Here is a 57,671-nt window from a genome sequence, read left to right on the forward strand (position 1 = left end):
TTGATACAACAATATTACTTCACCACAAAAGCCAAGTCAAGCATGGAATGCAGCAATTGTATTTTTTGAAGGAAGAATTGTTTAAAAACAATTATAGTTTGTGGGCGGACGGCAATAAAGAACAAGTAATGTTATTACTTAAGAAAACACTCAATATTCAACAATACAATACGCAATGTTCAATTGAAGAGCCTAAACATTGAACATTGCGTATTGAGTATTGGTTATTGAATATTTTAAAACTAATTAAACGACAATAAATGAAGAATTATATCAATCGAATAAAAATCAATCCACAACCTCAGCTACTTTTCCCACAGAAAAATCAGCATTAATCATAGATATGCTGCGGGTGGCAAGATTGGCAAAATTCTCAAATGCGTTGCGGGAAATTGCATCATCGCTCATCATTACCGGCACGCCCTGGTCGCCGCCTTCACGAATGCTCTGCACCAATGGTATCTGCCCGAGGAAAGGAAGATCATATTCTTCGGCTAAATTTTTTCCGCCTTCTTTTCCAAAAATGTAATATTTATTGTTGGGTAATTCTTCCGGCGTGAAGTAAGCCATATTTTCAACCAGGCCAATTATAGGCACATTAAGCTGCGCCTGTGCAAACATGGCAATACCTTTCTTGGCATCAGCCAGTGCTACGGTTTGCGGCGTTGTAACAATCACGGCGCCGGTAACAGGAACTGTTTGCATTAAGGTAAGATGAATATCGCCGGTGCCGGGCGGCATATCAATTACAAGATAATCGAGTTCGCCCCAGTCAACGTCGGTTACAAATTGTTTAATGGCGCTGCTGGCCATTGGCCCGCGCCAAACCACAGCGCTTTTTTCATCAACCAATAAGCCAATACTCATAAGCTTTAAACCATAACGGTCAATCGGAACAATCATGCCTTTGCCATTCACATCCCGCATCATAGGCCGCTCGCCGCGAACGCCAAACATAATGGGCACGCTGGGGCCATAAATATCGGCATCCATTAAACCAATCTTTGCATTATGCTGGCTTAAAGCCAGCGCAAGATTAGCAGCAACAGTGCTTTTGCCAACACCGCCTTTACCGCTTACAACAGCAATAATATTTTTTACACCGGGCAAAATTGTTTTGGGATCAATACGGTTACTGGTTGTATGTGAAGTAAAATTTACATTCACAATAAAACCCTCGTCTAATTGCTGAATAGCATTAATGCAATCTGTACGCATTACCTCTTTTAACGGGCAGGCCGGCGTAGTAAGCACAATAGTAAAAGAAACTACATTGTCTTTTACCGAGAGGTCTTTTACCATGTTAAGGGTCACAATATCTTTTCCCAGATCGGGTTCATTCACTTTACTTAAAGCCTTCAGAATATCATTTTCAGTCATGTTATATTTTCGTTTTTCTTTATCACAAATCAGCGGCTATAACTCTTCATTTTAAACATTATAGCGCATCTCATTTTTTTGTTAAAAACCATGTACGGCCCGCAAAGTTAACCCTGCTTATGGTTTATTTGTTAAGTGATCGTTTTATTTGCATAAAAATTGATTGTTTTAAATTTATTGCATGAATAAACTTCTACCATATTTTCTTTTTGCAACATTGATATTCTTATCGCTGACAGGAGAGGCTCAAACCCGCAGGGATTCTGTTGTTCAGTTTTATGGTGTGGTAATGAGCGCAGATAGTTTGCGCGGTTTGGATGCAACAAGCGTTATTGTGGAAGGCACAGGCCGCGGCACTATTTCCAATAGCCAGGGCGTATTTTCCATAGCCGCTTTGAAAGGGGATAAAATCCGTTTTTCGAGCACCGGTTTTAAAGATAAAACGCTTACAATTCCCGATACGCTTAAAAGCAATCAATATTATGTTATCCAGCTAATGGTGAACGATACAGCCTGGCTGCCTTCTACCATTTTAAAGCCCAGGCCCACCCGCTCTCAATTTGAAAGAGATTTTGTGAATACCGATGTGCCTGCGGATGCTTTGGAAATTGCCCGCCGCAATAATGATGAAGCTACCCGCAAAGCCTTAATGCTAACCCTGCCGGTTGACGGCACGGAAGCCATGAACACACAAATACGCCAGCAGGCGCAACGCTATTATTATTCAGGGCAGCTTCAGCCGCAAAACATCTTTAACCCGGTTGCCTGGGCAGAGTTTATACAGGCATGGAAGCGGGGTGATTTTAAGCGGAAGTAGAAGGCAAAGCATTAACTGTTACATCAATATTCATTATAAAATGACTATTCCTGCAATTCATGGATTTATTGAAAGAAGGATGCTTATAAATTTTACAGCAGCGCCTGAATACATTTAAAAAATATTAAGCCAAAAGGATTCCCGGGTTTTACTGGCGTGAATTCAGAAAACGGGGCACACAGTATTCCAGTTGAATGGAATGATAACGGTGAAATTAAAGAAGGCGTTTATATTCCAAGAAGAGATACATCCCTAAAACTCAATACGCTTATAGGCGGAAAAATATTTCCGGGCAAACATTATTTTGCAAAATTTAATGTGGTTGAAAGAAATAACCACTTTCATTTAGATTTTAAAAGCTCAGATAATACTTACGTTGAAGTTGATGCAAGATTAACCGGCGAGTTAAATAAAACTTCAATTTTTGAAACGCTTGACAAGGCATCAGCTTTTTTTGAAAAAGGTTCCACCGGGTATTCTCCAAACGGGAAAAATTTTGATGGATTAAAATTAGAAACTTATAAATGACAGGTAAAACCGCTCGAAGTAGAGCATGTAAGATCAAGTTTTTTTGAAGACAGAGAGATATTTCCTGAAGCAACGGTAAAATTTGACAATGCTCTTCTTATAAAAAATATAGAACACAAATGGAAGTCGCTGTCAACTATAAACGCCTGCTACTAAAAACCAGGTGCCATTACAATAATTGCAGACAATAAGCGCAACCCTCATATTGTTTACTCGCCTTTAAATCATTCTTACAGTATAATTTATTTTCTGAATTTTCAATAATTATTGAAAATTCAGAAAATATTTACTTCCTTTGCATCATGAATATAACAGAAGCCAAACAAAAGTTTATAGAACAATGGGGCATACTGGCAACGCAATGGGGCATTAACCGTACCATGGCGCAGGTGCATGCACTGCTGCTCATTTCTGATAAAAACATGAGCACTGACGATATCATGGCTGCATTGAGCATAAGCCGCGGCAATGCCAATATGAATGTAAGGGAATTGATGAACTGGAACCTGGTGCGTAAGGTAATAGCGCCCGGCGACAGGAAAGAATATTTCACCGCAGAAAAAGATATGTGGAAAGTGGCCATGAATATCATGGAGCAACGCAAAAAAAGAGAACTTGACCCAATGGTTAAGCTGCTGGATGAACTGAGCAAAGTGGAAGGCGATAAACGCAACCCTGAAATAAAATCATTCGCAGATTCAATGAATAACATTAAGAAATTCTCAGAGCAGGCAGATAAAATAATGGGCGTGATGATAAAGGCTGAAGAAAATTGGTTTTGGGGAAGCTTCCTGAAAATCTTTAAATAAAAAATGTTTCTTTATGAAATACTCAATCCCTCATTTTATAATCATCGTTGCAGCAATAGGTCAAATGTTTACGGCTCTTATCTATCCGTATATACGTCACGTTGTTTTTGACTGGTATAATGATATTAAAAAACTAAAACCGCTAAACCAGGAAATAGCCAAAACGTATGGCAGGTATATCCAGGGATTAAATTTCTCGTTTGGTTTAATCACTATTCTTTTAATTGATGAATTACAAAATGGAACAGGGCTGGCGATTGCTTTAACCGGTTTAATAGCCGCTTACTGGACAGGAAAGGTGGCCACACAATTTGCCTATTACCCAATGTACCAGATTCCTGATAAACTCATTTTTAAAACAGGCGAAGTTTTAATGAACGCCTTGTTCATCACATTTGCAATTGTATTCCTGCTGCTGTTTGTAAACAATATTATACGCTATATAAATTAATCATGAAAAAGATTGTTATTGCTGGCGGAACAGGTTTCATCGGCAGTTATTTAAAAACAAAATTTGAAGAGCTTGGTTACACTGTTATTATCATTTCAAGGCAGGAAAAATTTGCAAACTGGAATAACGTAGCCGCAATAGTTGAAGCTTTGAATAATGCAGAAATGCTGATAAACCTTGCAGGTAAATCTGTGAATTGCCGATATAACGAAAAGAATAAACGCGAAATACTTTTATCAAGAACAGAAACAACAAAAGTTTTGGGCGAAGCCATACAACAATGTACTATTCCGCCAAAACTCTGGATAAATGCAGGCACGGCAACCATTTACCGCCATGCAGAAGACAGGCCAATGACAGAAACTGAAGGAGAGATCGGGAATGGATTTTCAGTTGATGTGGCCAAAGCATGGGAAAAATCATTTTTCAATTTTCATTTAAAAAATACAAGGCAGGTATTATTGAGAATAGCTATTACACTGGGCAAAAACGAAGGCGTTATGAAACCTTTACAAAATCTTGTTCGTTTTGGTTTAGGAGGCAGGCAGGGAAGCGGTAATCAAATGTTTAGCTGGATACACATTGAAGACCTGTTCAGCATTATCCTCTTTATAAAAGATCACAGCAATTTAAATGGCATATTCAATTGCTCCTCTCCTAACCCGCTTAGCAATAAAATATTTATGCAAAAATTGAGGCGGTGTATGAATATCAGCATTGGTTTGCCTTCACCCGCATGGCAGCTTAAAATCGGGGCGGTTTTAATAAAGACTGAAACAGAATTAGTACTTAAAAGCCGATGGGTTTTGCCGGACAGGTTATTAAAAGAAGGCTATACATTTTTATACCCTTCCCTCGATAATGCCTTGATAAACTTAATCAATGAATGAAGCCATACCATCAAAAGCATTTAAACATAATCTTCTCTTTATAATAGCAGGATTTTGTTTTAATACATTCATGTTAGTGCCGGAGTATTATTGCATATTTGAAAACAGCTTTTTCATACATACAACACTTTTAAAACTCCAGGTTTCTCATTTCATCTTTGTGATGATAAACGTTGTTTTAGCAACAACGCTTCAAAACAAATCACTTGTATTTTTAATTCACGCCAATTTAATCGGTTTAATGTATTCAATACTTATGGCGCCATTATGTTTGGTAAACTATATGCATAACATGCCAGCGATTTTAAATGATTGTTATATGGCAGCCGCATTTTATGTGATGGTTATACAATATAAAAAAATGATACGGCTTACAGGTTTGCATACAATAAAGTATTTACCAATTGCCGATGCTATCGCAGCATTTGCATTTATTGCTTATCTTATTCTTGGCTGATTTTTGCCTACTTCAGCAAACCCTTAATCTCATTCAGTTTCATCAGCGCTTCAACAGGTGTTAAGCGGTTGATGTCAATGTTTTCCAGCAGTTCCCTTATAGCAGCAAATGTTGTGGAATGTTCATCAAAAATGGAAAGCTGCATTTGGGGCGCTGTAATCTTTTTAGTATTGATATTATGGCTTCCCTCCTGCTTCGTCTCCAGTTGTTTTAAAACATCATTGGCGCGGTCAATAAGCTGCGGCGGCATACCGGCCATTTTTGCTACATGAATACCAAAACTATGTGTGCTGCCACCGGGCGCAAGTTTCCTTAAAAAGATGATCCTGTTACCAACTTCTTTATTGGTGATATGATAATTTTTAATGCGTGAAAACTTAACCTCCAGTTCATTCAACTCATGATAGTGTGTGGCAAACAATGTTTTTGGCGCACAGCCTGAATTATGCAAAAACTCGGCAATGCTCCAGGCAATGGAAATACCGTCATACGTAGATGTTCCGCGGCCAATTTCATCCAGCAATATCAAACTGCGCTGCGAAATATTATTGATAATACTTGCCGTTTCATTCATCTCTACCATGAAAGTACTTTCACCGCCGCTTAAATTATCGCTGGCGCCAACACGTGTAAAAATCTTATCAGTCAATGGAATTTTTGCTTCATCTGCCGGAACAAAACTTCCAATATGTGCGAGCAATGTTATCAATGCTGTTTGCCGCAGTAATGCACTTTTACCGCTCATGTTGGGCCCGGTAAGAATAATGATCTGCTGCGATGAAGGGTCGAGCAAAATATCATTTGAAATATATTGTTCGCCTGCTGATAAATTCCGTTCAATAACAGGATGGCGGCTGGCCTTTAATTCCAGTTCAAAACCTTCATGCAGTTGCGGTTTTTTATAATTATATTGAATGGCATTTTGTGCAAAGCAGCACAGGCAATCAAGAACGGCTAAAACACTTCCGTTGTTTTGAATGGGCGCAATAAAATCCTGCAGTTCGGTTATGAGCTTATCATATAATAATGTTTCAAGCTGCAAAATTTTATCTTCTGCACCGGTTATCTTTTCTTCATATTCTTTTAATTCAGGCGTTATATAGCGTTCGGCATTGGCAAGCGTTTGTTTTCTTATCCAGGAAACAGGCACTTTATTTTTGTGTGAGTTAGTTACTTCAAGATAATAGCCAAACACATTGTTGAAACCGATCTTTAAAGAAGTAATACCCGTTTCTTCTGTTTCCCTTTGCTGAATATTTATAAGATACTGTTTACCGCCGCTGGCAATATTGCGCAATTCATCCAGTTCTTTGCTAACACCGTTTTTTATAGCGCCACCTTTATTTACTGCAACCGGCGGCGTTTCTGTTATTTCATCAAAAATTTTTTCAGCTATATAATTACATGGGTTAATTGCAGCGCCTAATCTTTTTAAATATTCGTTATTGGCATTGCTGCATATTTTTTTTATTTGTTCAGCATGATGCAAACCTTTTGCAAGGTGCATTACATCTCTTGGGTTAATCTTTTTTCCGGGAATACGGCTTACCAGCCTTTCAATATCGCCGCATTGTTTTATCAATTGCTGCAACTGTTTGCGCACATCTGTTTGAAGAATCAAATATTCAACAGCATTTAATCTTTCATTTATTTTATTAATGTCTTTCAAAGGCAGCAGCAACCAGCGTTTCAGCAGGCGGGCGCCCATGGGGCTTACTGTATTATCTAATACTTTTAATAAACTTAACTGATCATCACTGCCTGTATTTAATAATTCAAGGTTGCGGATGGTAAAGCGGTCCATCCATAAATAATCTTCTTTTTCCAGTCTTTGAATATTGGTAATGTGCTGAAGATTGGGATGCTCCGTTTCCTTTAAATAATGCAGCACAGCACCTGCCGCAATAACGCCGCAATGCAGATTTTCAATTCCAAAACCTTTTAAGGAATGGGTTTGAAAATGTTTTAAAAGATTGTCTGTTGCAAAAGCTTCATCAAAAATCCACGCATCTAAAGTGTAGGTATAAAATTTCGTTCCGAATTTTTCTTTAAATGTTTTTTGATTATTGCGCTGGTAAATTACTTCTGCAGGCTTTAAAGTTTGCAGCAGCTTATCGGCATATTCCTGGTTGCCTTCCGCCACAAAAAATTCACCGGTGGATATATCAAGGAATGCAAGCCCATACACATCTTCGCTGCTGAAATGAATGCCTGCCAAAAAATTATTGCTGTTATGTTCAAGTAGTTTTTCATTAGTGGCAATGCCGGGCGTTACCATTTCTGTCACACCGCGTTTTACAATGCCTTTGGCGGCTTTGGGATCTTCCAGCTGGTCGCAAACGGCAACGCGATAACCTGCCTTTACCAGTTTATGCAGGTAAGTATCCAGCGCATGATGCGGGAAACCTGCAAGCTCACTGGCGCCGCTTGCAGCACCATTATTTCTTTTGGTTAAAGTAATGCCCAAAACCTGTGAAGTAGTAATGGCATCAGCGCCAAACGTTTCATAAAAATCGCCTACACGAAACAACAAAATGGCATCAGGATATTTTTGCTTGATCGCCTTATGTTGCTGCATTAATGGGGTATCGTCAGAGCCTTTAGCCATGGCGGCAAATATAACGTCAATCGTGAATGGTGAACCGTGAATGCAAGTGCCAACTTATGCACATTTGCTTATCAAATAACAACTAAATTCCACTTGCGATAAAGACTATAAAAAGCTTATTGATTGTATGTTAATTTCCCAAGGTTTCTTAATGCATAATAGATGGTGGTTAAATGCATGCTTTGCATGATTTTGTTTTCATCAATCAACTGCATCAGTTCATCAAAACTTATTTCATATACATCAATTTCTTCATTTGGGTCAAGTGACTGGCTTTTTGTTTTCCTGCCGCCTGTTGCCAGGAACATGTGCATCAGGTTTGTATTGGTAGACGGGTTAGCGGAAATTTTTCCCAGCGGCTTTATTTCATCAAATTCATAGCCGGTTTCTTCAAGCAGCTCTCTTTTTATACCATCTTCATATGATGCATCAGCAGCATCTACGCAGCCACCGGGCAGCTCAATGCATACTTCTCCCAAAGCCTGCCGATATTGTTTTGTCATCAATATTTTACCTTCAGCCGTTAAGGCAAAAGCCGTTGCCCATTCGGGAAATTCAAATACGTAATAATCATTGATAATTTTGCCATCATTCCGTTCGCAAACATCTTTCCGCACCGTAAACCAGGGTGCATGCGATAAATATTCAGACGATAAAGTTTTCCATTTCAAATGTTCATTGTTCTCTAAAATATTGCTCATATCAATTTAATTTTTGTAAAAATAGCTATCGCCATTTGTTTTATGATACGGCAACACTTCATCTGAAGTTTTTCAATATCGGCATGACTTCAACTTTAAAATAAAAACTGTGAACTTGTGAACAAGTGAACTATTAAACCGATAAACGCTCAGTCTTTACCAGTCCATTTTCTCCCGCAGGTTTTTAATGTGCGCCACATGATGTTTGCCATGCCAGGCATACATGCCCAATAATTCCCAAAGGCTGATTTTCTTTTTATGTTCCGGGTGAAAAACAGTGCGTTCCCATATATCATCGCCCAATTCTTTAATAGTTGCGTATAGCCGCTGGTGCAATGCATGCAACAAGGTTAACGACACATTTATAGGAAGCGTTTTTGTATCATTCAACTGCGCCCAGGCATCCTGGTCGTAAGGTTTTATGGTTGGGTTATTCTCAGTAAGCCCAAGCCTGAAACGCATATAGGCATTTATATGGCTGTCGGCAATATGGTGAACCAATTGATGAACAGTCCACCCGCCTTCACGGTATGGGGTTTGTAACTGTGCTTCATCCAGGTTTTGTATGGCCAGCTCTAGCTCCGGCGGCAGAAATTTTATATCAAGAAGCCACGCTTCTTTTTGCTTTTGTGAAAAAGGCTGTGGTAAAAATTCACCTATGGGAAAGCGTATATCCATGCGCATAAAATAAAAATGACAAAAATAAAACCCTGCAAATAGCAGTAAATATCCTGATATTTCTGTCACATTTTTACAAGAGTTTTAGAAAACCTTGGCCGAAGGCTTTTCTAATTTCATTACAGATACCTATATTTGCAGCCCCAAAAGGGGAAGCAGGCCCCGTAGCTCAACTGAATAGAGCATTTGACTACGGATCAAAAGGTTTCAGGTTTGAATCCTGACGGGGTCACACTGAAAATGAGAGAGTTACGAAAATTGTAACTCTTTTTTATTTTACAATCGCGACACAAAGCTGTTTTTATGAAAGAAATCCTATTCACCTTGTCCATCTGCCTAATGTTTTCCGGCTTTACTAAACAAGCGTTAAAGCAATCCCTTTTTCCTCATTTCAAGCCATTAGCTATAAGAAAAACTATTCTTCAGGAAGCGGTTTGAAATCATAATTGAAAACAGCATCTCCAATAGCAGCCATTAATTGTTTGAAGAAATAAGGTTTCATAGTGTTTATTTTACTATTAATTATTTCATCATCAGCATATAAGGTAAGTAAATGCATGCGAACATGACAACCTAATTTGTGTAGCTTTTTTTCAAACATATCATCTGTAAGTGGAAATGAAAAATCATCCATGTGATTCGAAGAAGTAATCATCACCGCAATAAATGTTCCTTCGTTATTGTTTGCTTTTAAAGTGGAAAGGACAATAAAGGGATGCGGTTGTGTACCGTTATTGAACGGGAAGGGTAATAGATAAACATCTCTTTGTTTAATTGCCATTAAGTACTTTTTCTAATGTTCTTCTTGAAACATGAGATGTACTTCTTGCCAGGTCACTGGTTGTTCCTTCAACCGCTTTATTAGCACGTCTCAATAAGCGTAACATTTGGTATGTATCATCAAGACTTTCTATTATGGCTGCTTCTGCCAATTGTATTTTAGAATATCTCTGTTTTTCTTCTGAATCTATACTTTCTAATTCACCTTTAACTTTAGACAAATGAGCAACTAACCTATTGGAAACAGCAATCACATCATTTAAATCACGTCCTTTTATATTATCAAAGTTATCCGCTATGTATTTATGTAATCCTTTGATTTGAAAAGATAAATTATAAAATGATTTTAATAACCACCTCATTTGCCAGAACCTCAAAACAAACCTTGGCAGGAGCTTAACTGATAATTTCAACCACTTAACATCACGATCAATATTAGTATATTGATCAGCAATTATTGAATTGAGAGGGATTGCGTACATATTAGTTACTGAAGTAGAAACGATTTAATAGCAACAGACAAAATGACTATAACATATCAATTGTTATATATGATAATTTAAACAATTCTATATCCAAAGTTATATCAAAAGTGATATAAGGTGCTAAAATGTGGCAAAATCTTGTACTAAAATTGTTACGAAAAAATGCCATATTTTCACAATCGATTAATTATCAATAACCAAGAATCTCTTATTTCTTAATAAAGCACATAAGAAACAGCACCACCGTGTAAGCCGCTTAATCGCGGCTTTATTATTTGTAGATACGGATTACAGTGGCATTAATTAATGAAAAACCAGATGCGCCCAGAGTTTCATCTTATCAAAATCATAAACACAAAAGCTAATTTAAATCTTCGGTAGTGTCTGAGTTTGAATTTTAATGCTTTAAAGTTTGGTATCTGCCGGAAGCCAGTCAATTACAGGTTTCAGAGGAAATTCGAGTTAAAGTAGATTCGGATGAATTAAGCGTTTTTCGTGCTACGGATCAAAAGGTTTCAGGTTTGAATCCTGACGGGGTCACAATGAAAGCCAGGCACTTAAAAATTATTTTTTAAGTGCTTTTTTATTTTGTGCCTAACAAGAAAGAAAGATAAAATGCAAACCGGTAATCTCTTATTTTACAGATCAACTTCCGCCATACAATATTTATGAGGTTGTAAATCATTTTTCAAACAATCAGCATACAACAAAAAATATTGCCCGGCGCTGCGCGCCGGGCAATTCACTTCATTTATTTTTCAATAGCATTATTTGCCAAACAGGCCGCCCAATACATCTCCCAGCCCGCCGCCTTTGTTATCGCTGGCATTATTATTATTATTCCCCAAACCAAACTGGCTTAGTACAGAGCCAACATCAAAATTACCGCCACCAAAATGGCTCAATATGGAAGAAAGATCAAAGCTGCCGTCATTGGGATCGTTCGTTTTATGGGTAAGCTTGCTTAATACCATCGGTATAAGGGAAGATGCTATGCCGCCGGCCTGCGCATTCGACAAGCCGAATTTCTGCATCAGCCTTTCAATTAAATTACCCTGCATGTTTTGTGTAAGCGCCAGGGAAGAAGTATTGCCGCCTCCGTTATTAAAAAGCTGCATTACTTCGTTTACGTTGCCGCCCTGTATGGCGTTCTGGAAAGTTTCAGAAATTGACTGTGTGGCTGTTTCCACAGCTTCGTCATTTCTTTCATTAGGTATGGCATTATTGTTAATAATGTCGTTGCCTGCATTTTCTTTTACAAGCGATAGCAATTGTTCAAACATATATAGCTGGTTTTAGTTTCTAAAATTAATCAAAACTTTGATTGGCTGTTTGTGCCAGTTTCAGCAGTCGGTCGTATTGTTCGGGCGTGAGATCATTATAAAAATAATATACGGGGTCAACAGGATTTTTGCCCCTGTGCACTTCATAATGACAATGCGGGCCTGTGCTTTTGCCGGTACTGCCCACATAACCAATCACCTCCCCCCTTTTTACACGCTGTCCCCTTTTTGCCTTTACGCGGTACATGTGCCCGTATAAAGTTTCGTAACCATAACCATGATTAATAACCACACAATTACCATAACCGCCTGCATTATAGCCAGCCTCGGTTACCGTACCATCAGCGGTGGCATAAATGGGCGTGCCTGATGGAGCAGCAAAATCGAGCCCCGCATGAAATTTCGGTACTTTATACACGGGGTCGATGCGCGTGCCAAAACCGGAAGCGACATGCCTTAAATCTTTATTGCTCACAGGTTGTATGGCGGGGATGGCAGCCAGCAGCTTCTGCTTGTTTTTCACCATCGCTTCAATATCATTGAAACTTTTTTGCTGATAAGTTACCAGAAGTGTTAAGCGGTTCAATTGTGAGCCGATACTATTTAAAAGCTCATCCTCTCCCAGCCCGGAAACCAGTTGCACCTCTTTTACTTTTTCCATAGCCTTCATGCGGGCGCTGTCGGGTATGGGCGAAGATTCAAATATGGAACGGTAAACATTATTATCGCGGTTCAGCAGTTCGTTCATTTGCTGTTGCAGCGTATTTACCCGCTGCTGTATCATGGCATAATTATTCCGAAGGTCTTCATTCTGCTGCTCCAGCATAATGGCTTTGGGTGAGTCGATATATTTAAAAGCAATTATTACAATCAATGCCGCCGTAACAATGGCCGTTGCAATAAAAGCAAACACCCGTAATAGTTTTACCCTGAGTGGTGTAATAAGCTTTTCATAGCGCAGGGTATGCGTATCGAAGTAATATTTTATTTTTTTCATTTAAATAAAAGCCGCAGGGCACAATCATTAGCGCTGCTAAGTTATTTATTTATGGGCAACCAGCTTTACTGTAAATTCCCGGATGCAGTGGCGGCTATCCGCTTGCAAGTCCTTGCCCTTATTGCTTAAAAATAATGAAGGCGGCCAAAGGTATATTTTATCAGCCCAAATAAATTGTAAAAATACAGGAAGCTCAATGCTTTGGTAACTGGCTGAATGTTTTCTCAACCTTAATATAATCTATAATTTCTTCTATTTCTTTATCACCGTTGCCAATATGTTTCAATTCGCTATTCATTACTCCTTCAAAATACGCAGATATTTTAAACGTTTATATTTGCCGCTTTATTAAATTAATGTGAGCCCGGAATAACGTTTTTTTAATTAACCCAATGCTAAAGCATTGGGTTAAATGGTTGGGTTTTAACTGGCTTAGCCAAAGTGATTCTGTGGATGCTTAGACTAAAGCCAGTTATAAAACGCTTCTTTTACCCCGAGGCCTGAAGGCTTGGGTTATTCCAGGCTCACATTAAATTATAAGCGAATTTCTCTTAATATTTACTATATATGACTTCTTCAGATATACGCCGGGCTTTTCTTGATTTTTTTAAAAATAAAGGGCACGAAATTGTTCCCTCTGCTCCCATCGTTATAAAAAACGACCCCACGCTCATGTTCACCAATGCGGGCATGAACCAGTTTAAAGATTATTTTCTCGGCAACAAACAGGCGCCTTATAAACGCGTTGCCGATACGCAAAAATGCCTTCGGGTAAGCGGTAAGCACAACGACCTGGAGGAAGTGGGCGTTGATACCTATCACCACACCATGTTTGAAATGCTGGGCAATTGGAGTTTTGGGGATTATTTTAAAGCCGAAGCCATTGCCTGGAGCTGGGAATTGCTGACGGAAGTGTATAAAATTGATAAAGACCGTTTATACGTTACCGTTTTTGAAGGCGATTCAGCAGAAGGACTGCCCAAAGACGATGAGGCTTTTAATGAATGGAAAAAACATATTGCCGGAGAGCGCATTTTAATGGGCAATAAGAAAGATAATTTCTGGGAAATGGGCGATACCGGCCCCTGCGGCCCCTGCACCGAAATTCATTATGATGGCCGCAGCGATGAAGAAAGAAAAGCGGTTGACGGCAAAACTTTGGTGAATGCCGATAACCCGCAGGTTATTGAGATTTGGAATAATGTATTCATTCAATTCAACCGTTTAAAAGATGGCAGCCTTGAACCATTACCGCAGAAACATGTGGATACAGGAATGGGCTTTGAACGTTTGGTGCGTGTGCTGCAAGGCAAACAAAGTAATTACGATACAGATGTTTTTACCGGTACAATCAATGCCATAGAAAACATTGTCAACAAAAAATATGATTACAGCGATAGTAAAGAAGCCGTTGCCTTTCGTGTGTTAAGTGACCATATTCGCGCTATCAGTTTTACAATTGCTGATGGGCAGTTGCCTTCCAATACCGGCGCCGGTTATGTTATAAGAAGAATTTTGCGCAGGGCTGTTCGTTATTATTATTCTTACCTGGATTATAAGCAGCCATTATTATTTCAATTGTTACCGGTAATTGCAAAACAGTTTGAACATGTTTTCCCTGAATTGAAGAAGCAGGAAGATTTTGTAACAAAGGTCATAAAGGAAGAAGAAGATGCGTTCTTGAAAACATTAGAAAAAGGGATAAAAAAATTTGATGCTTACATTGAAGATTCTGAATATATACCCGACTACTTTTCAGAAGAAAATTCTACTAAAAAAGAAACCATTTTAAAAAACAACAAAATATTGGAAGGAGCCGATAAGAAAATTATTAATGGAGTATTTGCTTTTGAATTAAATGATACTTATGGTTTCCCAATCGATCTTACTGAATTAATGGCGAAAGAAAAAGGCTGGACTGTTGATATTGATGGTTTCAATCAGGCATTGCAGCAACAAAAGCACCGTTCCCGCGCAGCCACAGCAATTGATACGGAAGACTGGGTTATTGTGGGTGATGAATTTTCACAAAACGAATTTGTTGGCTATGATTCACTTGAAGTAAAAACCAGAATTGTAAAGTACCGGAAAGTAAAGGCCAAAGGCAAAGAACAATACCAAATTGTTTTGGAAGCCACACCTTTTTACGCCGAAAGCGGCGGACAGGTTGGAGATACAGGAGTTTTGGCTCCCCTCTCCACCTGTGGAGAGGGGCTGGGGGTGAGGGACACCAAAAAAGAAAACAACCTCATCATCCACTTTACGGATTCACTGCCAGAAAATATAAATGAAGAACTGATTGCCAAAGTTGATGTTACAAAACGTAAACAAACCGCAGCCCATCACAGCGCCACGCATTTATTGCATGCGGCTTTGCGCCAGGTTTTAGGAACACATGTGCAGCAAAAAGGCAGTTTGGTAAATGCAGAACACCTGCGTTTCGACTTTTCGCATTTCGCCAAAATGACTGATGAAGAAATTGCAAAAGCGGAAGCCATTGTGAATGAAAAAATTCGCGAAAACATTCCGGTTATCATCAAAGAAATGCCAAAGGATGAAGCTTTGAAATTGGGCGCTATGGCGCTGTTTGGTGAGAAATATGGCGATATTGTTCGTGTTGTTATTATCGACCCCAACTATTCTGTTGAGCTTTGCGGCGGCACGCATGTTGGCGCGACCGGTGAACTTGGTTTCTTTAAAATAAAACTGGAAACATCTGTTGCCGCAGGCGTTCGCCGCATTGAAGCGGTTGCTGGGAAACCGGCTGAAAACCTTATACAACAACAGTTTCAGCAACTGGCTTCTGTTCGCGAAGCCTTAAAAAATCCAAAAGATATTTTAAAAGCTATTGAAACTTTAAGCTCGGAAAATACAGAGCAGAAAAAACAAATAGAAAGTTTTGAAGCAAAACAATTGCAATCCATCAAAAACGAATTGCTGCAAAAAGTGCAAACTATAAATGGCGTAAGCTTTATAGGCGAAAAGGTGGAAGTAAGCAATGCTGATGCGTTGAAGAAATTATGTTTCGAACTTAAACTGCAGCTTGCTGATTATGTGGTTACACTTGTTTCCAACATCAGCGGTAAAGTATCCGTTGCCATCATCATAGATGATAAAATTGCTGCTGATAAAAATTTAGATGCCGGCAAAATCATCAAACAAAATATTGCTCCGTTAATTAAGGGCGGCGGCGGTGGCCAGAAAACATTAGCTACAGCCGGCGGGCAGGATGCAAGTAACCTGGATAAGGTAATTGAAGTAGTGAAGAATTTATTGTAAAATATTAAAACATATTTAAAAAAAATTTTACCGTGAGTAAATTCAATAGACTCATATTAAAATTGCTTTCAGGAAATCTTGACAAAAATTTTGAGTTTGATGAATTGGTTAAAATACTCTCGCAGCTTGACTTTAGCTTAGAATTAAAGGAAGTCATCATATCTTTACGAAACAAGGTGTTGATGAAATTATCAACCTCCAACCTTTGGGCAAGTATGCGAAACCTTACCAGGTAAAGCAGGTAAGGGCACTTTTAGTTAAATATAAACTGATTCCTGATGAACGACTTTAAATATGAAATAATCATCTACTGGAGTAATGGAGATAGTTGCTATATCGCTGAGGTGCCTGAACTTCCAGGCTGCATGGCTGATGGAAAAACATATAGCGAAACGCTATCTAATATTGAGGTAATTATTGGAGAATGGATTGAAACCGCAAAAGAAATGGGAAGAGAAATTCCCCGGCCAAAAGGCAAATTGATGTACGCATAAATGAACATCATCTTTCAATCAGCGCGTTTATATTTCAGAAAATTAACTGAAGAAGATGTTGCATTATTGCTTGGCCTCGACAGCAATCCCAACGTTACAAAATACATGCACAGGCCGGCGCCAACAATTGAAAACATACTGCAGGAACTGCATAAAAGAATCCTTCCGCATTACAAAACTTATGGTTATGGCAGATGGGCCATTCATTTAAAACAGGATCATGAATTTATTGGCACAGGCGGTTTAAAATATATGCCCGAATTAGATGAAACCGATATGGGCTACCAGTTAAAAGAAGCATATTGGGGCAAGGGTTATGGTTATGAGGCTGCGAAAGCTATGATTGATTATGGCCGGGATATTTTAAAACTGCCCGCCATTTTTGCCAAGGCTTTGCCGGAAAATATTGCGTCGTGGAAGATCATGGAAAAATGCGGTATGCAATACCTCGAAAATGTAATGGACGCTGATGGGCTGATGGTAAAAAAATACCGGATAAATACTACATGAGGAAGTTTTAAAGCAGTTTTTACACAACCCGCAATAATCAATCATCAATACATCCCCTGCCCATACAGCCGTAAAGATTAAATTTGTATCCTTGCAATTCTCAACACACAATTATGAATGTGGAGCAGGCTTACAGTGAAAAAATTGACATGCATCGTGTTTGTGTAATCATTCCAACTTACAACAATGCAAAAACGCTGGGTAGCATTATTGCAGATGTTTCAGCGTTTACCAATAATATCATTGTTATAAACGACGGTTCAACTGACGAAACAGAAAATATCCTTGCCGTTTTTCCATCCATTCATATCATCAGCTATAAAAAAAATATTGGCAAAGGCTGGGCATTAAGAAAAGGTTTGAAACAGGCAGTTGCTCTCGGCTATCAACATGCCATCACCATAGATTCAGACGGGCAGCATTTTGCAAAAGATATTCCTGTTTTTATTGATAAGCTTGAAACGCTGAATGATGATACTATTATTATCGGCGCAAGAAACATGGACCAAAGTTCTGTGCCGGGCAAAAGCAGCTTCGGGCATAAATTTTCCAATTTCTGGTTTAAGGTTGAAACAGGTATAAATGCGCCCGACACACAATCCGGTTACAGGTTATATCCTTTATTACCATTGAACAAAATGAAATTCATAACACGCAAATATGAATTTGAAATTGAAGTGCTGGTGCGCAGTGCATGGAAAGGAATAAAGATTGAACCGGTGCCGGTTTCTGTTTATTATGCACCAAAGGAAACAAGGGTTTCACACTTCAGGCCGTTTAAAGATTTTACAAGAATAAGCATACTGAATACACTGCTTGTTTTTATTGCCTTTTTATATATAAAGCCGCGTGATTTTTTCAGGAACATATTTAAAAAAAAATTCTGGATTGATATTTACAATGATCACTTTTTAAACCCCGGCGAGCCCGACAGCGTTAAAGCGCTTTCTGTTGCATTTGGTGTATTTATGGGCATAGTGCCAATATGGGGGTTTCAACTGGTTTGTGCTATCTTTTTATCCATGTTATTCAGGCTGAATAAAGTGATTGTAATAATGTCTGCACATATAAGTATCCCGCCGATGATACCGCTCGTTATTTTTTTAAGTTACAAAGCGGGCAATTTATGGATGAATGAAAATGCAGTACACATGGAACTTAGTAAAAACATTGGCCTTGCAACCATTTCGCAAAACCTGCAGCAATATATTTTTGGCAGTCTTACACTGGCAGTAATAGCTGCTTTAATTTTTGGCGCTTTCACTTTTATTGCGCTGAAAGTGTTTAAACGCAAACCCGAGACCGCCCTGTAAGTTTAAGGAATGGAAAAACTGTTTACCAGGATATATTATTATTTGAAACAACACCGGCCGGTGTTGTTTATTTCATTCCTGGCAAGCTTGGCAATCATAGCATTCTTTGCAGCAAACATTCATTTTGAAGAAGACATTTCTAAAGTTTTACCGCATGATAAGAAGATAGAAAAACTGAACCAGGTTTTTCAAAATTCAAAATTTGCAGATAAACTTGTTATAACGGTTTCATTAAAAGATACAGCCGCTACACAGCCGGATAGTTTAATTGATTTTGCAGACACATTGGTTGCACATATTAATGAAACATTACAGCCTTATATAAGCAAAATAAATTATAAGGCAGATGATGATATTGCATTGTCGTTATTCAATACCATCAACAATAATTTGCCGGTTTATTTAGATGAAAAAGATTATGCAACTATCGACAGCCTTATACAGCCAAAGGCCTTGCAGCAAACGCTTCAGCAGGATTTTAAAACCCTGGTTTCTCCGGCCGGGCTTGCGCTAAAGAATATGATTAGCAACGACCCGGTTGGTATTTCTTTTATCGGCTTAAAAAAAGTGCAGCATTTACAATACGATGAAAATTATCAGCTCTATAATAATTATATAATCACCAAAGATGAAAAGCATCTTTTAATTTTTATCACACCAGAATATCCCTCATCCAACACCGGTGAGAATGAAAAATTTTTAACCGGGTTAGACAACCTTATTCAAAACCTTAGGCTAAATAATCATATTAATGTATCTTATTTTGGAGCGGCGGCTGTTGCAGCCGGCAATGCACAGCAATTAAGAAAAGACACTTTATATACACAGGGCATTACCGTGCTGTTTCTTATTTTTTTTATTGGTTTTTATTTCAGAAAAAAATCAGCGCCGCTGCTGGTTTTAATTCCTGTTGTTTATGGCGCCTTGTTTTCGCTGGCGGTCATCTATTTTTTAAAAGGTTCCATTTCTGTAATTGCGTTGGGCACAGGCTCCGTTATTCTTGGCATTGCAGTTAATTATTCTTTACACGTATTCAATCATTACCGGCACGCACAAAATATTGAAGCTGTAATTAAAGATCTTGCTTTTCCTTTAACGCTCGGCAGTTTTACCACCATTGGCGGGTTCTTTTGTCTTCAGTTTGTACAATCAGCAATATTAAAAGACCTTGGTTTGTTTGCTGCATTCAGCTTAATTGGCGCAGCCTTATGTTCGCTTATTTTTTTGCCGCATTTTATTACATCAAAAAGAGAAAGGCATTCACAAAGCAACGGGCATTCATTTATAGATAAACTGGCCGCTTATCATCCTGAACGCAATAAAATATTTTTAATTGTTATTGGCCTGCTCACCATTGTATTTGCCTTTAAAGCCGGCGATGTACAGTTTGAAGCCGATATGACGCAGGTGAATTATATGCCTGATAATTTAAAGGAAGCGCAGGCAAAGCTCGATGCCATTAACCAGTTTTCTTTAACGTCTGTATATGTTGTGGCTGATGGAAAGAATTTGAATGAAGCCTTGCAGAACAATGAAAAGCTTGCTGCGGTTGTTGATTCGCTTCAGCAAAAAAATATCATTAAAAAGTCTTCGGGTGTTTCGTCCCTAATTATATCTGATTCATTGCAACAAAAAAGAATTACTTTATGGAATGCTTACTGGACACCGGAAAAGAAACAGCTTTTGTTTGAAACATTGGAAAAAGAAGGCAGCGCACTCGGGTTTTCCGCAACCGCATTTGAAAATTTCAAAACACTTCTAAATAAAAAATACACCCTGGTTCAGCCTGCTGAATTATCGGAAATAAGAAAAACATTTTTAGACGATTACATTACTGAAAAACCAGGCGCAGCCAATGTGGTAACGCTTTTAAAAGTATCGCCGGAAAACAAACGGATTGTTTATCAAACATTCGAAAACAATAACAACATAACCGTTCTTGACAAACAATATCTCGCCGATACAATGGCAACAATCATCAATGCTGATTTTAACCGCATTGCCCTTATGTCATCATTACTGGTATTTGTTGTGTTGCTGGTAACGTATGGCCGCATTGAACTGGCGCTGATCTCCTTCATTCCTATGTTCGTGTCATGGATATGGATATTGGGCATTATGGCCATTACCAAAACAGAATTCAATATCATCAATATCATTATATCTGCGCTCATCTTTGGCCTCGGCGATGATTACAGCATCTTCATCATGGATGGTTTATTGCAGCAATATAAAACAGGTAAGAAAAATTTATCCTCCTTTAAATCATCTATTTTTTTATCAGCCATTACAACAGTTGCAGGGCTTGGCATTTTAATTTTTGCAAAACATCCTGCATTAAAATCAATCGCTTTTATTTCCGTTACAGGCATTGTTTGCGTGGTTTTAATATCGCAGGTTTTAATACCTTTTCTGTTCAATATTCTCATCACTAACAGAACACAAAAAAAGTATTTACCATGGACCTTATGGAGCTTTTCATCATCCATATTTGCCTTCACTTATTTTGCATTAGGAAGTATTATTATCATTCCGTTTGGCATTGTTTTAATTAAGCTTAACCCTTTCAACAAAGAGAAAGGAAAATATATCTATCACATCATTTTTTCAAAATTTGTGTGGAGTGTTGCGTATATAATGATGAACATAAAAAAGGTAATCGTTAATACGCAAAAAGAAGATTTTTCAAAACCCGCTGTCATCATCTGCAATCATCAATCGTTCCTCGATATTTTATGGACGGCAATGCTTAACCCAAAACTTATATTGCTCACCAATCAATGGGTTTGGCACTCGCCGGTATTTGGCATTGCCATAAGAATGGCAGATTATTATCCTGTTGCAAAAGGCATTGAAAACAGTATTGAATTATTAAGAGACAGGGTAAACAATGGTTATTCTATCGTTATATTTCCAGAGGGAACAAGATCAGTTGACTGGAAGATAGCGCGCTTTCATAAAGGCGCATTTTACCTGGCAGAACAATTGAACATTGATATTTTACCCATTGTTATTGATGGCACCGGTTATACGTTAACCAAGAATGATTTCTTTCTGAAAGATGGCCTTGTTACGCTCACCTTCCTGCCAAGAATAAAACCCAACGACGCTTCATTTGGCACAACGTACAATGAAAGAACAAAAAGCATCAGCCGCTATTTTAAAAACACATATAACGAACTGAAAATTCAAAATCATACACCGGCGCATTTTAAACAGCAGCTTATCTATAATTATATTTACAAAGGCCCTGTGCTTGAATGGTACATGCGTATAAAATTCAGGCTTGAAAAATATTATGAACTGATAAATTCGCTTGTTCCAAAAAAAGGAAAGATATTGGATATTGGCTGCGGTTACGGTTTTATGGATTATGCTTTATACTTTGCTTCAGAACACCGGGTTATAACCGGCGTTGATTATGATGATGAAAAAATAGCAGTAGCGAATAATTGTTTCAGTAAAGATGAAAATATCAATTTCATTGCTGCCGATGCATCAACATTTACGTTTGAAAAATATGACGCCATTATTATGAGCGATGTGTTGCATTATCTTGATGCGCCTGCTCAAAAAAAATTGATAAAAGATTGTTGTGACAGTTTAAATGATGATGGCATGTTGCTTATCCGCGATGCGAATACAGATATAAAAAGCCGTCATTTTTATACAAAGCTTTCAGAGTTCTTTTCAACAAAATTTATTGGCTTTAATAAAACGTCGGGCAACAGCCTTAGCTTTTTCTCTGAGCAACTGGTTAAGGAAACAGCCACATTGAACAACATGAGTTGCGTTACTGTTGAAAATTCTAAATACACTTCGAATGTTATGTATGTTTTAAAAAGAAATGAGCCTGCTTCAAAAAATATAAATACAGTTACTGTAAACAATAGTGATGAATGAATTTGATATCATAATAATCGGCAGCGGCATGGGTGGGCTTGTTTGCGGGGATCTGCTTTCCAGAGAAGGTTATAAAGTTTGCGTTCTTGAAAAGAACAGGCAAATAGGCGGCTGCCTTCAAACGTATGCGAGGGATAAAGTAATATTTGACTCAGGTGTGCATTATATTGGCGGGCTTGAAAAGGGGCAAAACCTTTACCAGCTTTTTCAATACCTCGGCATAATGGATAAGCTGAAACTGGAACGCATGGATGACGATGCATTTGACAAAATCATCATCAGCAACGATAATAATGAATATGCGCTGGCGCAGGGCTATGATAATTTTACAGAAAAACTTTCAGCATATTTCCTCCGGGAAAAAGAAGCCATTAAAAAGTATTGCGATGCGATACAAGGCGTTTGCACAAAATTCCCTTTATATAATCTTGATGAAAAAGGTGGGCTGGAAGAAAAGCAAAGCGTACTGGATATAGACACAGAAACTTTTATTGCATCGCTTACCAACAATAAAAAGCTGCAGGCTGTGCTCGCAGGCAATAATCTTTTATATGCGGGTGTTGGTAACAAAACGCCTTTTTATGTGCATGCATTAATATTGAACAGTTATATACAAAGCTCCTGGAAATGTATTGATGGCGGCTCTCAAATCGCAAAACTGATAGCAAAAAATATTCGTAATAATGGTGGGACCATCATGCGTAATGCAGATGTAGTAAGGCTTGCAGAAGAAGATGGCGAAATAAAGTATGCCCAATTAAGCGATGGCAAAAAGTTATTTGCAAAATATTTTGTTTCCAACCTGCACCCGGCAAAAACAATTGAGCTTACACACACAAACCTGTTTAAACAGGCTTATAAAAGCCGCATACAAAATTTAAAAGATACTATTTCCTGCTTCATTGTAAACATTGTGCTTAAGCCGGGAACATTCAAATATCATTCGCACAATTACTATTATCACAAAGAAGGATATTTATGGAACCAGGCAGGTTATACCGAAGATAACTGGCCGCTGGGTTATGCTTTATTTATAACGCCGTCTTCAAAACATAAAGAATTTGCAAACGGCCTTACGCTTTTTACTTATATGCGTTACGAAGATGTGCTTGAATGGAAAGATACTTTTAACACAGATTCATGCGAACAAAGCCGCGGCGAATCTTACGAAACATTCAAACAACAAAAAGCAGAAAAATTAATTGATCTTGCCTGCGAAAAATTTCCATCGCTCAGCAATTGCATTCAGTCTTATTATACTTCAACTCCGCTTTCTTTCAGGGATTATATCGGCACAGATAATGGTTCTTTATATGGCATTGCAAAAGATTATAAAGAACCATTAAAAACATTTATATCACCGCGAACTAAATTGCCCAACCTGTATCTTACAGGCCAGAACTTAAACCTGCATGGCATTTTAGGCGCAGGCATAAGCGGCATTGTTACGGCAACAGCATTAACGGGCAATAACGAAATAATTAAAAAGATAAAACATGCTTAAAACAAACAGGTTTACACGAAGGCTTTTGCGTGTGTTTGGCGTTATTGTTTTGCTGTTTGTTTTACTCGCCATTTATCTCGTATGGGTATCGGATATAAAGCCGCCAAAAATTGCAAATACAAACGCTTCTCAATTACAAAGAACACAACACGACAGCAGCTTTTACACTTTAAATAATAACTGGTTTCGTAAAAGCAATTCGGGCCTGTATGAAATGTATGTTGAAGGCAAGCCTTTTGACCGTGGCGCTATTAATGGCAAACTCAGCAAAGAATTGATACAAAGCCAGGAAGATTATTTTGCAGAGCAGTTGGATAAGATGATCCCTTCATCATTCTACCAGCATTTTCTCAAATATTTTATCGGTTGGTTTAACCGCAAGTTGCCCGACAACATTACGGAAGAATATAAAGAAGAGATATACGGCGTATCATTATCCGCTTCTGATAAATATGATTATATCGGCAGCAATTACAGCCGTTTGTTGAATTATCACGCAGCGCATGATATTGGCCATGCCTTGCAAAACATGGCATTGGTTGGTTGCACTTCGTTTGGCACATGGGGCGCTATGAGCCAGGACAGCACCATGATCATTGGCCGAAATTTTGATTTTTATGTGAATGATGATTTTGCAAAGAATAAGATTGTGCTGTTTTGCAATCCTGCGCAGGGGCATAAATTTATGTCGGTGACATGGGGCGGATTTATAGGCGTTGTTTCAGGCATGAACGATAAAGGGTTAACCGTTACCATTAATGCAGATAAATCAGAAATTCCAACTTCATCTGCAACGCCCGTTTCTTTGGTGGCAAGGGAAATTTTGCAGTACGCTGAAAATATTGACCAGGCAATTGCAATTGCAAAGAAGAGAAAGATGTTTGTGTCTGAATCTTTTTTAATTGGCTCAGCGGAAGATAAAAAAGCGGTGATTATTGAGAAGACGCCCGACACGCTGGCTGTATATGATCCGCAACAGAATTATATAATGTGTGCCAATCATTTTCAAAGCGATGCTTTAAAAAATTCGGAAGCTAATAAAGTGCAGTTGAAAGAAAATGCTTCGCCATACCGTTATGAACGCTTAACCCAATTAATGCAGCAAAATGGCCAAAATACGGTGGCAAAAACAATTGCCATTTTAAGAGACCATGAAGGTTTAAACAACACCAATATCGGGCTTGGAAATGAAAGGGCCATGAACCAGTTTATTGCGCATCACAGCATTGTTTTTGAGCCGGAAAAATTAAAAGTTTGGGTCTCCACGTCACCGTGGATGCTGGGTGAATTTGTTTGTTACGACCTGAACAAAATATTCGCTTTAAACGGGTTGACAACAGATAAAGAAATTTACGACAGCGCTTCAACTATTCCTGCTGATAGTTTTATACAAACGCAACAGTTTAAAAACTTTGTGCAATACAGGCATTATACGCAGCTTTTATCAGATGGAAAAAATATAAACGTTGACAGCATGATTGCAGACAACCCGGAATATTATCATGCCTATGTTTTAGCCGGTGATTATTATTATAAGAAGGAGCAATGGCAAAAAGCACTGGGTTATTATCAAGCTGCATTAACAAAAGTTGTAACTACAAAGCCGGAAGAAGAACATATAAAAAAGCAAATAGAAGCTTGCAGGAAAAAATTGTTGTAAATGTGTTTATGAATAGTAAGCCTTCTTTAAATATAAATTAACTCATAGCTGGCTACTCACAGCTCACCATCATAAATTATCATAATGATATTTGGCATAGGCACCGATATTATAGAAGTTGAACGCATCGCTGCTTCCATAGAAAAACAAAGCAGTTTTAAAGAGTATGTTTTCTCAGCAAATGAAATTGCTTATTGTGAAAGCAAGGCGCATAAATATGAGCACTATGCTGCGAGGCTTGCAGCCAAAGAAGCTTTATCAAAGGCATTGGGTACCGGCTGGCCCGAAGGCACACACATTAATGAAGCGGAAGTATTGAATGATGAAAAGGGCAAACCATTTTTCAATTTTACCGGTGCAACGGTAAATGTTATTGCTGCCATGAATATTGCGGCTATTCATGTTTCACTTTCACATACGAAAACAATGGCAACGGCTGTGGTGATGGTGGAGAAATAAAGTTCTCCGGATAAAACTTTTCATAAGCGGGGCCATGCTATAGTTTATGGATCATGTACCTGCATTTAGGATCTGTTTGAGTTATTTTTTTATACCAGTAAAAGTTTTGTGGAAGTCCTGAAACTTTTTCAGGCTTAATAATTATAAAAAAGTAAGAGTATTGGCTACAGATGCACAAATAAAATTTGTGCATCTGTAGCTAAAAACAAAAATCTGCCAAATTGGAAACCCTTTATTTAAGCGCCCTGCTTATTTCCCGTTTAATATCTTTTTCCCGTAACGAATCTCTTTTATCGTGTACTTTTTTGCCTCTTGCCAAACCTATTTCCACTTTCACCAGGCTTTTCTCGTTGAAGAAAATGCGCAACGGAACGAGCGTAAAACCACGCTCCTTCATTTTTGCCTGTATGCGTTTTAGTTCGCGTTGGGTTAAAAGGAGCTTCCTGTCATGCACGGCAATATGATTGTTAGTGGTGCCTAATTTATACTCGGCAATATATAAACCACGCAGCCATAATTCATTCTTATCAAACAGGCAATAAGCATCGTTAAAACTCACTTTTCCTTCACGTATGCTTTTCACTTCGGTGCCAAGCAGCACTATGCCTGCCACATATTTATCTTCTATGTAGTAATTAAAATAAGCCTGCCTGTTATTCATTTCTTTCGACATAAGTCTTTCGCTGTGCAGGTGATTAAATGGTGTTTTTTATGATGCCATTGTAAGTGCAGCACAAGTGTTGCGACGCAAGGAAGATGCCATGCAATACAAAAGCCTGTATCATAAAATAAAAAATGCGAAGCATTAAAAAACTTACACGATGGTTAATGCTCTATAAGATTTATAAGCGTGGTGAGCTTGCTTTTGAGTGCCTTACGGTCAACAATAAAATCAAGAAAGCCATGTTCCAGTAAAAACTCGCTGCGCTGGAAACCTTCGGGCAAATCTTTTTTAATGGTTTCTTTAATTACACGCGGGCCGGCAAAACCAATAAGGGCGCCGGGCTCGGCAATATTAAAGTCGCCAAGCATGCCAAAGCTGGCTGAAATGCCGCCGAATGTGGGATCGGTTAATAAAGAAATAAAAAGCAAACCCGCATCGCTTAACTGCGATAATTTACCGCTCGTTTTTGCCAGTTGCATCAGGCTGAAAGCACTTTCCATCATGCGGGCGCCGCCACTTTTACTTATTACCAGGAAGGGCAACTTATTCTGTATGCAATAATCAACAGCGCGGCTGAATTTTTCACCCATTACGCTGCCAAGCGAGCCGCCGATAAATTCAAAATCCATACAGGCCACCACTAATTCAATACTGTTTATGTCGCCTACGGCAACACGCATACTGTCCTTAAGATTTGTTTTGGAGTGAATTTCATCAAGCCTTTTCTGGTAGGGCTTTAAATCGGTAAAACCCAGGAAATCTATGCTTTGAATGTTATCAAAAAGCTCGGTATATTTTTTATTGTCGAATAATATCTCAAAATAATCTTCACTGCCTATGCGGTGATGGTAATTGCATTTTGGACAAACGTATAAGTTTTCTTTGAGTTCGCTGGTAGTACAGATGTAGTGGCATTCAGGGCATTTGCTCCATAAACCTTCGGGCATTTCCCTTTTTTCGGAAGTGGACGTAGTTATGCCTTTGCGCAAACGCTTGTACCATTTCTCTTTTGTTTCGCTGCCGCCTGTTTCCTCTTTAGAACTTTCTTCACCGGAAAGCGATTCACTAAGTTCATCGTTAAGTTCTGCCATAAACTATAATAAGCGTAAAATGGCGGGAAAACCTTTGTTAAGATTTCACCCGCCATGCAAGTTATGTCTTTTAATCAATTAAGCAATTGTAATGCCTTCATCTGTATAAACATCCATTATTTTTCCAAGCATTTCAACGCCTTCATTCATTGGGCGCTGGAATGCTTTACGGCCAAGGATTAAGCCCATACCGCCGGCGCGTTTATTAATAACAGCCGTTGCCACTGCATCTGCCATATCTGATGCGCCCTTGCTTTCACCACCGGAGTTAATCAGTCCTACCCTACCGGCATAACAATTTAAAACCTGGTAGCGGCAAAGGTCAATCGGATGGTCTGTGGTTAATTTTGAATAAACCAGCGGGCTTGTTTTACCATGTTTTGTTGCAAGATAACCGCCGTTATTGGTAGGTAATTTTTGCTTGATGATATCTGCCTGTATGGTTACACCCAAATGGTTTGCCTGGCCGGTTAAATCGGCTGAAGTATGATAGTCAACACCATCAACTTTAAAACCATTATTTCTTGTGTAACACCAGAGAATAGTTAACATGCCCAGTTCGTGCGCATATTCAAATGCCTCAGAAATTTCTTTTAACTGTTTACGGCTTTCTGCGCTTCCCCAATAAATGGTAGCGCCAATGCCCACAGCGCCCATATTCCATGCATCTTTTACGGAACCAAATAAAGTCTGGTCGTAAGTATTAGGCAGGCTTAAAAATTCGTTGTGATTAATTTTTACAATGAAAGGAATTTTATGGGCATACTTGCGGCTCATAATTCCCAGTACGCCATACGTGGAAGCAACGGCATTACAGCCTGCCTCTATGGCCAGTTTAATGATATTTTCAGGATCGAAATATATTGGATTGATAGCGAAAGATGCGCCGGCGCTGTGCTCAATGCCCTGGTCAACAGGAAATATATTGCAATAACCTGTATTGGCAAGGCGACCATGACCAAGTAATTGCTGCATGCTGCCTAAAACACGGTTGCTGCGGTTGCTTTCTTTCCATACTCTGTCTAAATGATCCGGGCCTGGTAAATGCAGTGTGGATTTATCTATTGCCGGGCTCGAATAATCTAACAGGTATTCGGCTTTATCGCCAAGCAGTTCGCTAACTTTGGAATTTGCCATAACAATTTTTTGCATTAATAATATATATAAACAATCGGTTTTCGGGGTGCAAATATAGGCAGTAAATTTTTTAATGAATTTTATTTATGTATGCAATATTTTATTGACGCATTGCCTATTGTGATATAATTCCTTAACAGTTAATTCTGTTACATCATGAAAAAAATCCTAACACTTCTTTTAGTTGTTATTTTCTTTTTAGTTGCAAAAAAGAAAATGCCGTACAACAGTCATTAGATACAGATACAGTAACTTATCCTAAGTGCAGGCTACAGTACCTGCTATTATAAAGGGTATAATTTTTTCTAAACAAAAGATGGCTTCAAAAAACAATATTTGAAAATTTCAGGGAAGGACAGGTTCATATGAATGCAGGCGGTTTTAATAAATACAGTTTTTAAATAGTTGCTTTCGCCGCAACATTTCCCGTTTTAATCGAATTTATTTTCAGGCTGTTAAACATTAGTGCAAAGTTTGTATCCTTAATTGAAGGAGTTAAACTTTAGCATGAGGTATAAAATTCTATTCATAGTTATTTTCCTGTTTACTGCTGCTGCTTCATTCAGCCAGGGCATTCCCGGCTCAATAAAAGGTGTTTTAAGGGATAGCACTGAACACCAGGCGCTGAGAAATGCAACCGTAAGTATTTTACACAGCGACTCTTCTTCATTTAAAGAATCCCTGTCTAAAGAAGACGGGAGCTTTTTAATAACCAATATTCCCACCGGTGATTATATATTAAAAGTTACGTTCAGCAGTTATGAACCGCGTTTAACCAATTTTACCATTGACAGTATAAATGCAACACTTAATGCCGGCATCATTTATATGCAGCCACATGCACATGAACTGGCTGAAGTGGTGGTGGAAACGCCTCCTATCATCATAAAAAAAGACACGTTTGAATTCGCTGCCAATGCTTTTGCCACAAAGCCCAATGCAACTGCAGAAGACCTTTTGAAAAAATTGCCTGGTGTGGACGTGGACAAAGATGGTAATATAAAAGCGCAGGGCGAATCGGTGCAGCGCGTGCTGGTAAATGGCAAGCGTTTTTTTGGTGATGATCCGCGTACGGCAACGCAAAATTTACCCAGTGATGTAATTGATAAAATACAGGTGTTTGACGACCAGAACGATCAAAGCCAGTTTACCGGTTTTGATGATGGCAACCGTGTGAAAACGATTAATATCGTTACCAAAAAAAATTCCGGCAGCTTCGGAAAGTTTGTTGCTGGCGCCGGCGATAAAGGCTTGTATAATGTGGCAGCAAATTACAGCATGTTTAAAGGCGATCAGCAGATAAGTTTTATTGGCCAGTTGAATAATACAAACAAACAAAACTTTACACCGCAGGATATTTTCGGGTCTTCCGGCAGAGGTGGCTCCAGGGGTGGCGGAGGAGGATTTCGTGGTGGCGGAGGTGGTTCCAGGAGAGGTGGCGGGCAAATGCAGCAACTGCAAAGCCTTAATGCCAACAGCAATAATAATGGCCTGATAACCACAAGCGCTGCAGGTTTAAATTACCGTGATGTTTGGGGAAAGAATACCGAAGTGTATGGCAGCTATTTTTACAATAACCTGCTTACTGAAAAAGAACAAAACAGCCAGACAGAAAATTTTGTTACAAATGATTCTTCCTTGTTTAATAACCAGGCACAATCTTCATCCAGGAGAAACGTAAATCAACGCCTGAATTTTAATATTGAAACACAGTTTGATTCGTTAAACTCAATGATTATACGGCCTAACATTTCTTACCAGGAAACAAACAATAACAGCATTACGAAAACAACTACCACGCAGGGAAAAGCGGGCTTATTAAATAATGCAGATGCAACTTCCCTTAGTAATAATAAAGGTTATAACGGCAGTATTGATGCATTGTTCAGGCACCGCTTTAAAACAAAAGGCAGAACTTTTTCGCTGGGTTTAACAGGCTCCGGAAATACAAACGATGCCAATGGTAATAATTATTCGCTTACAGATTACTATAACAGCGGCATTGATTCATCTTACACCATTAACCAGCATTATGTTTCATCAACAAAAGCGCAGGGAATAAGTGCAACGGCATCTTACACAGAACCTATCGGTAAAAAATCGCTCGTTGAATTAAATTATAATTACAGTTATAATAAAAACACTTCCGATAAGGTAACTTACGATTATGACAGCGCTACTGAAAAGTTTACCACTATCGATTCGCTGCTCACCAATAATTATGAAAACACGTATTCATCAAACAGGGTTACATTAAACTACCGTTTTCAAACAGAGAAAATAAATTTCAGTGTGGGCAATGGCATACAGTTTGGCAATCTTACCAGCATTAATAACACAAAAGACATTAATCTTACACAGCATTATACTAACCTGTATCCTACAGCCAATCTTACTTACAGGTTTAGCAGGACATCCAACCTGCGGTTCAATTATTCCGGCAGAACAAGCCAACCAAATGCTATGCAACTGCAGCCTGTGATTGATAACAGTGATCCTTTAAATGTAGAAATTGGTAATCCAAACCTGAAACAATCATTCACACATTCATTCAGAGCCTTATATAATAACTTCAGCTTTAACCGCGGTAACAATTTCAGCAGCGATGAAAATAATTTTCATAACATTTTTGCAACTATAAATGCAAGTTTCACAACTAACGATATTGTGGAAGCAGTTAAAAGAAAGAATGGAATTGATACGGTTACATATACCAACCTTAGCGGCGCCTATAATATTTCAGCATTTTTCAATTATGGTTTTCAGTTAAAAAAACCAAAATCTAATTTGAACTTCACAACGAATTTTACTAACTCAAAAGATGCCAGTATCATAAACAATACTATAAACTATACAAACAATTATACAATTGGCGAAACAGTAAAATTCACCACCAACCTGAAGAAAAATTTCGATATGAATTTTTCTGCAACGCCAACATATAATATAGTGCGTTATTCATTTCAGTCAGATCAGAGCGATAATTATTTTTCACAGAATTTAAGTGTAGGTGCTACTTATTATACCACTTCGGGCTGGATATTGGAAAGTGATTTTAATTATACAGCTTACAGCGGCAGGTCTGATGGATATAATACCGCGGTGCCTTTATGGAACGCTTCGTTTGCAAAACAGTTTTTAAAAGGCAAAGCTGGTGAATTACGTTTCAGCGTATATGATTTATTAAATCAGAATCAAAGCATAACAAGAACAGTTGAGCCTACTTATATACGCGATGTGCAAACAAAAGTGCTTACCCGTTATTTCATGCTTACATTTACTTATAACCTTCGCAATTTTTCAAAGGGGCAACAGCAAGAACAAAGAAGGTTGCCTGATTTCAGGCGCGATGGCAATATGCCGCCGCCACCTCCTGATGGCGGCGGCCCTCCTCCGGGCGGCGGTGGGCCTCCTCCCGGCGAGCCTTCATAATAGCAGCAGCTTTATAAAATGCTATAATAATTTTTTAAAGAAAGGAAATAATTCATTCGCAAGCACGGCATGCTCTTCCACACTTGGATGGCCGGCACAGCCATGCGCCTGCATAGGCTGAAAGAAGAATAACTGCACGGCCTTATCTTTTGGATATAATGCATCCACGTTACTTTTTATAGCGGTTAAACAATTTTGCAATAGTGTTCTGTTATCACCATTTACCATCGGGCTGCTTAATAAAGCAATGATGGCTTTAGGATATTTCGATTTCACCAATTGCACAAAAGCCGTATAATCTTTTACAAAAACAGCGCTGTCAAAAGGTTTTCGTTCATGCACGCCGTCACCTTTGCTAAGGTCGTTTGTGCCCAATGCAATGCTTACAATTTTGGGTGAATATTTTGAAAAATCCCAATGCATCGTATCACCTGTTTGCAGGCTTTGCTTTTCATACACAAGCGGCATAGATGGCGCATCCATATTCCAGGTACGGTAAATGCCAATGCCGCTAACGCTGCTCAAAATATAATTTGCATGCAGGGCCCTGGCAACCCTTGGCCCGTAAGCATAATAAGCATTATGCTGATCATGGTAAACGCCTTGCCCGCATTTAACTTCAGCAGTATCGGCGGCGGCGCCACAGGTAATGCTGTTGCCAATAAATTCTATTAAAGGTTCATTGGATGACTTAATCGCTTTAATATTATCGGCTGTAATTTTTTGTATGATGATGGGGCCTGTTGCTGCTTCAGTAGCTTTATATACCCACACTGTATGCTTGCCATCATTACCCGCATTAATGGTTATAGGTTGAACTTTATTGCCTTCTACTTTTAGCCGCTTTTGATACACACCGTCTAATTCATATTGCAAATAATTATGGCCATCTGCATTATTAATAAAAGCATCAATGGTGCAGGATTCTCCGGTAAAACTAAAACCAAAATGAACGGCTGAACTTATCAGTTCAAGGTTATTTTCTGCATTTAAGAATGACCGCCCGTAAGGCTTTAATTCACTTGCGGCTAATTCTTTTTTTACAGGAGTATTGTTTGAATGCGATGGAGAATGAATAGTAAATAATATGATAATGAACAGCAGGTACAAAGTTTCTGGTTTCATGCGGTAAGAATTTGAATGGGTGAATATAAATATTAAACAGTCAGCAGGGATCTCTTTTGTTTATATTAAACCAAATTGCCGCAGATGTACAAATAAAAATCTGTACATCTGTGGCAAATATTCCTTTCAAAACAGTTTCTAATGATGCCTGTAAACTTTAATGCTTAAAGATGAATTTGTAAAGTATATTGGCTCCGGGTACAGGTTGGCTATTTATTACTACAAAGCAATTTATTCTGCTTAAAATCTTTATACTCATTATGCGTAAAAAATTACTGTTTATCCTTCTGCTTGCTGCAGTACTATTTTTTGAACCGAAAGCGCAGTCCGTTTACGAATTGAATGATGGCTGGAAATGCATAAAAGCTTCATCCGTTAAAGAAAATGGCAGTATTATTTCTTCTTACGGTTATAACCTCAGCAAATGGAAAACCGCAACTGTTCCCGGAACTGTATTAACTGCAATGTTGAATAATAAAGAAGTGCCCGATCCGTTCTATGGAATGAATAACGAAAAGATACCGGACATATACAATGTTGGCGCTGCTTATTATACCTATTGGTTTGTAAAAGATTTTAATGAAACAGCTTCAGCAACGGAACAGGTGTATTTAAAATTACGCGGCATTAATTATAGTTGCAATGTTTTTCTGAATGGCCATCAATTAAACAAAACATTACATAAAGGCATGTTTTTAAGCCAGGAATACAATATCACATCTTACTTAAATAAAAATGGTAAAAACAGGCTGGCTGTAATTGTTTATCCGCCTGATGTTGTGGGCAATGCCAATGGCGGCCAGGGCGGCGATGGAACCATTGCAAAAAATGTAACGCATCAATATGTGGCGGGCTGGGACTGGATTCAACCCATTCGCGACCGCAATACCGGTATTTGGGATAAAGTATTAATAGAAAAAACGCAACAGGTAAAAATTCAAAATACACATATTATTACAGAGGTGCCCGGCATAAGAAAAGTGGAAGGAGCGCAGCAACCGGCCATCATTCATGTTTCAACGGAGTTATACAATCCAACAGCAGCAACAGTTTCAGGCGTTTTAAGTTATGAGTTAGATGGTAATACTATTACTGAAAATATTACAGTGCCTGCACAATCAACTAAAGCCGTTCAGTTAAAAGATTTATCATTACAAAACCCAAAATTATGGTGGCCGAATACGTACGGGCCGCAAAATTTATATCCGCTGAATTTAAAATTTACAATTGGTAATGTGTTAAGTGATGTTGATTCATCCACCATCGGCATTCGCGAAATAACCACCTACTGGAATAATGTTACACGCAGTAAAGAGGTGGCCGTGAACGGGCAAAAGATATTTATAAAAGGTGGCAACTGGATTATCTCCGATGCCATGCTGCGCTTTTCTGATGAACGTTATGATGCAGAAGTCCGCTTTCATCGTGATATGAATTTAAACCTCATCAGAATTTGGGGTGGCGCTATTACAGAGCGTCCTGAATTTTACACAGCCTGTGATAAATACGGCCTGCTGGTGATGCAGGGCTTCTGGGGCAGCGGCGATTGCAATGGCCGCTGGGTTGACCCGAAGAAAAAAGACGATCAATGGACAAGAAGAAATTATCCCGACGATCATCATTTATTTATTGAATCTGCTGCTGACCAGGTCAAACTTATACGCAATCATCCTTCACTGGCTATATGGTGCGGCGGCAACGAGATAACATTACCTGAAGATATTTTTCATGCACTGAAAGATTCATTAATGCCGCTGCTTGATGGCACGCGCTGGTTTATTGATTACTCCAATTCAGACAGCATGAGTTATAATTTTCTTGGTGGCAACGGCGATGGCCCTTATGGCATTCAAAATATAAAAACATTCTGGGGCGAACGAACATATCCGTTTAATTCAGAAGTTGGTTCTGTTGGTTTAAGTGATTATACTTCGCTCAGGCGTTTTATTCCGCAGGAAAATTTAATTCCGCCTGTTTATGAAAACGGAAAATATAAAGTTGATTCTGTCTGGCAATACCATAAATACATTGGCTATAATAAAACACTGGATGCTTATGGCGGCGCAAAAGATGCCGCGGATTTTGCAAACAAGGCACAGTTGATTAATTATGATCAATACCGCGGGTTGATTGAAGGTTTTTCTGCGCATGCCTGGGATTGGTACACCGGGGTTATTATATGGAAAACGCAAAATCCCTGGACGGCCATGCGCGGCCAGATGTATGATTATTATCTTGACCCCAATGCCTGTTTATATGGTTTGCATACAGCCGGCGAAGCTTTGCATATTATGTTTAACCCGGTTGACAGTTCTGTAATGGTTGTGAACAATACATTCGAGGCGCACCACGACATGATGCTGCAGGTTTTATTGGTTGGTATGGATGGAAAACAAAGAAGAATAACACAAGTGTTTTCTGAAATAGGGCCAACTACTGTAAAAAAATATCTTTCAGTGGCGGGCGCTTTGAGAAGATCATCAGCAAAACAAGGCGTTTTTCTTGTGTTGCGTTTATTGAATTTACAGCAACAGCCCATCAGCGATAATTTATACTGGCTGCCTGATTCAACAGGTAATTATTCAGGCCTGCAAAATATTGCTTCAACAGATTTGAATATAAAAGCAACAAAAGTCAGCAACAGTCAAATTCAACTTATCTTAAGTAATCCTGCCGATAAACCGGTTGCGTTTTTTAACCGTGTATCATTACTCAACAGCAAAACAAAAGAAAGGATATTGCCAACGTTTTACAGCGATAATTATATTTCTGTTTTACCGGGTGAATCAAAAACAATTATTATTGATTGCAATAATATGCCATCAGAAGCTGCCATTGAAATAGAGGGCTGGAATACAGGAAACCATGAGTATAAAATAAATTAAAGATTGTAACAGGGCCGGATGCATCAGGCGTGAGACCGTTAGGGTTTGTTTGCCGGCGCAATAAACGCAAACGTTTGTTTACTTATCATTGCCGCTGGCAGGTTAAATTTGAAAAGGCATAAAATACATTTCATTTTCATAAAGTATTTCGACTATTTACATTACTAAAACCAATACACAACATGCAGCAGACAGAAGAATATGCACAGCCAATTGAAATAGCGGCAAAGCCGCAATCAGGCACATCAAAATCCATCTTTATTATTGGCATCCTGTTTTTCATTTTTGGTTTTGTAACATGGGTAAACAGTACCTTAATTCCTTACCTGCAAATTGCATGTGAGCTCAATACATCACAGGCTGTTTGGGTAACATTTGCGTTTTATATTTCTTATGCCGTAATGGCCTTTCCATCATCATGGGTAATCAATAAAGTAGGGTTTAAAAACGGCATGATGTATGGCCTTATCGTAATGGCAATCGGCGCATTAATATTTATTCCTGCAGCACAGCAACGTACGTTTGGGTTATTTCTTACAGGCTTGTTTGTAATTGGTATTGGATTAGCCTTATTGCAAACGGCATCTAATCCTTACATCACTATTCTTGGCCCGATAGAAAGCGCCGCCAAACGCATGAGTATAATGGGCATTTGTAATAAAGGCGCAGGCGCATTAGCCCCATTAATCATGGGGGCTATTTTATTAAAAGACATGAATGGTTTTGAAGCCAATCTTGCCACGCTTAACCCGGCAGATAAAGCAGCCAGGTTAGACCAGCTCGCATCACAGGTAATAATGCCGTATATAGTGCTGGCAATTGTTTTGGTGCTGCTTGCCATTATGGTACGGCTGTCTTCCTTGCCTAACATCCAGGCAGAAGAAGATGAAACAACAAATGCAAAAGGCACGCGTTCCATCTTTTCATACACTTATCTTTTCCTGGGTTTTATTGCGTTGTTTTTATATGTAGGCGTTGAAGTAATGGCCGGCGACATTATACAGGTTTATGGCAAAGAAATAAATATACCGCTTGACATTGCAAAGCATTTTACAACCTACACCATGATTGCCATGCTTGTTTCTTATTTGCTGGGCATAGCATTAATTCCAAAATACATCAGCCAGGAAAAATCATTGCGCATTGCAGCCATATTAGGTATTATTTTTTCATTGGGCGCCATCTTTACTTCGGGCTATACATCCATCACATTTATTGTATTGCTTGGTTTTGCCAATGCACCTGTTTGGCCTGCATTGTGGCCGCTGGCAATTGATGGCCTGGGCAAGCATATTAAAACCGGTTCAGCATTATTAATTGTAGGTATTGCAGGCGGCGCCATTCTTCCAAAATTATGGGCTATCATTGGCGAGCATGTTGGCCTGCAAAAAGCATTCTGGATAATGGTGCCTTGTTATCTTTTCATTTTATACTACGCTGTTGCAGGAAATAAAATTGGTAAAAGAGTGAAATAAAATTTATATTATCGCAACAATAAAACCTTTGTGGTTTATATTTTGAACCGTGAAACCATTAAGCACTTACAACTGGTTCATTCTTATTTTAACATGCCACGAAACAATAATTTTAAAACAGCTATTAAAACTTTAATTTGTCGCTCAATACAAAACTGATTAACACGCATGTTTAAACGATTGCTCTCCTTTTTATTTTGTTTGTATTTCTTTTATGCCTGCACTTCTTCAACTGATAATTATAATGGATGGAAGATGTATGGCGGTAATAGCGACAATAATCATTACTCTTCTTTAACGCAGATTGATACAAACAATGTACAACAACTGCAACCTGTGTGGACGTACAATACCGGCGATGTGGATACAGCAAATCATTCGCAGATACAATGCAACCCAATAATGGTTAATGGTGTTTTATACGGCACTTCGCCATTAATGAAATTATTTGCCCTTGATGCTGCAACCGGCAAACAGAAATGGGTATTCAATCCTTTCGATTCATTTAGCGCCAATAAAAGATCATTCTTTATTTTAAATAATTGCCGCGGTGTTACGTATTGGAATGAAGGCGATGACAAACGCATTTTTTATACTGCAGGCACCGATCTGTATTGCATTAATGCAGCGGATGGAAAACCTGTTGCTTCATTTGGAAATAATGGAAAACTTGATCTGCACACCGGTCTTGATCGTGATGTAAGCGATAAATTTATTACGGCTACTTCACCCGGCGTTGTTTATAAAGATGTAATTATAATGGGCAGCCGTGTGGATGAAGGCGCCAATGCAGCGCCCGGCCACATCCGCGCTTTTGATGTGAGAACAGGCAAATTACGCTGGGTATTTCATACCATACCGCAACCCGGCGAATTTGGTTATGATACCTGGGAAGACACTGCCGCCTACAAACATATTGGCGGCGCCAACGTATGGAGCGGTTTTACATTGGATGAAAAGCGGGGAATCGTTTTTGCACCAACAGGTTCTGCTTCCTTTGATTTTTATGGCGGTAAAAGGCGCGGTGATAATTTGTTTGCCAACAGCATGCTCGCATTGGATGCTTTAACAGGCAAACGCATCTGGCATTTTCAAACCATACATCACGATACATGGGATCATGATCTTTCTTCTCCACCCGCATTGGTAACCATCAATAAAGATGGAAAGAAAATTGATGCCATTGCCTTTACTACCAAAACAGCTTTTGTGTTTGTGCTCGACCGTGAAACAGGCAAGCCCATTTATCCTGTGGAAGAAAGGCCTGTGCCGCAAAACACAGAACTAGAAGGCGAATATCTTTCACCAACACAACCTTATGTGGTTAAGCCTGCACCCTTTTCAAGGCAAAACATAACAGAGAATGATTTGAATACTTTATTGCCGGATAGTTCATATGCGGCAGTAAAGAAACAATTCGAAAGTTATGACAAAGGCAATATGTTTCAGCCACTTTCAAAACGCGGAACGATAGTAGCGCCCGGCCTCGACGGTGGTGGAGAATGGGGCGGCCCTTCCTATGATCCTGAAACAGGCATTTTATACGTGAACGCCAATGAACAAATAAGCATATTAACGATTGTTGACCTGAAAGATGATGCATCAAAAAATGAAACAGTGCTTAATGCAGGTGAACGGTTGTATAAAACAAATTGCATGACCTGCCATGGCGCTGAAAGACAGGGCAGCGGCAACTATCCTTCGCTCATCAATATCAATAAAAAATATACGGCAGCACAACTGCATGATCTTGTGTCAGCCGGCAGAAGAATGATGCCTGCTTTTACGCAATTATCAGAAGCGGAAAAACAAGCCATTGCTGCTTACATACTGGATATACATTCGATACAGCAAAAGAAATTTATTGATACAACAAAAAAAGAAGATCCTTATTTAAAGATGCCTTATGCCATTACCGGTTACAACTGGTTTGTAACAAAAGAAGGCTTGCCTGCCATTGCGCCGCCGTTTGGCACTTTAAATGCAATTGACCTTAATACCGGTGAATATGTTTGGCGCGATACACTGGGCGATCACCCGTATTACGCCGCAAAAGGCATTCACACAGGTTCTGAAAATTATGGCGGCTCTGTAATTACAAAAGGCGGTTTGCTATTTATTGCCGCAACACGGGATGGGCATTTACGTGCATTTAATAAACGCACCGGCAAATTATTATGGGAATATAAATTGCCTGCGCCTGCATTCGCCACGCCTGCCACTTATGAAATTGACGGCGATCAATATATTGTAATTGCCTGCGGTGGCGGGAAGCTTAATACAATTTCCGGCGATGCATATATTGCTTTTAAACTGCCGGGCAGGTAGTATTGTTAAAGGGTTACTGTAAACGTCATCAATCATTTTTTAGTGATTGAGGATAAAAGATATAATCCCCCCGCTGAATGAATTTGATTATTATTGATGCTAATGTATTGCACCAATAGCTTTATGCTTGTTCAAGCACAAATTTGTTCCGGTTGCTAACCAATACTTATTCTCAGAAATCTTTAACGCCCTTATTATTAATAAATGGATGAAGGAAAAGCAAGCCCCGGGTTAATAAAACTATTGCAACAAATATACCATCAGGTTGCAGAAAATGCGGTTTACAGAATAAGTCCGGATCCAAAGGATAATTATCTTTTTGATCTCGCAATTCAGAATAACTGTGCTTTTATTATAAGTGACGATAGAAAATTACTTTCATTCCGCATCCAACCCGTAAAAGTTAAAAGCACAAATTGGTTTCTTAAAAACTTCCCTTTATAGTTCCGGTTTTTTAAAGCCTTCTGCAATCTGTAACCTATTTTTATGCAGCATGAAGAAATTGCTCATCAAACTCTTTCGCAAACCTGTTTTACGCCTGGCGGAAAAATTTTCTTCACGGCCTGATAAAGAAAGAGTGTTTAATTCGCTTACGGAACTGCATTCAAAAATTCTGAGCGGCGATAAAAAGAAAGGGCTGATAATCCCTTTCAACACGGCTTCACAAAAAATAATCATATTCTCCGATCAGCACAAAGGCGCCAAAAATAAAGCGGATGATTTTGCCGTTTGCGAGCCGGCCTATGTTGCTGCATTGGATTATTATTTCAAAGAAGGTTTTACGTTCATTAATCTCGGAGATGGAGAGGAATTATGGGAGAATAATATTTTCCAGGTAAAGAAACACAACAAACTTTCATTTGAAAAAGAGAAACTATTTGTTCAGCAAAAAAGGTTGATAAAAATATTCGGCAATCATGATTTGTATTGGGCAAACGATCCGCTTGCATGGGTGCAACTGGAAAGTATTTATGGCAAAAAAATTCCTGTATATGAAGGATGTATTCTTACTACAACTTTAAACAACCGCCCTTTCCAAATTTATCTTACACACGGCCACCAGGGCGATTTACAAAGCGATGGCAATGCTTTCAGTAAATTTTTTGTAGCGAATGTTTGGGGGCCACTGCAGGGTTTGCTGGATATTAATCCTAATACACCGGCTTTTAATGATCAGTTGAAATCTCTGCACAATACCATCATGTATGAATGGAGCAGTGTTGAAAAAAATGTACTATTAATAACAGGCCATACGCATCAACCTGTATTCATGTCGCTCACACACCTGGAAAGATTGTATGTAAAACTTGCCGAAGCGCAGAAGAATGAAGATGCCGATACTGTAAAAGCTGTTGAAGATGAAATAGCCAAAGCGAAACCTGTAAATCCAACAGCACCCGATCTTTCCAAAATCATCCCTTCTTATTTTAACACAGGTTGTTGTTGTTTTGATGACGGTGATATAACGGGAATAGAAATTGCCGGTGGTTGTATCCGTTTAATAAAATGGCAATCGAAAACCAATCCTCCCAAAAGAGAAGTACTCGAAGACATTAACCTGGGTGAGCTGGAAGACCTGTTGCCTTAACACGTTGTTATTATTCCTGCAAAGCATCAGCAGGCATTTGCTTTTTCGCCAGCGAAGATTCACGTATATCCAGCCTGGTTTTAAGTTGCACCGTTGTATATTCTTTTGGTTTTTCTTTTGTTTCAATCTGGCTGATTAGTAAAGCGGCAGCATGCTGCCCGATTTCAAAGGTGGGCTGTGCAACGGAAGTGAGCGCCGGGCTTAAGAAACCGCTGACGGGGTTATCTGAAAAACCGGCGATAGCGACATCGTCGGGGACTTTTAAATTTAATTGCTTCATCACTTTCAGGCATACCATCGATAAGCGCTCCACGGAACTGAAAATTGCATCTGGTTTGTACGGGCCCAATAATAAATTACGCACATCTTTTTCCATGTGCCCGGGATCAAAATCGCAATGTATTATCCATTCTTTTTTTGTTTTGATGCCGTATGCTTTCAGCGCATCTTTATAACCTTTCAGGCGGCGCTGCGTTATAGCAAGGCTGGGTGAAATAGTAAGATGGGCAATGCGCTTGTAACCCTGCTGTATAAGATGTTCTGTGGCATTGTAAGAGCCTTCACAATCATCCACAATTACTTTATGCGAAGGCAGGTATTCACAAACCCTGTCAAACATAACCACGGGTATGCCCTTATCAATCAGGTCCTGCAAATGCGCAGCATTTTTTGTTTCGTTGGATAAGGTGATGATTATGCCGTCCACTCTCCTCGATGCCAGCAGGTGAAGGTTGGTTACTTCCACATCATACTTTTCATGGCTTTGGGAAATGAGCACCTGGTAACCCATCTTATTGGCATAGTCTTCAATGCCCGCAATGGTAGCAGAGCAATAGTTATTAGCTATCTCCTGCACCATTACACCAATCACTTTTGTTTTTTTATCTTTTAATGATAATGCAATGGGGTTTGGCCTGTAATTCAGTTCGTCGGCCACCTGCAATATCAGCTCCCTTGTTTCCTTTTTAATATCAGTACTGCCCCTCAATGCCCGCGACACAGTTGACACCGACACATTTAAGCGCTGGGCAATATCTTTTATCGTTATATCATGAAGTGGATTCATAACCGCTACTGTAATTTAATTAAGGCACCTAAAATTGTTTGCTGAAAAAATATCAAGTCTACTTTGATTTTATAACGGGACATGCAGTAACTGATTTTCCCGTCTTACTTTGATTTCAATTTTCCCTGCAATCCGTTCAGGCAATTTGTTTACATGAAATACCTAAATCCATTAAACAATATACATCAAAAGATGTGTATTAATAATTGTTTTCAAAATTTTATAAAAGAATCTTAAACAAAATTTATTGCAAACGTTTCCGGAAACGTTTGCAACATTAACAATAATTTTTCCAAAAATCATGCTATTGTTTCCCCATCCTCAACGCCCTACTTTTGTTTCAACACATTCTGTCAAACGATTTGCTTTAAGTCAATGAAAAAGGTTCCCACCTGTACTTTATTTCTTGTCATCATCACATTATTCAGCAGCTTTAATGTAAGCTGCCAGGTAGTTGCAACACTAACAGTGAATGCGCAGCCTGCAACGGTTGCCGTTCCTGTATATATTGACCTTGACAATATAACACCGCAAAACGATTCGGTGCTTGTGTTAAAAGAAGTAAGTAAAAATGGTGCGGTTGAAGTTCCCTGCCAGGTAGAACAAAATTATCACCGCTTTTTATGGTGGATGCTTACACCACAGCCGGTTGCTTCCAAAAGAACTTTCACCTTATCGATAGAAAAAAACAGGAAGCCACAGCAATATCCTTTGCAGCTGCAAGACGATTCTGCACTCATTATAAAAGCATATAACAAAAACGTTTTACAATATAATTACCGCACACATTATCCGCCCGCAGGTGTTGATACAGCATTTAAACGCAGCGGCTTCATACATCCGTTATGGTCTCCCGCAGGCAATGTGCTTACGCAGGTCAATCCAAAAGATCATTATCATCATGTGGGCATCTGGAACCCGTGGACGCATGTTTTATACAAAGGAAAAGAAGTTGACTTCTGGAACCTCGGCGATAAAAAAGGCACGGTGCGGTTTGCCGGTTTTATTAATAAAGACGCAGGCGCTGTGTATGCAGGTTTCAAGGCTTTACAAAATCATGTGGCTTTTAATATTCCGCAACAGGGCGATGAATCTATTGCTATGAATGAAGTATGGGATGTGCGTGTATATAATACCGGCGGGCATGTTTGGCTGGTTGATTTTACTTCAACGCTGAATAATGCAGAAGAGGACACAATAACACTGGAAGAATATCGCTATGGAGGTTTTGGTTTCCGCGCTGCACCGGACTGGAACAATCAAAACAGCAAAGTGCTTACATCAGAAGGTAAAACAAGAAAAGATGCAGATGCATCCACAGCACGCTGGTGCACCGTTGATGGCGATATGCAAAGCGGCCATTCAGGCATTGAGTTTATGAGCTATCCTTCCAATTATAATTTCCCGGAACCAATGCGCGTATGGCCTGAAAATATGAATGGCAGAGGTGATGTGTTTTTCAGCTTTAGCCCCACGCGAAATAAAAGCTGGGTTTTAATGCCGGGAAAAAACAATGTTTTAAAATACAGGATGCTGGTTTATGATGGCACTATAACAGCTAAAGAAGCTGAAGCTATATGGAAGGCTTTTGCACAACCGCCGGTCATCAGCATACAAAAAAATAAATAAGTGGGTTGCCGGTAGTCAGTTCACGTTTAACTTAACAATGGTTTGTACATGAGAAAATTTATTACGCTAAGCTTCCTGTTTATTATAACAACATTATGCGCCTGCAAGACACAGCAGCAAACAGCGGCAAATAATGTTAGCTGGAAGAAAGTAAAAGTTTTTGTTTACACAAAAAATGGTAAAGGTTATGTGCACGACAATATTGCTGCTGCCGCAAGATGCATACAGGAATTAGGCGCACAAAATGGTTTTGCCGTTGATGTATCAGACGACCCTGCAAAATTTAATGATGATAATTTAAAGCAATACAATGCGCTTGTTTTTACAAGCACTAATAATGATGTGTTTGATAATGATGCGCAGAAACTTGCACTGATGCATTACATACAAGCAGGCGGTGGTTTTGTTGGTATTCATTCTGTAACGGGGACTGAAAGAAACTGGCCCTGGTTCAAAAGGCTTGTGGGCGGCACGTTTGAACGCCATGCAAAACACCAGCCGTTTACAGAAATTGTTATCGATCATAACAATCCTTCCACTTCATTTCTTCCGGATACCTGGAAGCGCGATGACGAATGTTATTATACAAAAGAAATAAATCCCGACATACATGTTTTAATGGTGCACGACCTTTCAACAGTTGATGATAAAGGCAAGCCTGTTATATATGGCAATACATTTCCTTCAGTATGGTGCCATGAATTTGATGGCGGAAGGGAATGGTACACTTCTTTAGGCCACGACAGTACAACATATAAAGAACCTGAATTCCGCAAACATATTATGGGTGGTTTGCAATGGGTTTTAAGCAAACAAAAACCATTGGATTATTCAAAAGCACATGCAAAAACACCAAACGATCCACTGCCATATTAACTAATAAATATCATTATCATGCAAAAAGATCAATCATCTGCTTCCAGGAGAAATTTTATTAAAACCAGTTTAAAAGGGGCCGGTGGCGCAGCTTTGTTAAGCGGCTTTCCCACTATTGTTCCGGCAAGGGTTTTAGGTAAAAATGCGCCATCCAATCTTATCAATATTGGTGTAATAGGCACAGGCCGTATTGGAAGGGAATGGGATATGCCGGGCGTTATGAAGCATGACAACGCAAAGATGATTGCGGTGTGCGACCTTGACAGCAACCGCCTGAAAAAAGCGCAGCAGTTTGTGGACGATTTTTATACAAAAAAGAACGGCTCATCTTATACCGGCACAAAAGGCTATGAAAATTTTGAAGACCTTATTGCCAATAAAGATATTGATGCCGTACTTATCTGCACACCCGATCACTGGCATGTGATTCCTGCAATAACCGCCGTGCGCGCAGGCAAAGATGTGTATATGGAAAAACCGGCATCGCTTTCCATTGCCGAAGGAAGAATATTGAGTGATGCTGCTACAAAAGCAGGTGCTATATTTCAAATAGGCAGCCAGCAACGTTCCATGCCGCAGTTTAAAAAAGCATGCGAGCTGGTGCGCAATGGCCGCATTGGAAAAGTACATACGGTTTATGTGGGATTGCCGGTTGATGATCCTAAACAAAGCACAGTTGAGCATGAAATGCCCATACCGCCCAATCTTAACTATGAAAAATGGCTGGGCTCCACGCCGTATGTTCCATACACTGAAAAGCTCGTGCATCCGCAGGATGGCACGTTTTCAAGGCCGGGCTGGCTGCGCTGCAGGCAGTTTGGCGCAGGCATGATAACCGGCTGGGGCGCCCATCATTTTGATATTGTGAACTGGGGACTGGGAACTGAACATACAGGCCCGGTTGAAATATCAGGTACGGCAGACTGGCCGCCTGCCGATGCTTTGTGGGATGTGCATGGCAACTTTAAAACAGAAACCATTTTTAATGTAAATGGCGATACGGTAAAAGTGCTGGCAAGTAATGAATATCCCAATGGTGTAAAATTCGTTGGCGATAAGGGATGGATATTTGTTACCCGCGGCAATTATTCCGTAACGGCAAGTGACCCTGCTTCCAACGCCAAAAACTCCAAAGCACTGGATGCAAGCGATCCAAAAATTCTTACGTCAGAAATAGGCCCCAATGAAATTCATTTAATTGACAGTACAGACCATCATGGCAACTGGCTGAACAGCATAAGGACAAGGGAAATAAATATAGCACCAATTGAAGTAGGCCATCGCGCATGCACCGTTTGCTTATTGAATGATATTGTTTTCCAGTTGAAGAGAAAATTGTATTGGGATGCCGAAAAAGAAATGTTTAAAAATGATGATGAAGCCAACTTCATGCTCATGCGCAGCCAGCGCTGGCCTTACCAGATCAATAAAGAATATGATGTAAGAACACTCGTTTCAAAATAAAAAACTTATCAATATTCCTGTTGGTGAAATAACAAATAATAAATAAACCTGAGATTTAAAATTTATTTATGGTGCCTGAACTCAAATATCAAGGTTCATCTGCTGAAAAATCATTAGTACAAAAGTTTAATCAAGGCGTGTGCACGGATGTGTTTAAACCGACGAAGGAGGTTCGCGAAGGCCATAAAAAAATAAATATGATGCTGAGCAAATATCATCCGTGCTTGAATTTCTTTTGCTACTTTCTTTTTTCAAGAAAAGAAAGTAACAAAAAACAAAAGCAGAGGTTTGATTTGCTTAGCAACGGTGTAACTTATTTATCTATAATTTTTTTATTAATGATGAATATTGGCTGCAATACTTCCACAACATCAAACACACCTGCTGAAGACAGCGGTAAAGTGCGTTTGATAACCTTAGCGCCCGGCCATTTTCATGCAGCATTGGTACAGAAAAATATGTACCCGGCAATTGATTCGGTCGTGCATGTGTATGCACCTGAAGGCAATGAACTGCAGGCGCATCTTAAACTTATCGATCAGTATAATCATCGCACAGATAACCCCACGCATTGGGTGGAAAAATTATATACCGGCAGCGATTATCTTGACAAAATGCTTGCTGATAAAGCAGGCAACGTGGTGGTGCTGGCAGGTAATAACGAACAAAAAACAGATTATATAAAACGCAGTGTGGAAGCGGGTTTGAACGTATTGGGCGATAAACCAATGGCGATAAATTCAGGCGATTTTAATGTATTGCAGGAAGCCTTTAGTGCAGCCGCAAAAAACAATGTGTTGTTGTATGATATTATGACAGAGCGTTCTGAAATAACCAACACATTGCAAAAAGAGTTTGCACATATACCATCTGTTTTTGGTGAATTGCAAAAAGGAACGGCCAACGATCCGGCAGTAAGAATGGAAAGCATTCATTACTTCTATAAATATGTTTCCGGAAATGTATTAACAAGGCCCGACTGGTTTTTCGATCCCAAACAACAGGGCGATGCCATTACCGACGTAGGCACACATTTGCTTGACCTCATTCAATGGGAATGTTTTCCGGATTCTATCATCGATTACACAAAAGATATTGATATAACCAATGCACGTATATGGCCAACAGCGCTTACATTATCACAGTTCGCAGCTATTACAAAAGAAGATAAGTTTCCTGATTTTCTTAAGCCATATATAACCAATGACACAGTGTTACAATCACATGCCAACGGCGAAATAAACTATACCATTAAAGGTATTCATGCAAGGGTAACGCCGCGCTGGGAATACAAGGCAGCAGCCGGTGGCGACTCGCACTATTCCTTATTAAAAGGCACGAAAGTTTCACTGGAAATAAAGCAGGGTGCAGCAGAAAATTATAAGCCGGTATTATATATCTGGCCAGGCAATAACGCGAAAAATTTTGCTGATACACTAAACGCAGCCGTTCAGCAATTGAATGAAAAATATCCTGGTATTACGGTTCAGCCAATCAATAAAGGTTTCAAGGTTGTAATACCCGAAAAATACGATGTAGGCCATGAAGCACATTTTGCACAGGTAATGGAAAGATATCTTCAATATTTAAAAGATAAAAAACTCCCCGGCTGGGAAGTGCCCGGAATGTTAGCCAAATATTATACGGCAACGAAAGCACTGGATATAGCAACAGGTAAAAAATAGGATTTAAACAACAGGTTGTTTGAATTGATTTTTGATTGCGAGCTACAGAAACAGGTGATGGTCCGCTGCGGCGGGTCACTCCCTTGTACTGTATATCGTGAGCGGCTTTTTATTGCTGTGCATGCAGCCCTGTAAAAGCTAATTCAAACAATCATTAAATAAATTTCTTATCAAACAAAATTAAAAACATGCACCTGCAGGAAAACATTCAACAACCATCATCCAAAAACACAGCACAAGCCATGTTTTCACTCAATGGAAAAACCGCAGTGGTAACCGGCGGCGGCAGCGGGCTGGGATTAGCCATTGCAAAAGCATTGGCCGGCAATGGCGCTAAAGTTATTATTACAGGCCGCGATGAAAACAAGCTGCAAAAAGCCTGTGAAGAAATTGGCAATGCATGCTGCTATATTCCTGCCGACCTTTCTCAACTGCAGGCTATTCCCGCCTTTGTTGAACAACTGATACAACGGGCACAAACAATCGACATACTGGTAAACAATGCCGGTATCAATATGAAAAAAGATGCACTGGATGTTACGGATGAAGAATTTCAAAACATCATTTTAACCAATCAGCAGGCGGTGTTTGCGCTCACAAGGGAAATATCAAGACACATGGCCGCTGCACAGCAGGGCAACATTATTATGATCAGCTCTATGGCGGCACATTATGGTCTTCCAAAAGTGGTGGCTTACACCGCATCAAAAACAGCCGTAGAGGGCATGACAAGGGCATTGGCTGTGGAGCTGGCTGAAAAGGGTATTCGTGTAAACTGTATTGCGCCTGGTTTTATTGCAACAGATATGTCGGCAAAAGCATTGAACAGTGATAAAGACAGGATGCAGCGTGTATTGGCCCGCACGCCTATGCGCAAGCTTGGCCATCCGGATGATGTGGGTTATGCAGCCGCATTCCTTGCTTCTGAAGGCGCAAGGTTTATAACAGGCACCGTACTGGCTGTTGATGGCGGCAATTCTATTGGTTTTTAATTTCTAACTATAAAACTATACGTATGAATCGCACTGTAATTTTTCTTATCTCTTCACAACTAAATACTGCATTATGAAAAAAGTCCTTTACAAATGGATGCTGTTGAGCGCATGCCTGCTCTTTTATGCGGCGGACACTTTATTTGCGCAGTCGCCTATATCAGTTAAAGGCACAGTAACAGCAAAAGAAAATGCAAAGCCCCTGGAAGGTGTAACGGTAATGGTTGAAGGCAGCAAACATGGCATTACAACAAATGCTGACGGCAGTTTTGTGCTTTCGAATGTTCCGCCATCTGGTAAACTGATTTTTTCTTTTGTGGGCTATACATCGCAAACAATACCGGTTAACGGTCAAACAACTTTTAATGTAACGCTTGAACTTGAAAGCAGCACGCTCGACCAGGTAGTAGTTATTGGTTATGGCACACAGCAAAAGAAAGACTTGACCGGCGCAGTGGCCCAGTTAAAAGCATCGCAGCTTGAAAATGAGAACCCCACGCAGGTAACGGATATGCTGAGAGGCAATGTGGCAGGTTTAACCATCTCGCAAACAAACTCAGCCTCGGCAAAAGGCGGCGGCGATTTGCAGATACGCGGCCGTTCGTCAATCAATGCCGGCACTACGCCATTGATTGTGGTGGATGGGGTTATTTATCCCGGCGCATTAAGTGATATCAATCCCAATGACATCAGCACGATTGATGTTTTAAAAGATGCAACATCCGCTGCTGTATTTGGCGCTAAATCTGCCAGCGGCGTGGTTATTATCACTACTAAGAAAGGCTCCCGCAAAGGCGCACAGATAACATTAAACTCAAATTTTGGTTATGGCGAGCTGGCCATGAACCAGCCGATATATGACGGGCCTGGTTTTGTTGCCTGGAGAACAGACGTATTGAACAGCATTAACGTTAACCATAAACCCTACCAGTTTAATGATCCCAGCACCCTGCCGGATTCTATTTCGGTAGATGAATGGATGGCGTATGATAACTCGCAGGGCGACCCCGTGGACGTGTGGCTGAACAGGTTAAAAATGTATCCCGTTGAAATAGCCAATTACAAAGAAGGCAAAACAACCGACTGGTATAATATGATGTTTCATAAGGGTCTCAGGCAAGACCATACGGTAAGCGTAGCCGGAAGAAAAGATGAAATATCTTATTATTTATCTGCCAACTATACCGACAATGACGGGGTAATTGTGGGCGATGATTACCAGGTATTCAGGGTGAGGACAAACCTTGAAGCAAAGATTGCTAAGTTTTTAACCGCCGGTATAAATTTTCAGTTTGCCGACAGGGATGAAAGCCAGGTACCTGTGAATTGGGGGCAAATGGTAAACGCATCGCCTTACGGTGAAAAATATAAAGATGGCACTACAGATTTAAGGGATAGCCCGAATGATGACGTGGGCAATAATATTAATCCTTTCCTGGATTATACTTATACCAACCGCCTTCAAAAAACGAATACTTTATTTGGAACAATGTTCGTAAAAGGCGAATTGCCTTATGGTTTTTCATACCAGGTAAACTTTACGCCCAACTATTCCTTTTATCGCTATTTCAATGGTATATCTGCTAAAGATTTTCAATACAAAGCAAGAGGCGGTGTAGCCACACGCACGGATCAAACCACTTTTAACTGGCAGGTAGATAACCTCATTAAATGGAATAAAACCTATGGCGATCATTCCTTTGATTTTACTTTCTTATTGAATGCCGAAAAATTCCAGTCATGGAGAAGCCAAATGGATAACGAAGGTTTTTCACCCAATGATGTTTTAAGCTATCACAATATAGGCGCAGGTATTAAACCGGTTATCAGCAGTGATGACCAGGTAAGCACAGGCGATGCCATGATGGGCCGTTTAAATTATTCCTATAAACAACGTTACCTGTTAACAGCTTCTTTCCGCCGGGATGGTTATTCAGCATTTGGCCAGAAAAATCCAAGGGCCGACTTTCCTGCCGTTGCATTGGGATGGGTTTTCTCCCAGGAAAAATTCATGCAGTCAAACTGGTTAAGTTATGGCAAACTGCGTGCCTCATGGGGAAAGAATGGTAACCGGGATATTGGCCGCTATTACGCACTATCCAATCTTAATACAGGCAAATATCAATACATAAAAGCCGATGGAACTGTTGTATTGATTTCCCAGTTGTACGTTGACAGGCTGCAGAACCCCGACCTGAAATGGGAAAAAACGACTTCTTATAACCTGGGTCTTGATTTCGGCTTATTCAATAACAGGATAAACGGTTCTTTTGATGTATATGAAAAGCAAACAAAAGACCTTTTGATACTACGTTCGTTACCGGATATCTCAGGCTTTTCCAATGTTTGGGACAACCTGGGCCAGGTAAACAACAAAGGCTTTGAAATAAGCATCACCAGCGCCAACATTGCCCATAAAAACTTTGCCTGGAATACAACGCTTAATTTTTCACTCAACCGGAATGAAATAAAACATTTGTATGGCGCAGTAGATGTTACTGATTCTACCGGCAAGGTAATAGGCCGCGAAGAAAGAGATGATGTTGCCAACAGGTGGTTTATTGGTCATGCGCTGGATGCAATATGGGATTTAAAAGTGTTGGGCGTATGGCAGCAGAATGAAGCAGATGAGGCAGCTAAATATGGTGTGAAGCCGGGCGACTTTAAAGTACAGGATTTTAATGGCGATGGTAAATATTCTGATGAAGACAGGCAATTCCTGGGCTATAGCAATCCACGTTTTCAATGGACGTTAAGAAACCAGTTTACTTATAAAGGTTTTGATTTTTCTTTCATGATCTATTCAAGCTGGGGACAAAAATTATCGTACAACAATGCTAAAAATAACTCGGGTTTTATTGACCGTCAGAATTCTTATATAGTTCCTTACTGGACTCCGGAACATCCAATTAATGATTACGCAAGATTGTATTCAAGCAATGGCAGCGCTGGCTTTAATGTGTACAGGTCGGCTTCTTTCATTCGACTTAATAATATTGCCCTTGCTTATACTTTACCGCAATCCCTTGTAAACAAGGCCGGACTGGAAAGCATGAAATTGTATGTGAATGCCAACAACGTGGCCGTGTTTGCGCCCGACTGGGATTTCTGGGACCCCGAATTCAGGAACAGGGATAGTAACGGCAATATATCCACGGCTATTCCGCCACGCATTTATTCGATAGGTATTAATGTTGTTTTTTAAAAAAAAATAATTCACATGAAGCTAGATTCAAAATATATATGGCTGCTGCTGATAATCTTCACAGGTATTTCAGCAGGCACAGGCTGCAGCAAAGACCGCTTAACACCGGAACCTTTGTCTTTTTACGAGCCTGATCTTACTTATACAACGCCAAGCGCCATGCAGGCTGCCCTTACCTCCTGCAACAGGAATTTAAGAAACGAATATTACGGCGATAACCCGCCCATACTTACAGAGATGGTTTTTTCTGAAGTTACGGTAGAAGGCACAACTGATAAATCAGGTCCGGCACAGGATTTAAACCTTGTAATCACGCCTGACCTGGCAGGCTACAATGATGCCGACCATGCAAGGATTTACTACTACTGGAGTGAAGGGTACAAAGGCATTAAATATGCCAATACGGTTATATCGAGAATAGATAATGTTACATGGGATTCACCGGAGCAGCGTAATTCGTTTTTAGGGCAAGCTTATTTTCACCGCGCCATGCGCTATTACAGGCTTACCAACCAGTTTGGTGATGTGCCGGCCATTATGCATGAAGTGAGCGAAAAAGATTCCGCTGTTAAACCTTTCTATTCAACCAAAAGAGATGTGATCCTGAGAAAGATGAAAACAGATCTTGATTCAGCTAAAGATTGGGTATCTGATGATGTGATGCGTGGCGAAGTAACCAAAGGCGCTGTATTGCAATTACTCACCAAAGTAAATCTTGCCCTGGGCGAATTTGATGATGCCATTGCCTCAGCCTCAGCCATCATCAATGGTGGTAAATATCATTTAATGACGCAGCCCTTCGGTGCCACTAAAAAGAATGTGATATGGGATTTGCATCGCCCTGAGAATAAATACACAGGCGAAAATACGGAAGGCATCTATCTCGTAACAGACCATTATGGCGACGGTGGTTACGACGGTGGTATGCGCATCATGCGGCAGGCGGTTCCTTACTGGGGCACTAATATTACTACACCAAGCGGTAAAAAAGGAACAAATGACGGTGTGGCGGTAAAGTTTGTTCAGTCATCTTTATATGGCAGGGGCATTGGCCGTTGCCGGCCTACCAACTACAGCCAGTATGATATATGGACTGACAGTAATGACCTGCGCCATTCTCATGATAACTGGATGAATATGGAAGACCTTGTATATAACAATGATGGCGCATTGGTAGTAGATGGAGTTACTGATCCTTATTATTTAAAGCCTTTACAGAAATACAACTCATCCGGCGGCGTACTTTGCGTTGATACTATCAGAAGCTGGTTTGGCTGGCCACAATACAAAGTATTTATTCCTGATAATGAAAATTCGCCAATGCAGGGCGGGCATTCTGACTGGTATGTTTACCGTCTTGCAGAAACCTATTTATTACGTGCAGAAGCTTATTTCTGGAAAGGCGACCTCGCCAGCGCCGCTGCCGACATTAATATGGTAAGAACACGCGCCCACTGTGCGCCAATAACGCCGGATCAGGTAAATATGGGCACTATATTAGATGAACGCGCCAGGGAATTATTTTATGAAGAGCCGCGTAAAACAGAGCTCACACGCATAGCTTATATCTTCGCTTTAACGCATAAGGTTGCAGAAAACGGCAAATCATATTCACTGGATAATTTTTCTGATAACAATTATTTTTATGACAGGGTTATAGCCAAAAATAATTTTTACCGTGAAGGCATTGTTACCATTCACGGTGATAAATACACCATGAGCCCTTACCATGTTTTATGGCCGGTACCCACCAAATCCATACAGGCCAACACGTATGGCCGTATCAATCAGAATAAAGGTTACCAGGGTTATGAGTCAAATGTGCCGGCGTTGGATTATATACCGTAATAACATAAATTGAAACGCTAAAAAAACAGAAATGCAATCAAGAAGAAAATTCATACAGGCAGGAACATTAGGCATGGCGGCTTCGGCTGCCATGCCTTTTCTTGGAAAAGCTGCCGTAAATGCATCAGGGAAAACAGCTAAACATGAGCCATTAAAACTGGGCATGGCAGGCTATACATTTTTAAACTTCGACCTGGCAACATCCATAAAAATGATGCAGCGCGTAAATGTTACCAATCTTTCCATCAAAGATTTTCATTTGCCGTTAGATAGCTCGCCCGAAAAAATAAAAGAAGTGCTGCAACAGTTAAGCGATGCAGGCATAACGCCGTATGCAGTGGGTGTTATTTATATGAAGAGTAAAGAAGATGTTGACCGCACCTTTAATTATGCAAAAGCAGTTGGCGTAAATATGATCGTTGGCGTTCCCAATTATGATCTGATAGATTATACCGAACAGAAAGTAAAAGAGCATAACATTAAAATAGCCATTCACAATCACGGCCCGATGGATAAATTATATCCAAGCCCTAAAGATGTATATGAGCACATTAAAACAAAAGATAAGCGCATGGGTTTGTGTATAGATATAGGACATACACAACGCACCGGCCTTGCACCTGCTGATGCTGTATTGCAGTTTAAAGACCGGTTATTAGACCTGCATATTAAAGATGTTACGGCTGCCGCAAATGAAGGCAAGGCAATTGATGTGGGCCGCGGCATAATTGATTTTCCTGCATTTGAAAGGGCGTTATATAAAATAAATTACCAGGGTATGTGCAGTTTTGAATACGAACTGAATATGAAAGACCCTTTGCCGGGCATTGCAGAATCAGTGGGCTATTTTAAAGGTGTGATGAATACGATTTAATATCGTGTTATACTATAAATGTTCGTCATTTCGACGATAGGAGAAATCTCTGCGGATATAGGATTGCATCAAATTCAGGAGATGTCTCGTACCTCTGCATGGCGACCGAAAAGTTGTTAGAAAAACAATGAAACCATTTTTATCAGAAGATTTTTTATTACAAACAGGCACAGCAAAACAGTTATATTTTGATCATGCGGCAAACATGCCCATTATAGATTATCATAATCATTTGCCGCCCGATGAAATTGCAAACAATAAACAATTTAAAAATATTACGGAACTGTGGCTTAAAGGCGACCATTATAAATGGCGGGCCATGCGCAGCAACGGTGTGAATGAGGAATTAATTACAGGCAATGCTGATGATTTTGAAAAGTTCAAAGCCTGGGCTGAGACAACGCCTTATACCATGCGCAACCCGCTGTACCATTGGTCGCACCTGGAATTGAAAAAGCCCTTCGGCATAACAGAATTGCTGAATGCAGGTAGCGCTGCATCTGTTTATGCGGCCTGCAATGAACAATTGCCGCAATACACCACACAGGCTTTACTAAAATATTTTAAAGTGGATGCACTCTGTACAACAGATGATCCTGCTGATGAGCTTGTTTATCATAAAAAAATAAGTGAACAGCCTTTCGGCATAAAAGTATTACCGGCCTTCAGGCCGGATAAGGCAATGGCAATTGATGATGCGGAAGCCTATAAAAATTACCTGCAAAAATTATCCGCCATATCGGGCATTGAAATAAATTCTTACGATAGTTTACTGGAAGCATTGCATAAACGCCATGATGTTTTTCATGAAGCAGGCTGCCGCGTTTCAGATCATGGGCTGGATACCTTTCAAAAGATTGATGGCACCGCGCAACAGCTTGAAAACATATTTTCAAAAGCTGCTACAGGCAAGCCTGTATCAAAAGAAGAGTCCATATTGTTTAAAATGGCAACCCTGCATTTCATCTGCACCTGGAACCATGAGAAAGAATGGGTGCAGCAGTTTCATGTTGGCGCGCTGCGTAACAACAATACGCGTTTATTAAAGCGCATCGGCGCTGATGCCGGCGTGGATTCTATGGGCGACTGGCCGGTGGCAGAAGGCATGGCGGCATTTTTTGATAAGCTGGATAAAGATGATAAGCTTGCAAAAACAATTATCTATAACAATAACCCGATGTATAATGAAGTATTTGCTACCATGACCGGCAATTTCCAGGATGGCAGCACACCGGGTAAAATACAATATGGCAGCGGCTGGTGGTTTTTAGACCAGAAAGATGGTATGGAAAAGCAAATGAACACATTAAGCAATATGGGTTTATTGAGCCGCTTTATTGGTATGATAACAGATTCCCGCAGCTTCCTTTCTTTTTCAAGGCATGAATATTTTCGCAGGATTCTTTGCAATCTTATCGGTAACGATGTGGAGAATGGTGAACTGCCTGCCGATATAAAATGGCTGGGTAAAATGGTGGAAGATATTTGCTATAACAATGCGAGAGATTATTTTAAGTTGTAAGCTCTGTTCTTTTCTCTTGAAAGAAAAGAACCCCCGCCTGACCGGGGCCAGTCGGGCAGGAAAAGTTCAAGAAAAAATGATATTCAGCACATTTTTTCGTCCGCCTTGATTGGGCTTTGTGCTGCTGATTTTTCAGCTTTTGATCCCTGATGCTTAGGTGTAATAATGTATGTTATTTTCCATCATTTAATCATTGAATATGGTAAAATTTTAACGGCCTTTATTACAACAGAAGCATCATAAATATTCAGGTTGCTAAAGTATAAATTATTATAACGTTGTTTGAAAAGGGGCATCCCTCTCCACAAGTGGAGAGGGAACGAGGATGAGGTAAAATTCTATTAATAACCATTCATGAGATCATTTGTGACCACTGTAAAAATCTTGATTATCTGCACTGCGTTTTTAAGTTTATTAAGTTGTAACAGCAACAATGGAAATGGCGGCAAGCCCGATTCACTGGCCATACGCAAAAGCATAGAAGATGCGTCGGTGCTTAAGCCCGCTGAGGCCATTAAAAAAATGCACATTGAAGATGGCTTCGAAGTAAAACTGGTGGCGGAAGAACCCTTGATTGCTGCACCGGTGGCCATGAATTTTGATAACAAAGGCCGCTTATGGGTTGTAACCATGATGGATTATATGCCGGATACATCGGGCACGGGTGAAGATATGCCAACAGGCAAGGTGATGATATTAAGTGATACTAACGGCGATGGTGTTATGGATAGCAGTAAAGTGTTTTTAGACTCGCTGGTATTGCCGCGTGCTTTGTGTTTAATCGACGGCGGCATTCTCG

The 57,671-nt window shown here is 39.6% G+C and carries 42 protein-coding genes and 1 tRNA gene (1 of these 43 cut by a window edge); 30 read left to right on the forward strand and 13 right to left on the reverse strand.

Annotated features, from left to right (window positions below; translation table 11 throughout):
- Nucleotides 1-288: 288 nt before the first annotated feature.
- Nucleotides 289-1,380 carry an Mrp/NBP35 family ATP-binding protein gene (locus tag BM015_RS08745; RefSeq protein ID WP_090657400.1) on the reverse strand — a complete coding sequence of 364 codons (1,092 nt, stop codon included), beginning with the start codon at nt 1,378-1,380 and terminating at the stop codon, nt 289-291.
- A gap of 181 nt (nt 1,381-1,561) precedes the next feature.
- Here BM015_RS08745 and BM015_RS08750 point away from each other — a divergent pair, with 181 nt between their 5' ends.
- The 6 genes from BM015_RS08750 to BM015_RS08775 all read left to right on the forward strand — a co-directional run bounded on the left by BM015_RS08750 (nt 1,562) and on the right by BM015_RS08775 (nt 5,332).
- Entirely contained in the window at nt 1,562-2,197 is a 636-nt protein-coding gene (locus tag BM015_RS08750) for a carboxypeptidase-like regulatory domain-containing protein (protein WP_090657402.1), read from the forward strand.
- Nucleotides 2,198-2,353: 156 nt separating this feature from the next.
- Nucleotides 2,354-2,725 (forward strand): hypothetical protein, encoded by a 372-nt coding sequence (locus tag BM015_RS21825; protein WP_245751318.1) that lies wholly within the window; start codon nt 2,354-2,356, stop codon nt 2,723-2,725.
- A 302-nt stretch (nt 2,726-3,027) separates the two neighbouring features.
- Complete coding sequence (locus BM015_RS08760) at nt 3,028-3,534, forward strand: GbsR/MarR family transcriptional regulator (protein ID WP_090657406.1); 507 nt, start codon at nt 3,028-3,030, stop codon at nt 3,532-3,534.
- Between the two features lie 13 nt (nt 3,535-3,547).
- On the forward strand, nt 3,548-3,985 hold the full coding sequence (locus tag BM015_RS08765) for a hypothetical protein (protein WP_143075804.1): 438 nt from the start codon (nt 3,548-3,550) through the stop codon (nt 3,983-3,985).
- Between the two features lie 2 nt (nt 3,986-3,987).
- Entirely contained in the window at nt 3,988-4,875 is an 888-nt protein-coding gene (locus BM015_RS08770) for a TIGR01777 family oxidoreductase (RefSeq protein WP_218148460.1), read from the forward strand.
- Entirely contained in the window at nt 4,868-5,332 is a 465-nt protein-coding gene (locus BM015_RS08775) for a hypothetical protein (protein WP_143075805.1), read from the forward strand. The genes BM015_RS08770 and BM015_RS08775 overlap by 8 nt, the downstream gene beginning before the upstream one ends.
- Nucleotides 5,333-5,339: 7 nt before the next feature.
- Here the strand turns inward: BM015_RS08775 and mutS are convergent, their stop codons facing one another.
- From mutS to BM015_RS08790, 3 genes are all read right to left on the reverse strand, one after another.
- On the reverse strand, nt 5,340-7,940 hold the full coding sequence (mutS, locus tag BM015_RS08780; RefSeq protein WP_090657414.1) for a DNA mismatch repair protein MutS: 2,601 nt from the start codon (nt 7,938-7,940) through the stop codon (nt 5,340-5,342).
- A gap of 116 nt (nt 7,941-8,056) precedes the next feature.
- Nucleotides 8,057-8,641 carry an NUDIX hydrolase gene (locus BM015_RS08785; protein WP_090657415.1) on the reverse strand — a complete coding sequence of 195 codons (585 nt, stop codon included), beginning with the start codon at nt 8,639-8,641 and terminating at the stop codon, nt 8,057-8,059.
- A gap of 156 nt (nt 8,642-8,797) precedes the next feature.
- The gene (locus tag BM015_RS08790; protein ID WP_245751320.1) at nt 8,798-9,388 is read right to left on the reverse strand and encodes a YfiT family bacillithiol transferase; all 591 of its coding nucleotides are present in this window, start codon (nt 9,386-9,388) and stop codon (nt 8,798-8,800) included.
- 89 nt (nt 9,389-9,477) lie between these two features.
- Here BM015_RS08790 and BM015_RS08795 point away from each other — a divergent pair.
- A tRNA-Arg gene (locus BM015_RS08795) sits at nt 9,478-9,551 on the forward strand.
- Nucleotides 9,552-9,734: 183 nt separating this feature from the next.
- On the opposite strand, the gene BM015_RS08800 is transcribed toward BM015_RS08795, so the two are convergent.
- The 4 genes from BM015_RS08800 to BM015_RS08815 all read right to left on the reverse strand — a co-directional run bounded on the left by BM015_RS08800 (nt 9,735) and on the right by BM015_RS08815 (nt 12,864).
- Entirely contained in the window at nt 9,735-10,100 is a 366-nt protein-coding gene (locus BM015_RS08800) for a type II toxin-antitoxin system PemK/MazF family toxin (protein WP_090657418.1), read from the reverse strand.
- Nucleotides 10,090-10,581, reverse strand: coding sequence for a hypothetical protein (locus BM015_RS08805; RefSeq protein WP_090657420.1), 492 nt, complete (start codon nt 10,579-10,581; stop codon nt 10,090-10,092). Before BM015_RS08805 ends, BM015_RS08800 begins: the two co-directional genes overlap by 11 nt.
- 770 nt (nt 10,582-11,351) lie before the next feature.
- Nucleotides 11,352-11,867: a DUF937 domain-containing protein gene (locus BM015_RS08810; protein WP_090657422.1), complete on the reverse strand. Its 516-nt coding sequence runs from the start codon at nt 11,865-11,867 to the stop codon at nt 11,352-11,354.
- A 25-nt stretch (nt 11,868-11,892) separates the two neighbouring features.
- The gene (locus tag BM015_RS08815; RefSeq protein ID WP_090657424.1) at nt 11,893-12,864 is read right to left on the reverse strand and encodes a M23 family metallopeptidase; all 972 of its coding nucleotides are present in this window, start codon (nt 12,862-12,864) and stop codon (nt 11,893-11,895) included.
- Nucleotides 12,865-13,431: 567 nt separating this feature from the next.
- On the opposite strand from BM015_RS08815, the gene alaS reads away from it, so the two are divergent.
- The 8 genes from alaS (at nt 13,432) to acpS (ending at nt 25,986) form a co-directional block, all read left to right on the forward strand.
- Nucleotides 13,432-16,143: an alanine--tRNA ligase gene (gene alaS, locus BM015_RS08820; protein ID WP_090657426.1), complete on the forward strand. Its 2,712-nt coding sequence runs from the start codon at nt 13,432-13,434 to the stop codon at nt 16,141-16,143.
- Nucleotides 16,144-16,421: 278 nt separating this feature from the next.
- Nucleotides 16,422-16,637 carry a type II toxin-antitoxin system HicB family antitoxin gene (locus tag BM015_RS08830; protein ID WP_090657428.1) on the forward strand — a complete coding sequence of 72 codons (216 nt, stop codon included), beginning with the start codon at nt 16,422-16,424 and terminating at the stop codon, nt 16,635-16,637.
- Complete coding sequence (locus BM015_RS08835) at nt 16,638-17,147, forward strand: GNAT family N-acetyltransferase (RefSeq protein WP_090657431.1); 510 nt, start codon at nt 16,638-16,640, stop codon at nt 17,145-17,147.
- A gap of 113 nt (nt 17,148-17,260) precedes the next feature.
- Nucleotides 17,261-18,460, forward strand: a complete 1,200-nt coding sequence (locus BM015_RS08840) for a DUF2062 domain-containing protein (protein ID WP_090657433.1) — start codon at nt 17,261-17,263, stop codon at nt 18,458-18,460.
- A 9-nt stretch (nt 18,461-18,469) separates the two neighbouring features.
- Complete coding sequence (locus BM015_RS08845; RefSeq protein WP_090657434.1) at nt 18,470-22,363, forward strand: 1-acyl-sn-glycerol-3-phosphate acyltransferase; 3,894 nt, start codon at nt 18,470-18,472, stop codon at nt 22,361-22,363.
- Nucleotides 22,356-23,867: a phytoene desaturase family protein gene (locus tag BM015_RS08850; protein WP_090657436.1), complete on the forward strand. Its 1,512-nt coding sequence runs from the start codon at nt 22,356-22,358 to the stop codon at nt 23,865-23,867. The genes BM015_RS08845 and BM015_RS08850 overlap by 8 nt, the downstream gene beginning before the upstream one ends.
- The gene (locus tag BM015_RS08855; RefSeq protein WP_090657438.1) at nt 23,860-25,527 is read left to right on the forward strand and encodes a C45 family autoproteolytic acyltransferase/hydrolase; all 1,668 of its coding nucleotides are present in this window, start codon (nt 23,860-23,862) and stop codon (nt 25,525-25,527) included. The genes BM015_RS08850 and BM015_RS08855 overlap by 8 nt, the downstream gene beginning before the upstream one ends.
- Nucleotides 25,528-25,611: 84 nt before the next feature.
- Nucleotides 25,612-25,986 (forward strand): holo-ACP synthase, encoded by a 375-nt coding sequence (acpS, locus tag BM015_RS08860; protein WP_090657440.1) that lies wholly within the window; start codon nt 25,612-25,614, stop codon nt 25,984-25,986.
- 232 nt (nt 25,987-26,218) lie between these two features.
- Here acpS and smpB read toward each other — a convergent pair whose 3' ends face one another.
- The 3 genes from smpB to BM015_RS08875 all read right to left on the reverse strand — a co-directional run bounded on the left by smpB (nt 26,219) and on the right by BM015_RS08875 (nt 28,878).
- On the reverse strand, nt 26,219-26,659 hold the full coding sequence (gene smpB, locus BM015_RS08865) for an SsrA-binding protein (protein ID WP_090657442.1): 441 nt from the start codon (nt 26,657-26,659) through the stop codon (nt 26,219-26,221).
- A 152-nt stretch (nt 26,660-26,811) separates the two neighbouring features.
- Nucleotides 26,812-27,741 carry an acetyl-CoA carboxylase, carboxyltransferase subunit beta gene (gene accD, locus BM015_RS08870; protein ID WP_090657444.1) on the reverse strand — a complete coding sequence of 310 codons (930 nt, stop codon included), beginning with the start codon at nt 27,739-27,741 and terminating at the stop codon, nt 26,812-26,814.
- A 78-nt stretch (nt 27,742-27,819) separates the two neighbouring features.
- Nucleotides 27,820-28,878: a class I fructose-bisphosphate aldolase gene (locus BM015_RS08875; RefSeq protein ID WP_090657672.1), complete on the reverse strand. Its 1,059-nt coding sequence runs from the start codon at nt 28,876-28,878 to the stop codon at nt 27,820-27,822.
- Nucleotides 28,879-29,385: 507 nt separating this feature from the next.
- On the opposite strand from BM015_RS08875, the gene BM015_RS08880 reads away from it, so the two are divergent.
- On the forward strand, nt 29,386-32,310 hold the full coding sequence (locus BM015_RS08880) for an outer membrane beta-barrel protein (protein ID WP_090657446.1): 2,925 nt from the start codon (nt 29,386-29,388) through the stop codon (nt 32,308-32,310).
- Nucleotides 32,311-32,331: 21 nt separating this feature from the next.
- Here BM015_RS08880 and BM015_RS08885 read toward each other — a convergent pair whose 3' ends face one another.
- Nucleotides 32,332-33,435, reverse strand: coding sequence for an SGNH/GDSL hydrolase family protein (locus BM015_RS08885; protein WP_090657448.1), 1,104 nt, complete (start codon nt 33,433-33,435; stop codon nt 32,332-32,334).
- 260 nt (nt 33,436-33,695) lie between these two features.
- Between BM015_RS08885 and BM015_RS08890 the strand changes: the two genes are divergently transcribed.
- The 4 genes from BM015_RS08890 (at nt 33,696) to BM015_RS08910 (ending at nt 41,711) form a co-directional block, all read left to right on the forward strand.
- Entirely contained in the window at nt 33,696-36,320 is a 2,625-nt protein-coding gene (locus BM015_RS08890; RefSeq protein ID WP_090657450.1) for a glycoside hydrolase family 2 protein, read from the forward strand.
- A gap of 182 nt (nt 36,321-36,502) precedes the next feature.
- The gene (locus tag BM015_RS08895) at nt 36,503-37,795 is read left to right on the forward strand and encodes a sugar MFS transporter (RefSeq protein ID WP_090657452.1); all 1,293 of its coding nucleotides are present in this window, start codon (nt 36,503-36,505) and stop codon (nt 37,793-37,795) included.
- A 168-nt stretch (nt 37,796-37,963) separates the two neighbouring features.
- Nucleotides 37,964-40,123: an outer membrane protein assembly factor BamB family protein gene (locus tag BM015_RS08900; protein WP_090657454.1), complete on the forward strand. Its 2,160-nt coding sequence runs from the start codon at nt 37,964-37,966 to the stop codon at nt 40,121-40,123.
- 493 nt (nt 40,124-40,616) lie between these two features.
- Nucleotides 40,617-41,711: a metallophosphoesterase gene (locus BM015_RS08910; RefSeq protein ID WP_090657458.1), complete on the forward strand. Its 1,095-nt coding sequence runs from the start codon at nt 40,617-40,619 to the stop codon at nt 41,709-41,711.
- Between the two features lie 10 nt (nt 41,712-41,721).
- On the opposite strand, the gene BM015_RS08915 is transcribed toward BM015_RS08910, so the two are convergent.
- Nucleotides 41,722-42,777: a LacI family DNA-binding transcriptional regulator gene (locus tag BM015_RS08915; RefSeq protein WP_090657460.1), complete on the reverse strand. Its 1,056-nt coding sequence runs from the start codon at nt 42,775-42,777 to the stop codon at nt 41,722-41,724.
- A 375-nt stretch (nt 42,778-43,152) separates the two neighbouring features.
- Between BM015_RS08915 and BM015_RS08920 the strand changes: the two genes are divergently transcribed.
- The 10 genes from BM015_RS08920 to BM015_RS08965 all read left to right on the forward strand — a co-directional run.
- The gene (locus tag BM015_RS08920; protein WP_090657462.1) at nt 43,153-44,406 is read left to right on the forward strand and encodes a DUF6807 domain-containing protein; all 1,254 of its coding nucleotides are present in this window, start codon (nt 43,153-43,155) and stop codon (nt 44,404-44,406) included.
- Nucleotides 44,407-44,454: 48 nt separating this feature from the next.
- Nucleotides 44,455-45,282 carry a ThuA domain-containing protein gene (locus BM015_RS08925; RefSeq protein WP_090657464.1) on the forward strand — a complete coding sequence of 276 codons (828 nt, stop codon included), beginning with the start codon at nt 44,455-44,457 and terminating at the stop codon, nt 45,280-45,282.
- Between the two features lie 18 nt (nt 45,283-45,300).
- Nucleotides 45,301-46,746: a Gfo/Idh/MocA family protein gene (locus tag BM015_RS08930; protein WP_090657466.1), complete on the forward strand. Its 1,446-nt coding sequence runs from the start codon at nt 45,301-45,303 to the stop codon at nt 46,744-46,746.
- 338 nt (nt 46,747-47,084) lie between these two features.
- A complete protein-coding gene (locus BM015_RS08935; protein ID WP_090657674.1) occupies nt 47,085-48,431 on the forward strand; it encodes a putative oxidoreductase C-terminal domain-containing protein in 1,347 nt (448 codons plus the stop codon).
- Between the two features lie 188 nt (nt 48,432-48,619).
- Nucleotides 48,620-49,423, forward strand: coding sequence for an SDR family NAD(P)-dependent oxidoreductase (locus tag BM015_RS08940; protein WP_090657468.1), 804 nt, complete (start codon nt 48,620-48,622; stop codon nt 49,421-49,423).
- 73 nt (nt 49,424-49,496) lie between these two features.
- Nucleotides 49,497-52,628 (forward strand): SusC/RagA family TonB-linked outer membrane protein, encoded by a 3,132-nt coding sequence (locus BM015_RS08945; RefSeq protein WP_218148461.1) that lies wholly within the window; start codon nt 49,497-49,499, stop codon nt 52,626-52,628.
- Nucleotides 52,629-52,643: 15 nt separating this feature from the next.
- Nucleotides 52,644-54,476, forward strand: a complete 1,833-nt coding sequence (locus BM015_RS08950; RefSeq protein WP_090657470.1) for a RagB/SusD family nutrient uptake outer membrane protein — start codon at nt 52,644-52,646, stop codon at nt 54,474-54,476.
- Between the two features lie 31 nt (nt 54,477-54,507).
- Nucleotides 54,508-55,350, forward strand: coding sequence for a sugar phosphate isomerase/epimerase family protein (locus tag BM015_RS08955; RefSeq protein WP_090657472.1), 843 nt, complete (start codon nt 54,508-54,510; stop codon nt 55,348-55,350).
- A 127-nt stretch (nt 55,351-55,477) separates the two neighbouring features.
- Nucleotides 55,478-56,872 carry a glucuronate isomerase gene (gene uxaC, locus BM015_RS08960; RefSeq protein ID WP_090657474.1) on the forward strand — a complete coding sequence of 465 codons (1,395 nt, stop codon included), beginning with the start codon at nt 55,478-55,480 and terminating at the stop codon, nt 56,870-56,872.
- A 354-nt stretch (nt 56,873-57,226) separates the two neighbouring features.
- On the forward strand, nt 57,227-57,671 hold the beginning of the coding sequence (locus tag BM015_RS08965; RefSeq protein WP_090657478.1) for a DUF7133 domain-containing protein. Its footprint extends 1,862 nt past the window's final position; only the first 445 of its 2,307 coding nucleotides appear in the window; the start codon lies at nt 57,227-57,229; its stop codon lies beyond the right edge, outside the window.

This window comes from Parafilimonas terrae, assembly GCF_900115755.1.
Lineage (GTDB): Bacteria > Bacteroidota > Bacteroidia > Chitinophagales > Chitinophagaceae > Parafilimonas > Parafilimonas terrae.

Bases quoted from the DNA above. Each gene is read 5' to 3' on its own strand.
- BM015_RS08815 (WP_090657424.1), bottom strand. From the start codon at position 12,864: ATGAAAAAAATAAAATATTACTTCGATACGCATACCCTGCGCTATGAA.
- BM015_RS08760 (WP_090657406.1), top strand. From the start codon at position 3,028: ATGAATATAACAGAAGCCAAACAAAAGTTTATAGAACAATGGGGCATA.
- BM015_RS08830 (WP_090657428.1), top strand. From the start codon at position 16,422: ATGAACGACTTTAAATATGAAATAATCATCTACTGGAGTAATGGAGAT.
- BM015_RS08900 (WP_090657454.1), top strand. From the start codon at position 37,964: ATGTTTAAACGATTGCTCTCCTTTTTATTTTGTTTGTATTTCTTTTAT.
- acpS (WP_090657440.1), top strand. From the start codon at position 25,612: ATGATATTTGGCATAGGCACCGATATTATAGAAGTTGAACGCATCGCT.
- BM015_RS08910 (WP_090657458.1), top strand. From the start codon at position 40,617: ATGAAGAAATTGCTCATCAAACTCTTTCGCAAACCTGTTTTACGCCTG.
- BM015_RS08805 (WP_090657420.1), bottom strand. From the start codon at position 10,581: ATGTACGCAATCCCTCTCAATTCAATAATTGCTGATCAATATACTAAT.
- BM015_RS08840 (WP_090657433.1), top strand. From the start codon at position 17,261: ATGAATGTGGAGCAGGCTTACAGTGAAAAAATTGACATGCATCGTGTT.
- BM015_RS08880 (WP_090657446.1), top strand. From the start codon at position 29,386: ATGAGGTATAAAATTCTATTCATAGTTATTTTCCTGTTTACTGCTGCT.
- BM015_RS08810 (WP_090657422.1), bottom strand. From the start codon at position 11,867: ATGTTTGAACAATTGCTATCGCTTGTAAAAGAAAATGCAGGCAACGAC.
- BM015_RS08930 (WP_090657466.1), top strand. From the start codon at position 45,301: ATGCAAAAAGATCAATCATCTGCTTCCAGGAGAAATTTTATTAAAACC.
- BM015_RS08925 (WP_090657464.1), top strand. From the start codon at position 44,455: ATGAGAAAATTTATTACGCTAAGCTTCCTGTTTATTATAACAACATTA.
- BM015_RS08855 (WP_090657438.1), top strand. From the start codon at position 23,860: ATGCTTAAAACAAACAGGTTTACACGAAGGCTTTTGCGTGTGTTTGGC.
- BM015_RS08835 (WP_090657431.1), top strand. From the start codon at position 16,638: ATGAACATCATCTTTCAATCAGCGCGTTTATATTTCAGAAAATTAACT.
- BM015_RS08940 (WP_090657468.1), top strand. From the start codon at position 48,620: ATGCACCTGCAGGAAAACATTCAACAACCATCATCCAAAAACACAGCA.
- BM015_RS08935 (WP_090657674.1), top strand. From the start codon at position 47,085: ATGATGAATATTGGCTGCAATACTTCCACAACATCAAACACACCTGCT.
- BM015_RS08920 (WP_090657462.1), top strand. From the start codon at position 43,153: ATGAAAAAGGTTCCCACCTGTACTTTATTTCTTGTCATCATCACATTA.
- mutS (WP_090657414.1), bottom strand. From the start codon at position 7,940: ATGGCTAAAGGCTCTGACGATACCCCATTAATGCAGCAACATAAGGCG.
- accD (WP_090657444.1), bottom strand. From the start codon at position 27,741: ATGGCAGAACTTAACGATGAACTTAGTGAATCGCTTTCCGGTGAAGAA.
- BM015_RS08785 (WP_090657415.1), bottom strand. From the start codon at position 8,641: ATGAGCAATATTTTAGAGAACAATGAACATTTGAAATGGAAAACTTTA.
- BM015_RS08745 (WP_090657400.1), bottom strand. From the start codon at position 1,380: ATGACTGAAAATGATATTCTGAAGGCTTTAAGTAAAGTGAATGAACCC.
- BM015_RS08770 (WP_218148460.1), top strand. From the start codon at position 3,988: ATGAAAAAGATTGTTATTGCTGGCGGAACAGGTTTCATCGGCAGTTAT.
- BM015_RS08765 (WP_143075804.1), top strand. From the start codon at position 3,548: ATGAAATACTCAATCCCTCATTTTATAATCATCGTTGCAGCAATAGGT.
- BM015_RS08885 (WP_090657448.1), bottom strand. From the start codon at position 33,435: ATGAAACCAGAAACTTTGTACCTGCTGTTCATTATCATATTATTTACT.
- BM015_RS08850 (WP_090657436.1), top strand. From the start codon at position 22,356: ATGAATGAATTTGATATCATAATAATCGGCAGCGGCATGGGTGGGCTT.
- uxaC (WP_090657474.1), top strand. From the start codon at position 55,478: ATGAAACCATTTTTATCAGAAGATTTTTTATTACAAACAGGCACAGCA.
- BM015_RS08890 (WP_090657450.1), top strand. From the start codon at position 33,696: ATGCGTAAAAAATTACTGTTTATCCTTCTGCTTGCTGCAGTACTATTT.
- BM015_RS08895 (WP_090657452.1), top strand. From the start codon at position 36,503: ATGCAGCAGACAGAAGAATATGCACAGCCAATTGAAATAGCGGCAAAG.
- BM015_RS08950 (WP_090657470.1), top strand. From the start codon at position 52,644: ATGAAGCTAGATTCAAAATATATATGGCTGCTGCTGATAATCTTCACA.
- BM015_RS08750 (WP_090657402.1), top strand. From the start codon at position 1,562: ATGAATAAACTTCTACCATATTTTCTTTTTGCAACATTGATATTCTTA.
- smpB (WP_090657442.1), bottom strand. From the start codon at position 26,659: ATGTCGAAAGAAATGAATAACAGGCAGGCTTATTTTAATTACTACATA.
- BM015_RS08775 (WP_143075805.1), top strand. From the start codon at position 4,868: ATGAATGAAGCCATACCATCAAAAGCATTTAAACATAATCTTCTCTTT.
- BM015_RS08955 (WP_090657472.1), top strand. From the start codon at position 54,508: ATGCAATCAAGAAGAAAATTCATACAGGCAGGAACATTAGGCATGGCG.
- BM015_RS08945 (WP_218148461.1), top strand. From the start codon at position 49,497: ATGAAAAAAGTCCTTTACAAATGGATGCTGTTGAGCGCATGCCTGCTC.
- alaS (WP_090657426.1), top strand. From the start codon at position 13,432: ATGACTTCTTCAGATATACGCCGGGCTTTTCTTGATTTTTTTAAAAAT.
- BM015_RS08845 (WP_090657434.1), top strand. From the start codon at position 18,470: ATGGAAAAACTGTTTACCAGGATATATTATTATTTGAAACAACACCGG.
- BM015_RS08800 (WP_090657418.1), bottom strand. From the start codon at position 10,100: ATGGCAATTAAACAAAGAGATGTTTATCTATTACCCTTCCCGTTCAAT.
- BM015_RS08915 (WP_090657460.1), bottom strand. From the start codon at position 42,777: ATGAATCCACTTCATGATATAACGATAAAAGATATTGCCCAGCGCTTA.
- BM015_RS08875 (WP_090657672.1), bottom strand. From the start codon at position 28,878: ATGGCAAATTCCAAAGTTAGCGAACTGCTTGGCGATAAAGCCGAATAC.